Origin of the sequence: Chitinophaga niabensis (genome assembly GCF_900129465.1) — a bacterium.
GTDB classification, from domain to species: domain Bacteria; phylum Bacteroidota; class Bacteroidia; order Chitinophagales; family Chitinophagaceae; genus Chitinophaga; species Chitinophaga niabensis.
On record NZ_FSRA01000002.1, the window covers coordinates 2131082 to 2188752 of the forward strand.

Consider the following 57671-nt stretch of genomic DNA (forward strand, 5'->3'; position numbering starts at 1 on the left):
TGAATAAACGGTCCTTGGCAGGTAGAAGTTCGTTTTATTATAGTTAAGGTTGGCACCGAGCAAAGCTTTGAACACCAGGCCTTCGATTATCTTATATTCTCCGGAGATGTTACCCAGCAAACGGGTACCGGTAGCATTGTTCCGGGTTTCGTTGGCCATGGCAACAGGGTTGCTGATGAGGATACCTCCGGGGCGGTTGTTTACGGTGTAAGTTTTGCCATCTGCCTGGAAGATAGGAACAGTGGGAGAGAAGTTGAGCGCGCCGTATACAACACCAGCGCCTGCACCACCATCACCATCTGTATTTACAGATTTTCCTTTACTGCGGGTAACCGTTAAACTGGTGCTCAGTTTAAAGCGGCTATTGATCTCCTGGTCCAGGTTCAGGCGAACGGATCCACGGCCGAAACCAGAATTGATCACAATACCCTGCTGGTCGAAATAGTTACCGGAAACAGCGTATTGTGTTTTATCGTTGCCACCTGAGAAAGTGAGCTGGTAGTTTTGAATGGGGGCATCCTGGAAAATAGCATCCTGCCAGTCAGTGCCTTCGCCTAAAGCAGCGATCTGTGCATCTGTGAAGGGAAGTGGTCTTGGCGGAGCAGTTGGGTTATCTGCGTTTACATTCTTTACACCTTCATTTACGAGGGTGGCCAGTTCTGTTGCATTCAGAAGGTCCAGTTTTTTACGTACGGTTTGCATGCCATAGTAACTTTCGAACTGGATGTTATTCCTTCCTGACCTTCCTCTTTTTGTTTGAATGATGATAACGCCGTTAGCACCCCTTGATCCATAGATGGCGGTGGCGGATGCATCTTTGAGGATCTCCATGGATTCTATATCGTTAGGGTTGATGGCCGGGCCGCTTTCATTATATAATGGATAACCATCCACTACATATAATGGCTCGTTACCTCCCTGGATGGAGTTGCCTCCGCGGATACGGATGGTCATTCCTCCGCCGGGGGCATTGGAAGCCTGGGACACCTTCACCCCGGCTGCCCTTCCTTCCAGTGCCTGGGAAAGGGAAGCTGCAGGAACTGCTTTGATCTCTTTGGAACTTACGGAGGAAATGGATCCTGTAATGTCGCTTTTGCGGATGGTACCGTAACCCACTACCACTACCTGCTCCAGTGATTTTTCGCTGGAAGCCAATGTAACATCTACGTTACTTCTGCCGCCAACTGCCACTTCCCGGGTGGCATATCCTATAAAGGAAAAAATAAGTGTAGCATTATCAATGCCGGTATTAATGGCGTATTTACCGCCAGCACCAGAGGTGGTGCCTGTGGAAGTTCCTTTAACCCGGATCACTACACCAGGTAGAAGTTCTCCTTTTTCGTCTTTCACAATACCTGATACGGTAATGCCCTGAGCATGGAGACCAGTGGGAAACATAAATGCTGCCAGAAGGAGACAGGCAGCAGTCAGCAGCCTGATGCGCTGAATTGTAATGTTTTTAATCATGGAATTAAGACTTGTTCGTTAGGAATTTTACGTGGATCAATAGATTTTTAACGTCAGTGTGGGAATAAAAAAGAATTGCAATTGATCAGATTCTTACCTGGAAATTAAAAATAGAGAGAAGAGAGAATGAATGTTTTAGACAGGGCCCTACTTGAACCCTACAAAAGAAAAATTAATCGGGCACTACGGATTTTCAGCCCTACAATGCCCCTACAGCAGTAGGTTAATTATTTGATAAACAAAGCTTTATGCGCTTACGGAAGTTTTTGGGAGCTGGGTCAGGAAGTCTGCCAGGTTGGTGTCTGGCAGTAGTAGTAATTTCTTTCTCAGGCGGTAACGGGCAATTTCCACTGCCTTAAGCGTGATGTTGAGGAGCTGGGCAATTTCCTTGGAGGAGAGGTTCATCCGGAGATAAGCGCACAATTTCAGGTCGTTTGCTGTGAGGTCCGGGTAGGCCTGTTTGAGTGTATTGAAGAAGTCGATATTGACATTATTGAAGTGGATGGCAAACTGGTCCCAATCCTCATTACTCTTTTCCACTTCCCGGATCAGCTTTAATAAATTACGGAAAGCCGGGGAGCTATCGTCTGAGGTATCTTTTTTCATGAGGGAGGAAATGATCTCCTTGATCTTGGTGAGCACTTCTCCTCTTTGTACGAGGTTGATGGTCATGGTGAGGAGTTCCCTGTTTTTGAAATTGATATCTGTTTCCAGTTTCTCGTTCCTGAGTTTGATGATCTCTTTTTCGTTCCTGTCCAGCACCAGCTGATGTAAATAATTGAGGTGCTGCTGTTCTGCCTGGTGTTTTTTCTGCTGCCACCTGAATACGAGGTAGATGATCCCTGCCAGCAGGCATACATATAATCCATAGATCCAGTAGCTGTTATACCAGGCACGGTGTACTTCAAACGTCCAGGTAACGGGAGCAGATTCATTGCCAAGGTTGTTCCGGGCCTTTACATAAAAGGTATATTTCCCGGGAGGGAGGTTGGTGTAATCCTTTTCGCTTTTGGTGCTCCAGGCAGACCATTCCTGGTCGAACCCTGCCAGCTGGTAGCTGAACTCAATGTTCCGCAGCTGCTCAAACATGGTGGAGGAGTATTCAAAGTGAAGGGAGTTGAGCTTGCTGCCCAGGTGTACGGTAGCCTGCTGTTTTGTATAACCACCGTACAGGAGACTATCCTTTTCAGAAAGCCTGACCTGCCCCAGGAATACATCCGGGCGGGAGATCTGGGCGCTGTATTTTTTATAGTTCACATGAATGATGCCTTTGTTGGCAGCGATGAAGATGTTCTCATCGTTCCAGGAGTAGATGGATTCATATCCGCCGAGTACAATGCCATTCAGCTCCGGGAAATATACCACGGAGTAATTTTTGCCGTTGGCGGGTTTGTGAAAATCCACCACACCTGCTTTTTTATGGGTGATGAACCAGATGTTCCCGTCTTTATCTTCATGGAGGTATTGCACATCCAGGTCTTTGAAGATCGGGTGGAGGGTAGCGGAGCGTTCAAAACGGTTGGCGGAGGAGTTGAATTCATAGATCCCGCTTAAAGCAGTTACTACTATCCTGTTTTTGATACGGTATATATAATTACCGTTATTACCGGGCAGGCCGGATTTGCTGTCGTATAATTTAGTGCGCACAATCCTGCCCAGATCTGGCGAAAGTTCTATCCTGAAGATACCGCGGTTGGGATGGGAAGCCCATACGGTGGAGGTATTACTGTCGAAAGAGAGGAAACGGAGCGATTCGTGAACGCCATCCAAACGGCCCAGGTCCCTGAAGGTCTGCTGATCAAACTTTATGACGCGCAGGCCGGTGTAGGTACCTACAATAATATGGGAAGCAGGGAAAACCTGGCTGGTAGGTTTGAACAACCAGGAGCCTGCTGCGGCGTATAATTTTGTGGCGTTATTGCCGTTGACGGTAAATCCTCCATCTTCGTGCCCTACCAGCAATTGATCGTTGATCTCTTCCAGGCTCCACACCTGGCCGGTAGAGTTATTCACTTCTGCAAAGTTGCTTTCAGATAAGCTGAGGTCCTGCCGGGAAAGATCGAGAGGGGAAGAATAGAGCCCGTTGGAGGTGCCGATGTATAACCTGTCCCGGAAAACCCGGGTGGCATAACCTGTTACCTGTTTCTTTTTGTCCGGGTAGATATATTTAATAGCGCTGTTGATGGCTACCTGGTCTATACCATCGTCCAGGCCTATCCAGAGGTTTTTGTTCCTGTCCAGGAGTAAGCTCCTGATATTATTCTTCTGCAGGCCTTCTGTGTAGGAGTAAGTTTGAATGAGCTTCCCTTTCCTGTCTACAATGAAGATGCCGGAAGAGTTGGTGCCAAATGCAAACCAGTCTTCATTCACTTTTACCGTACAATAGAGGCGGTCGTTCGTGAATATATTGTCTATGCTGGTGGTTTTGGGAGTAAGGATATTATTATGAAGGAAGTACACGCCTTTTTTAAGCGTGGATACCATCAGGGTGTCTTTGCCATATTCCAGGATGGCGGTTACGGGTGTTTCATCCAGGATAGGGTTATTGCAGTAAGGTTTCCACACGCCGTTGTCATATACCACAAGGCCTTTATTATATTCCTGTGCAAAGAGCTGGTTATTGGCTTCTCCGAGGAAGTCCCATCTTGTTTCAGGTTTATATACACTTATCACCCCATCTTTCAGGTGAAAGATCTGGTTCCTGGAACGGAAGAAAACCTGTTCATTATAAATAGCGATGTTCCAGATGTCGGAGAAATGGCCTTCTGCGGATGGGAGTAGATTTTTCAGGGAATGATATTCCAGCCGGCCCTGGTTGTCCGGGAAAAAGTAACCGATCTCGTCCTGCCCGCCTACATAGATCTTTCCGTCGGCAGCTATTTTTACAGAGCGTACAATGGTTTGATTGGGGAGTTGGTAGCGTCTCCAGAATTTACCATCGAAGGAGAGGAGTCCTTCACTGTTGCCAAAATACAATAATCCGTTAGCGCCTTGTTCAATGGCCCAGTTTTGCACACCGGCTTTGTAATCGTAGCTGTGGTAGTTAACGATCTGCGGTAATGCTGTTTGATTTTGACCCTGGGCACAAAAGCATATAATCAGGATGTTTATCGTGGATATAAACTTCTTCACGCAATTTAGATTAGTGGAGATGACCTTTATCAACGAATATACATAACTCAGCGTATATTTATGAAATGCTGAAGGGCCCTGCATCAGAAATAGTTGCCTGCGGCCAGCGGTTCTCCGCTCTTAATTAGGGCTGGGTGCTTCCATGAAATCTTTCGTCACCATCACCGGTTTTGTGATCCTGCGTTTTGCAGGAGCAGGTATCTTCTTCTTATGCCTTCTTCCCCACCAAACGATGAAACCGGTAATGGGCAAAGATGCTGCAATTAACGCTACAATAAAGTAAACGATCTTGCTGCCTATGCCCAAAGCCCTGATCCTCCCTGTATGAAAATCGAAATTACTCCTGGCTACGGCTGCATAACCAGTGTAGTTCTTATAGAGTTCTGAAAATACCAGTTTCCCTGAGTTAGCGCTGTAGTAAAGCGTGTTCTGTTTACGTATAATGCTATAAGGATACCGCATGGTGATACGGATGGTGGCATCCTTATCATTAAAGGGCGTGATGAAAGTTTCTTTAGCGCCGGGGAAATCCTGTGAGGCCATGGCATAGGCATCCTGCAAGGTGAAATGCCCTGTCGTTTCCGGCTTAATGGGTTTTCTTTTAGCATTATATTCAGTGGTGCCACCGGCTATTTTGGCTGCTGCCTCTTTTACTGTATCAAAGACCCAGAACATACCGGTGAGGGAAATAACGAGCAGGATGATAAGCGCATAGAACCCCAGCACACTATGCAGGTCCCAGTTGAGGCGTTTGTAGTTCTTTGTTTTAAAGTTGATGCGTACGGCCTGTTTGAAGAACCTTAATTGTTTCGGGAACCATAAGATAAGTCCGCTCACGCACATCAGGAAAAATATCAGTACGTTCCAGCGGATGATCTCTTTACCAACTTCGCCCATATAAAGTTCCATATGGATCTTCAATACCACTGTAAAGAAATCTGCATTTTTGTTCCTTACACCAATGATCTGAGCGGTAGTAGGGTCAACAGATACAAATCTTTTTTCCATGAAGAAGATGAACGCTGCATCTTTTGTTTCCTGGAAACGTATGCTGGTGATCTTCTCCTTAGGATAACGTGCAGTAACGGTTGCCTGCATTTGATCCACCGGCAGCCGGGGATGATTGACATTACTTTCAGGGATGTGATAGTACCGGTGCTGGAACAATGCCCTGCCTTCTTCTTCAAATATGTACAGGGCGCCGGTGAGGGCCACTATAAAAACCACAAGCCCGGATGATAACCCGAGCCATAAGTGAATCTTTCGTACAATATTTTTAAATCTTTGTTTCTTCTTCATCTGTTAAAATCTGAAAGTAGCATTTGCTGTAACCCTGGTTGGCATTTGCGGTGCCAGGCGGGGCGACCAGTATTTTTCATTAGTAAGGTTATCCACTTTTACACCAAAACGGTACGTAGGCCTGTCGTAATATATTGTTGCATCCAGTAAGGTGTAGGAAGGAATATTAAATACAAATGCTTTGGTATTTGTCTGGAAAGAAGCGCTGCCGTAATTGCCGCCTATACCAAACCCTAATCCTTTTGCAGGGCCGGCCATCAGGCGGTAGCTCATCCAGAAGTTAACCAGGTGTTCAGGACCTGCGGTAGCTGGCCTTAAGCCTTGTACTGTTGTATCAGCAAAGGTGTATTTGCTATCGTTATAAGTATAACCGGCTACAATGTTGAATCCGGAGAAAGGGTTGGCGATCACTTCTGCTTCTACTCCTTTGCTTACCTGTGTGCCATTCTGGATGCTGAAATTAGTATGTTCCAGGTCTACACGGGTCATATTGGTCACATCAATATTATAATAGCTGATGGTGCTGCTGAGCTTGTGATTGAAAACGTCCAGCTTAAAACCTGCTTCCCACTGGTTGGCTTGCTGTGGTTTAAAGTTTGCGCCTGTGTAATCCTGGCCGGTGACGTTATTGAATCCATTCATGTAGTTACCGAACAGCGATATTTTTTCTTTCAGTACTTCATACACAATGCCCAGCTTGGGAGACAATGCATTCTGGGAAAATGCGCCACTGGCAGTATCGAATGCAGGGCGGTAAGTGCCTTCATCTACATAGCGGTCTGCACGCAGGCTTAACATCACATTCAGCTTAGGGGTGATATTAATTACGTCAGACACATAGGCGCTGTAGGTGTACAGGTTGGTCCTGTACATATCATATGGTACAGTAGCTGCAATTGAGTCCACCCTGTCTGCATTGAAATTAGCATAGGCAGCTCCCGGCTTTTTGAAATTGATAACAGGAAGGTTGATAGTGGGTGTGGTCCTATCACTACGTTGGTTAAAGAAGTCAACACCTATCACAATGCGGTTGCGTAATTTACCGATCCTGAAATCGCCGACCAGGTTCTGCTGGATCTCTGTACCGTTATAAGGGAAATTCTCTTTTTGTACGCTGAGTTGTAAAGTGCTGTCTGTTATTCCTCTCAGCTGACTTACATAACCAACGGTGGTAGAAAAAGTACGGGTGAGATTGGTTTGCAATTTCCACTGGCTGTTGATCTGGTAGTTGATCTGACCGAAAACATTGAACTGTTTTGTAACGTAGTCCAGTGTATTATTGGTGAATGAACGTTTATAGTCCATACCCAGGTCTTTAATATTGGTGACCTTTCCTTTTGTTGCAGGCGCATAACGGATGGGAGAGGTGGCATTAAAAGTAGATGCTTCTATATCCAGCAGGAAAGAAAGTTTATCGTCTGCTTTATAGATAAAGCTGGGAGCGAGCATCAGGCTGCGGGTAAAACCTGCGTCCTGGAAACTTTGTTCTGTATGCAGGGCACCATTCACACGCATCAGCACTGTTTTATCTTCATTGAGAGGTGTGTTAACATCGAAAGTGAGGCGGTTCAGGTTATAGCTGCCGGCAGAATAACTGATCTCTCCTTTCCGGGCTTCGTTTGGTTTTTTGGTAACGCGGTTGAACAAACCGCCGAAAGAGATCTGGCTGCTGTTGAAGAGTGTGCCGGAAGGGCCTTTGATCGCTTCCAGTACTTCCAGGTTGGCGGGGTCAATATTAGTATATACAAAACCGGAAATGCTGTTGCGGATCAGGTTGGCGGTAACAAAACCCCTGGTGAGCAATGCACTTCTGCCCTGGTTGTATACAATGGGTATGCCTGCGCCGGGTATGTTCTTGAAAATACTGTTATAGTCCGTAGCCAGTTGTTCCTTGATGATCTCTTTGGTAACGATGGTGTACACCTGCGGATTTTCGATGTTCTTTAACGGCAGGCGGGCAATATCGTCTGTTTCTTTTTTGTTGAATTTGTTATAACCGGAGGTGATGGTTACCTCGTTCAGTTGCTGTTGTGTTACTTCTAATTGAACGGTCACTTTGGTGATCTCGTCCTTTTTTACTTCCACTTCGAGGATGGCAGGGGCATATCCTATCAGTAAAACCCTTAATGTATGGATGCCGGTCTTTATTTGCTGTACAGTGAAAACCCCGTCTTCCGCAGAAACAAATTCGCCCTGAATGCCTTTTACCTGGATACTGGCTCCGTCTACCGGTTTACCGTCTGTTGTAACTACCTTTCCCTTAATTGTGCCCTTATCCGCTGATTCTCTGGCGATTGATATATTATAAGTAAATATAAGTAATAGGAAATATAACCCCGTTCTCATGTGTTAAGCAGTATTTGCGGATGCAAATTTCCCCCCAGTTTTCCAAATTGGGATGTCGGATCGGGAAAATTTATTACGCAAGGCGGAATGCCTTTTCATTAACAAATCCGGAGGGTACAGGATGCCACGTTAGTTGCTTTTTATTAGATTTAGCCCATAACGTTATGAAAGATGAAATTATTCCTGTTACTAGCCTCGGCTTTTGTATTACGAACCGGTCCTGTTGATGATCAGCTAAAACCTGCTTCTTCCGTGCGCATAGCTGGTTTTACCGGTGAAAGATTAGATGCTTCCTACAACAACCGCATCCTTGCGCAGGATGTGGACAGATTAATTGAGACGTTTAAAACACGTACTGAAACCCGTTGCTGGCAAACGGAGTTCTGGGGAAAGTGGTTCACGTCTGCCGTGCTGGCGTATCGTTATAAACCGGAGCCCCAACTGAAAGCTGTGCTGGACCATGCGGTAACAGGTATTATCAGTACGCAAACGGAGGATGGGTATATCGGGAATTATGCGGAGGCTAACAGGTTGCAGGCATGGGATATCTGGGGGCGGAAATATGTGATGCTGGGTTTGCTGGATTATTATGATCTGACCGGAGATAAAAAAAGCCTTGCCGCCGCAGGAAAGGTAGCAGACCATTTGATGAGGGAATTGGAGAAAAAGAATGTGCTGATCGTGAAGATGGGTAACCACAGGGGCATGGCGGCTACTTCCGTATTGGAACCTGTTTGCCGTTTGTATGCCCGCACAAAGAATAAAAAGTACCTGGCATTTGCGGAAGAGATCATTAAAGAATGGGAAACGCCGCAAGGGCCGCAGCTGATCAGTAAATCGGAAATTGATGTGGCCAAACGTTTCCCGAAAGCGGTAAATAACTGGTATGGATGGGACCAGGGGCAGAAGGCTTATGAGATGATGTCCTGCTACGAAGGGTTATTGGAGTATTATCGTTTAACGGGTGAAGAAAAATATAAACAGGCAGTAGTACAAACCTGGGAGAATATCAGGAATACGGAGATCAATGTGGCGGGTTCCGGTTCTGCTTTGGAATGCTGGTTTGGCGGTGCGCATCTGCAAACTTCACCCATCCATCATTACCAGGAAACCTGTGTTACAGCTACATGGATCAAGTTAAGCCAGCAGTTATTGCGCTTAACGGGAGAAGCGAAATATGCTGATGCTATTGAGCAGACCTACTACAATGCACTATTAGGTTCCATGAGTACAGATGGTGCTGCATGGGCAAAGTATACGCCCTTATACGGGCAGCGATTGAAAGGGAGTGAACAATGTGGCATGGGGCTGAACTGCTGTGAAGCCAGCGGGCCGAGAGGATTGTTCACTTTACCGTTAACGGTTGCGATGTCTGGCAAAGATGGTTTGTCTGTTAATTTCTTTACGGAGGGAGAATTTGTTTTAAGATCACCTTCCGGCCAGCAGGTAATTTTGCAGCAACATACAGATTACCCTGTGTCTGGAAAAATAGCCATCGGTATTCAATTGGCTAAAACAGAGGAAATGACCTTGCGTATACGTATACCTGCATGGAGTGAGATTTCCACGTTAACCGTGAATGGAGCGCCGGTAGCAAATGTAACGCCGGGCACTTATGCTACGATCAAACGTAAATGGGCAAAGGGAGATGCATTGGCATTGGAGCTGGATATGAGAGGCCGTGTTGAAACATCAGGCACTACGCCAAAATATGTGGCTATTTTTCGTGGGCCGGTACTGCTGGCGAGGGATGCAAGATTGCCCGGACCGGATTTCGGCGCTATTGTAAAACCGATAGCAGATAAGGATAAACGTATTGCACTTACATTAAAGGATGTAAATAAAAATGGCATCTGGATGCAGTTTGATGCGATGTGCATGCCGGAATCTTATGCAGAAGGAGGAACAAAACCTGTTCCGCTTTCGTTGTGCGATTATGCCTCTGCAGGGAATGCAGCGTCCCTGCCCATGTTCAGGGTGTGGATGCCGCAGTTGCTGGACCCTAAGGAGCTATAATTTTTTGCATGGAAGCCTTGTGCGTCTCCGCGTAATTAAGCTGTTAACCTCTTACTTAAGTTCTGATTATTTTAAGGCTCCGGAATTACCGGGGCCTTTCTGTTAAAATAATATCAATCAGAATAAAGTTCGCTGATAGGCAACCCGGCAAACTTCCTCCCCGTATTAGCGGATAGTTTATAATCTTAACCGTTAATCATTATGCTGAACACAAAAGCACACATTACTGTGATTGCCTTCGCATGCCTGTCAGTGGCTTGTACAAGAGACCAGGCGCCCCCTGTTCCTCCACCCCCGGTTGACAATATTGTACTGAGAGAAGTTGCTCCCCTTGGTCAGGTATTAACTGACAGTGCCGGCCGTACACTCTATTTTTATACAAGGGATACCACGGGTAATTCTGTCTGCAGTGGCGGATGCAGAGATACCTGGCCTATCTTTTATACTACCACGCTTCGCCTGGGAGCTGGTTTGGCCGCAGCGGATTTTGGAACCATCACCCGGCCGGATGGGGCGAAGCAGAATACCTATAAAGGCTGGCCTTTGTATTATTACAAAACAGATGCTGCTGCCGGTGAAGCAAAAGGAGAGAATGTGGGTAAGGTATGGTTTGTGGCAAAACCGGATTATACCATCATGCTCATGAATGGCCCCTTGATCGGGAATAATGGTAAACAGTATACCAGTGCTTATGTGGAAGGTGTAGAAGTGGTACAGTATTTTACGGATGCGAGTGGCCGTACGCTGTATGGCTTTAAGAACGACAAGAACAATGTGAATAAATACACTAAGGAAGATTTCAGTAATAATCCTACCTGGCCGATCTATGAGGTAGCGGAACTGAAAAAGGTACCTACCGGCGTAGCTGCTGCGGATTTTGCTGTGATCAATGTGTTCACCAAAAAGCAACTTACCTATAAAGGCTGGCCTTTGTACTACTTTGGTGCAGATGCAGGGCTGCGTGGGAAAACGAAAGGTGTAAGTGTTCCAACGCCGGGTATCTGGCCGATCGTGAACCAGCAAACAGTTGTAGCTCCCCAATAATTATTAAACCAGGGGCCTGCAGCATTATTGTTGCGGGCCTTCTTTGCGGTGCAGGATAATTCTTGTTTTCCTTTGCTGCCCGGGTAATTGCAATGTAATTCCTGTTTCTCTTTGCCGTTCAGGGCGGCTTATTCCGCCATCCATACCTTCTTTTCAATTCAGGCACCCTTCTCTGCAATTCACGCATTTCAGCGTTGTGTGCCTTTCCCTGCTACGTTAATTTTGTCATCATATTCATAACCCCAAAAAATGTTGACATGAAGATTGTTATCTCCGGGCTCATGGTATGTTTGAGCATGGCAGCCTGTAACATCAGGGAGTCAAAGGAAACAGGCGGCAGGTATGCCACGGATACCGAACAGTTAGTTGCAAAAGGCAAAGAGCTGGCTGGTAGTTACGGAAATTGCCTGCATTGGCAGGCGCTGGAAGAAATGAACGAGGAAGACCTCAAAGCCTGGCAGGCTTATCTGAAGGCTACGGAACCTGTGTTGCAACGGTAACCTGGCCGGGCAATTTACCTGAAGGCCGCCACCACCGGGGATAACAATTCATCCATGGTTTAGTACATTTCATCCTTGTTTCCCTCAATTCATGACCATGTTATACGCAATACACCCGGATTTTAATACATTTATAACATGGCCTTTGTAAGATATAGCAAAAAAGAACCACTGGTCTTCGGATGGGTGATGATCCCCTATATCCTTGTGATGAACATGCTGGTATTCGGGAGCTGTATCTTCAGGAGCGCGCTGGAATTTGGGAAGAGTTTCCTCGGGAGTGGCCTGTACTTCCTGGTCGTCTATTTCATATTTGGCCTGGTAGCCGTATTCATCCGTAACAGGTTCCCTTCCGCCGGCGACCTGTTCAAACGCATCGCTATTATGCTGCCCATCTTCTACCTGATGAACATTGGCAGTATGACGGCGCTGTACCTGTCTTACAATCATGTGCCTGTGCTGCAATGCCAGGCAAAACCGCATATGTTCTGGTGGACCGTATTATGCGGCTGCATCCTGAGCACGGTGATCACTTTCATCAATGAAGCGATCGCCAACTGGGAAAACTGGAAAGCTTCCCTGGCGGAAACAGAAAAGCTGAAGAACGCCTATCAGCGGAGCCGGTTGCTGGGTTTAAAAGGCCAGATCAACCCGCACTTTCTTTTTAATTGTTTTAATACCCTCTCCGGCCTTATCCCGGACGAAGAAGAAAAAGCAGAAAGGTTCCTGGACGAAATGAGTATGGTACACCGGTACCTGTTACGCAGCGACGATGAATTCCTGATACCGGTGGCAGATGAGATCAAGTTTGCAGAATCATACCTGTACTTAACAGAACAACGGTTTGGCACTGCTATCAAAGCAATTATCAGGGTAGACAGGGATGCCCTGCGTAAGAACCTGCCGCCCCTGAGCATGCAGGTGATCCTGGAGAATATTATCTATACCAATGCCATCAGTAAAAAGAACCCGCTGAAGATACTGATTGAAAGCAACGATAACAACGAGATCACGATCACGCATTCGGTATATGAAAAAACAGTGTTGCAGAACTTTAATATAGAAGAAGGGCTGGACAACCTGCTGAATAAATACCAGCTGCTGAATGCCCCGCCGATCACGATCAGTGAGAGCAGCAACATACGGATCATCAATTTACCCTTGTTCGGGGGAAGGGAGGCAGGCTTATGAAATTTGTAAAACCTAACAGGATACAAACACTGGGTTTTTTATATTCCATGCCTTTCATTATACTGGCATGGGTATACATCCTTTATGATGAACGGATCTTCAGCGACTGGCGGATATGGGCCATCTCTTTTCCGCTGCTGTATGGGATAGGTGTAGTGAGTTGGTTCATGCACTACCAGTACGATCACTACGTGATCAGCAGGTTCCCTTCGCTGGAGCAAACGGCACAGCGGATCAGCTGGAAAAGCCTGGTGAACCTGGTGGTGATGACGCCATCCGGTTTGTTTATTTTGCTGGTGTACGACTGGTTCCATATCCTGGGTTACGAACTGGAGAGAATAGACCTGTTGTATGCATACCTGATAGGCCTGGCAGTGAATATCATGTTTGAAACACTGTGGGAGGTATTGTATATCATTGATAAGTATAAGGAAAGCGCCACAGAGCAGGAAATGATGGAGAAGCTGCACCTGGAGCAGGAGTTTGATAACCTGAAACAGAAGGTAAACCCTCACTTCCTCTTCAATTGCTTCAACACGCTATCTTCTTTGATCTCGGAAGATAAAAAGCTGGCAGAGGAATTCCTGGATGAGCTGAGTAAAGTATACCGCTACCTGCTGCGCAATAACGAAAGCGGCATGAGTACGGTAGAGCAGGAAGTGAACTTTATACAATCCTATTACCAGTTGCTGAAAACAAGGCATGGCGAGAGCTTTCAGATGCACGTGAAGATAGATAACGGCTTTATGTTGTATGAATTACCAGCCCTGAGCTTGCAGCTGCTGGTGGAAAATGCGGTGAAGCATAATGTGGTGAGCAAACAGGAACCGATTGCCCTTACCATTACTTCTACAGAAGATGGTTACCTGGTGATAGAGAACAACCTGGTGAAGAAGATCAACAAACCGGAATCCACCGGTATAGGGTTGATCAATATCCGGGAGAAGTACAGGCTGTTACGCCGGTACGATGTGCGGATCAATGAATTGGAGAACCGGTTTGTAGTGGTGTTGCCGCTGATCCCGGGACTGAGTTAAGTAGTAAATTTCTTTTTATGAATATTTTTATCATTGAAGACGAAGATCTGGCTGTAAAGAAATTACAGAAAACATTGCAATCGGTAGACCCTGCTTCTACCGTAGTGGGTACGGCAGACAGTATTTCTTCCGCGGTGGAATGGTTGCAGTCTAATCCCAAACCAGACCTGATCCTGATGGATATTGAGCTGGCGGATGGACAGAGCTTTGAGATCTTCAATCTCACCGAAGTAAAAAGCCCCGTGGTATTTACCACCAGCTACGATGAATATGCCCTGAAGGCTTTTAAGGTGAACAGTATCGACTACCTGCTGAAACCTGTACAGAAAGATGAATTACAGGCAGCCCTCAATAAATACAAGGAACTGAAGAAAGGATTTTCTACCAATGCAACGGATGACCCCATGAATATGGACCATCTGCTGAAGGAACTTCGCCAGAAACTGCAACCCCCTGCTTACCGGAAACGGTTCCTCGTAAAGCATGGCCGGAAGCTGGTTTCAATTGATATCAGTGAGATCGCTTACTTCTTCTGTGATGGAAGACTAAACTTCTTTAAAACATATGATAACCAGAAGTTTGTTATTGATTATACGATGGATGAACTGGACGAAATGCTGGACCCGGAACAATATTTCCGCATCAGTCGTTCTTTTTTTGTTGCTGTGCGCAGCATCGATAAGATTGATGATTATTTTGGTAACCGCCTTATTCTTGGATTAAAACCCTCTGAAAGTAAAGAAGCGCTGGTGAGCCGTGAAAGGGTAACGGAGTTTAAGAAGTGGATGGGCAAGTGATCCTTAATAATTAAGTAACATTGGATGCTTTTCTTTGCGGCTTACAACAGCCCATATGAAAAGAAGGAATTTTCTGAAAAGTTTTGGCGTATTCTCCGCCGCTGCCGCATTACCTGCGGTAGAAGTATTAGGAAGGGAAAAGAGCCAGGTTAAAAAGGTACAAGGTAAAGTAACTGCTGCCGGTAAAGGTATTGCCCATGTAGTGATCAGTGATGGTTACAATGTGGTGAAAACAGGCAGTGACGGCAGCTTTGGCTTTGAGCCGCATGTGAATGCGGAGTTCGTTTTCCTCTCTGTTCCCTCCGGTTACGCCATCCCGCACAAAAAAGGCGTGGCTGATTTTTATGTTAAGATAGACAGGAATGCCCCGCAGCAGAATATCCGGTTCCCCCTGGATGTTATCAAAGGTGGTGATGATAAACATGCCTTCATTGTATGGGGTGATACACAGATCCTCACGAAAGAAGATGCGGAATTACTGAAAACCATTTCCGCTCCTGATACGAAAGCGCTGGTTGCCTCTCTTGGCCAGATACCTGTTCACGGTATTGGTGCAGGAGACCTGGTGTTTGATAAGTTTGAACTATACGCTGACTATAAAGAAGCGGTAGGTACTACAGGTGCCCCTTTCTTCCAGGTGATCGGTAATCACGATATTGATTATGCTGCCCGTACGGACGATCGTTCACAGGCTACCTACAAGGAAAACTTCGGCCCTACCTATTATTCCTTCAACAGGGGTAAAGTGCATTATGTAATATTGGATAATGTATTCTTCATTGGCACCGGCCACCGTTATATCGGTTACCTTACGGAAAACCAGCTGAGCTGGCTGGAAAAGGACCTGCAACATGTACCTGCCGGCAGTACGGTAGTGGTATCGCTGCATATCCCTTCAGATAATGGCGCCAAGAGAAGGAGTGGTGCGAAGGAAGAAGAACTGGGTGGTGTTACCAGTAACCGCGCTGCATTGTATGCCATGCTGAAACCGTATAATGTACACATCATGAGCGGCCATACCCACTTCAATGAGAATTGGGAAAAGGACAATATCATGGAGCATAACCATGGCACTGTTTGTGGTGCCTGGTGGACCGGCCCTATTTGTTCAGATGGAACACCCAGTGGATATGGTGTATATGAAGTAGATGGAAACGATATCAAATGGTATTACAAATCTGTTGGTTTTGATAAAACACACCAGATCAGCATACATAAAAAAGGCCGTATGGCTGAACATGCGGATGCTGTGGTGGCCAATGTCTGGAACTGGGACCCGAAGTGGAAAGTAGAATGGCTGGAAGATGGTGTGGCCAAAGGTGATATGGAGCAGATCATCGGGTATGATCCTGAAGCGGTGGAACTGTATAAAGGACCAGCCATGCCGGTAAAACACACCTGGGTAGAACCCAGTTTAACAGAGCACCTCTTTACGGCCAAACCTTCTGCAAATGCAAAGGTACTCACCGTGAAAGCTACAGACCGTTTTGGCAATGTATACACGAAAGAAGTAACGCTGGGGTAATTTTTAGGAATGCCCCCTGGAATTACCCTTGGGATAGCCGTAGAATAGCAGGAATATTTGTAAATATTCCTGCTATATTTACTATCCATGAGAACGTTGTTATTATTGCTGCTCAGTAGCTGTGCGTATGCGCAGCATGTTCAATATGTGAACCCGCTGATGGGTACTTCTGCTGCCACTACCATCAGTGCGCAGAAACATGGTGCCGGTACAGAAATGCTGGCGAATGTGATCCCTGCGGTAGGACTGCCTTTCGGTATGTCTCAACTCACTCCCCAAACCCGCACTACGGAAAAGAAATGCCAGGCTCCTTATTATTATAAAGATGAAACCTCCAGCGGCTACAGGCTCACGCATTGGCTGAGTGGTTCCTGCACGCAGGACTATGGCAGTGTTACCATTATGCCGGTAACCAGTGGCGGTAATACTTTGGACCATACGAAGGAGATCAGCCAGCCGCATTATTATAAGAACGAACTGGGGAATGTACAAACCGAGATGACGGCAACTTTGCGTTGCGGCATGCTGCAGTTCACTATGCTGAAAGATGACAGTTTGCATATTGTGGTTACGCCCAATAGTGATAAGCAGAAAGGGGGGATTACGATCGATCCTGTAAAGAAAGAGATCACAGGATATAACCCGGTGTACAGGATCTACCAGGGCAGCGGGCAACCTGCAGGCTTTAGTGGCTGGTTTGTGATACAGTATGATGTGGATGCGATAGGTGCGAAAACAGGAAGGCGTGGTGCAGTGGAAGTGATTGCTACCGCTACAGGCATTGCGCTGTATGCAGGGAAAGGTTCCGTGATCCGTTTGCGTGCAGGTACTTCTTTCACAGGGCTGGAAGGCGCGAGGAAGAACTTACAGGCAGAGATGAACACCTGGGATTTCGCCGCCTTGCGCAAAAAGGCAGAAACCGCCTGGAATAAAGCACTGGGGCAGATTGAAGTGCGTACAGCTGATGAACAGGCCAAACGGATCTTTTATACTTCAATGTATCACAGTATGCAGCATCCCCGCCTGATGAGCGATGTGGATGGACTGTATCCAAGGTTTGCAGGTGATTATCAGCATGAACAACTGAAGCAAGGCGGGTATTACGACGATTTTTCCATGTGGGATATCTATCGTGCGCAACTCCCTTTATTTGAAATATTGCAACCTGCATTGATCAATGACTTTGTACAATCCATGATCCTTAAAGGGCAGCAGGGTGGATGGCTGCCTATCTTCCCCTGCTGGAACAGTTATACGGCTGCCATGATAGGAGATCACGGTACTGCGTTCATTGCTTCGGCCTACAATAAGCATATCCGCAATTATGATACTGAAGCAGCTTATGCACTCATGCGGCAGAATGCTTTTGAGATACCGGATATCAAAGATTATAAGAACGGGAAAGGCCGCAGGGCAATCACCTCTTATCTCCTGTATGGTTATATCCCCCTGGAAGATAGTGTGATGGATGCATTCCATAAGCGGGAACAGGTATCCCGCACGTTGGAGTATGCTTATGATGATTATGCATTAGCTACCGTAGCACGCAGCCTTGGCAAAAAAGAAGACCTTGCAAAGCTGGAAAAACGTGCAGCCAATTACCGGAACATCTTTGATAAGAACGTAGGCCTGATGAATGGAAGATATGCCGATGGCAGTTTCTACAAAGATTTTAACGCCGATAAGAAATTGTTCTTTATCACGGAAGGTACTCCGAGGCAGTATACTTTTTATGTACCACAGGATGTGAAAGGGTTGGCTTCACTGCTGAACCTGGAAGCGGCACTGGATAGCCTGTTTGAAAAGAATGAATACTGGCATGGGAACGAACCGGGGCATCATATCCCTTTCCTGTACAATTATACTTCCGCTCCCTGGAAAACGCAGGAGAAAGTAGCGCGCATTTTAAAAGAGGAGTACAGCGATGGGATTGGCGGATTAAGTGGAAATGATGATGCCGGGCAAATGAGTGCGTGGTATGTATTCGCAGCCATGGGGCTTTATCCTGTAGACCCGGTGGGAGGAGAATATATGCTCTGTACACCTATCTTCGACAGTATTTCGATCCACCTCCCAAATGGAAAGAAAACTGTTATAAAGACAAGCAGTAAAGGCGCATATATTCAATCCATCACCATTAACGGAAAACCGTTTTCCGGATATAGTCTCCCACATTCCATGTTAGCTGAGGGAGCGCAGATCTTTATTAAAAGGGGGGATGCCCCTGTTTCGCGATAACAATAGGCAAGGCAGTCAAACCCATTTATCAAAAGGGCAGGTGCTCCTGTTTTACCGCGTAATATTTCAGTTCAATAAGGTCATTAGGCAGGCTCTTTTTATTCCAGGTAGGGTGAATAGCCAGGGCTGCGCCCATAGCTGTAGCCTGTGCCATAGAAGCGGCATAGATCTCTATCTCCGGGAATAACATGGCCAGCATGTTCATGTAGATCACATTCTTACTAAAACCTCCATCCACAAAGATCCGCCGCACTTTTGTGCCTTTCACTACCAGGCCGGTTGAATGCTGCTGCTGTACAGCAATATCAAACATGAGCTGATGATAGGCCGCTACATCATCCGGAAAATCTACCAGCTGCCTGTCCGCAAAATTACCTGCCGGTTTCAGGGGAATGGTTGGATCGTAATCCAGGTTCCTGTAACGCAGCGCCGGTTGTTTAAAATGATCCGAGATACGTTTCACCTGCTGTTCATGTTCATAACCTGCAAAAAGCCGCGACGCTTTGATCGGTTTTCCCTGGAAGGTCATGTAACAGAGGCAATCCTGTTCCAGTTCTTCCGCCGTAAGCGGGCTTTCGTTGAAAGGATTAAAACTGATACACCAGGTGCCGGTGGAAATTAATATGAACGGCTCGTGGAAACTCACCAGGTAAGGGATCAGCGCTGCCGAGCTATCATGCAGGCCCGTGCCAATATGATAGTTGTTGCCGGGAAATACGGCAGGCATCACTTCGTTGGAAGGCATCAGGGGTGCCAGTTTTTCCAGGATCCCTTCCTCCTTCACCCAGCGATGATAACTGTTAGTGGTGAAATCCCAGAGATTGGTATGGCAGCCGATGCTGGTAATATCAGAACAGGCTGTGCCGGACAGGAGGTAACTCATGTATTGTGGCAGATGCAGGGCATACTTCATAGATGCAAAAACATCAGGCCGCTCCTGTTTCAGCCGGTAAAGCTGCATGCCGGAGTTGAGGCTTCCCAATACAGGAGATGCGCTCTGTACACTGAATGCTGCTTCACCACCATACTTTTTATAAAACTGTTGCTTTAACGGTTCCGGGTATGTTTTCAGGTAGTTATACAAAGGTGTAAGCGGATTCCCGTCTTCATTGATGTATACCAGGCTGGCTCCGTAAGTGGAGAAGTTGATGGCCTTTACTTCAATGTCCTTCATTTTAAAAACTTCCCGGAGCGAATCAAATACAGAGAGGCGGAGGCTTTCCAGGTTTTCACACGGGTCCCCGTCTTCATCTGTTGTTTCTGTGAAACGGGCAGTTCTTTCAAATATGATCCTGTATTGCTCATCAAACAGGAACAATTTCTTGTTGGTTTTACCAACATCAAATATCACTATAACGGGAACTCTTGCCATTCATTCAATTTATTACAGACCGGTTGCCACAGTTTTCAGGCCTCTCTTCTTAATTAATTGCGCTCTCACTTTTGCTGCGCGGAAATAACCCAAAGGGTTCAGGGAACCGCCTGCTCTTAAGCGGGCTTCAGCTACCAATGCGCGTACATCTGTGCGGAAAGCCTGTTGTAATACTTCCTGCGCGGTTACCACATCATTATTCAATTGAGCTGCTGCGAGTTTCTTCCTGTCTACCAGCAAAGCCTGTGCATAAGTGAGCATGATCGCTTCCACAGATTGCAGCAGATCTTCCAAAGGATCTTTCACATTGTGAGAGGCATCTATCATCCAGCCCAGGTCTTTTGCGTGGTTCATACCGCGTGCGTCCATCCCTTCTACCAGTTCATTGAAAATAAGGAACAACTGGTAGGGTTTGATGCTGCCCACGGTGAGGTCATCATCGCCGTATTTGGAGTCGTTGAAGTGGAAACCACCGAGTTTTCCTTCCATCAGCAGGAGGGCAACGATCTGTTCAATGTTGGCGTTGGGTAAATGGTGCCCAAGGTCTACCAATGTATAAGCTTTAGGCCCCAGTTTACCGGCGTAGAGTAAAGACTGGCCCCAATCGCCCACCGTAGTGGAATAGAAGTTAGGCTCAAATGCCTTGTATTCTACAAACACCTTCCAGTTATCCGGTAGTGCTTTGTAGATCTCCTGCAAACCTTCCAGTGTGTGCTGGAATGCCTGGCGGAAATTCAACTGGCCGGGAAAACAGGAGCCGTCAGATAACCATACGGTGAGAGAATCAGAACCCAGTTCAATACCGTGTTTGATCACCTCTATGTTATGATCAATGGCCTGTTGGCGGATGGCTTTATTTACATGTTGCAGGGAACCGAACTTGTAGCTCAGTGCCTGGCCAGGCTGGTCCTGGAAAGTGTTGGAGTTCATGGCATCGAAACGGATACCATGTTCTGCCGCCAGTGCCCTGATGTTTGCAGGATTGGAAGGGATATCCCAGGGGATATGTAAAGAAATAGCGCCGCTGGACTGGTTCAGTTTGTGCAGCAGGCCAATGTCTTCAATTTTCTCTTCAAGGTTGCGTGGTTCACCACCTGCAGGGAAACGGCCAAAGCGGGTACCGCCTGTTCCTAATGCCCAGCTGGGGATAGCCACCTGGAAAGCAGCCAGTTTGTTAAGTATGGCTTCCGTTTGATCTGTTTCTCCGGCGATATAATTAAAGGCGCGTTGATGTGCAGCCAGTAAAGATTCATTGTGTTGTGCAATTTCCATAGCATGGATTTATTAAGCCATATAAAATACTTCTTTTTTACCGTACAAATGCCATGGCTACCCCGCCATCTATATTCAGCACATTTCCTGTAGCCTTGTTCAGTAATCCGCCAACAAATGCAAAGCAGGCATTGGCAATGTCTTCCGGCAGGATGATCTCATTGAGTAAAGTACGTTTGGCATAAAAGGCTGGTAGTTCTGCAACGGTAACACCATATGCTTTTGCTCTTCCTTCTGCCCATGCACCTTCCCAGATCTTACTGTCTGAGATAACAGCATCCGGGTTCACCGTGTTCACACGGATATGATCCTTGCCTAACTCTGCGGCATTCAACCTGCCCAGGTGTAATTGCGCTGCTTTAGCGGAACCGTAACCTGCGTTGTTGGGGCCGGATACGAGTGCGTTCTTGCTCACAATGTTCAATACATCACCGCCCATATTTTGTTTGCGCATTACTTCAATGCCGGCCTGCGTAACCAGGAACTGACCTTTTACCAATACATCGTACAAAAGATCCCAGTCGGCTTCCGTATGCTCTTCCATGGGTTTGGAAATAGAAAGACCGGCGCAGTTCACTACAATATCCACACCACCGAAGGCGAGGGCTGCTGTATTGAACGTTTTGCGGATAGTATCTATTTTGGTAACGTCCAGTACATCTGCTGCAAATCCATCTGCACCAAATTGCTGGCTGAAGGAAGCTTTGGCCGTTTCAAGACGTTGTGCGTCGTTATCATTGATCACTACTACCGCACCTTCCTGTGCAAATTTTTGTGCAATAGCTTTACCGATCCCGCCGGCGCTGCCTGTTACCAGGGCTATTCTGCCGGTGAGGGGTTTCGGTTTGGGCATGCGTTGCAGTTTGGCTTCTTCCAGTAACCAGTATTCAATATTGAATGCTTCCTGCCTTGGCAGCGAGATGTATGAAGAGATCGCTTCCGCGCCTTTCATTACATTGATAGCATTGATATAGAACTCCGCCGCTACACGTGCTGTTTGTTTATCTTTTGCAAAAGTGAACATGCCTATGCCGGGATATAAGATCACCACAGGATTTGTGTCCCGTATAGCCGGACTGTTGGGATGTTTGCAGGCATTGTAATAATCAGTGTACATCTGGCGGTAGGCATCGAACATCGGGCCGAGCTTTTCTTTGATCACACTGATATCTTCTGTTACAGAGAAATCCAGCACCAGGGGGCTGATCTTTGTACGCAGGAAGTGGTCCGGGCAACTGGTACCGAGTGGCGCCAGCCTATCCAGATCATTGGAGTTGATGAATTCCAATACCCTGTCGTCATCCGTAAAGTGGCCGATCATTTTTGTTTTGGAAGAGCAATATCCGCGCAGCACAGGAGCCAGGGCAGCGGCTCTTGCCAACCTGTCTGCCTTGGGCAAAGATTCCATGCGCTGACCGCCGAACACCGGTCTTTTTTTACCGATGTTTTCCTGTAAGTATTCCGCACAACGTTCAATCACTTCCAGCGTGTTCAAATAACTTTCGTAAGCGGTATCGCCCCAGGTGAATAAACCATGGGAACCTAACATGATACCCCTGATGCCTGGATTTTCATCGAGGCACTGGCGCAGTTTCAAACCCAGGTCGAATCCCGGTTTCTGCCACTCTACCCAGCCGATGGTACCGTTGAATAATTCCTGTGTGATCTTTTTACCGTCTTTGGAAGCGGCGATAGCGATCGCTGCATCAGGATGCAGATGGTCTATATGCGCGAAGGGCAAAAAGCCATGCAATGTGGTATCGATAGATGGTGCTTTTGATTGCAGGTCGTATATGCAATGGTTCAGCAGTTCCACCATTTCATCTTCCTGGTCTAATCCTTTGTAGATATTTTTCAGGCGGTGCATCCTGTCTACATACAAAGCGGCGAGGCCACTTCGCTTCAATGTGCCAAGGTCTCCACCGGAACCTTTTACCCACATCACTTCTGTACTTTCTCCGGTGAGGGGGTCTGTGGCCATAGCCTTGCAGGAGGTATTGCCTCCGCCATAATTTGTTAAACGCAGATCAGCGCCCAGCAGGTTAGAGCGATAGATCAGCAGGGCTACTTCATCACCTGCCATGGATGCTGCTTTTGCCTCATCCCACAGATAGCTTACATGCTTGAATTTGGTGATGGTACTGTTATTTGTCGACATATTACTTAATTTATCACGAGATCAGTTTTCAAGAGAATTACCATATCCTACCAGCACTACGGAAAGTATGATCGTAGTGATACCGATGAGGATAGTAGCGTATGTTTTTTTGCTGACGCCTTTCCATTCTTTCAATGCAAATCCCCACATGCTGGAGATCAGGATGATGAATGCCATGTGTAAGATCCAGGAGCTGGCGCCATTACCCAGTTTGCTTTCTCCCATACCGTAAAAGAAAAATTGTAAGAACCAGGTGGTGCCTGCAATAGCAGAGAAAAAATAATTGGCGGCCAGCGGGGTCTTTTTATTCGTATAATCGCCGAACGATCTATTCCGCACGTTGAGGATAACGCACCATATCAGATTAGTGGTGAGCCCTCCTAACATGATCACTACAAAGATCACATTATTCTTAAATAAAGGATTCGCATTATTTTCTACAGCTGCGTGGCCCATGGGCTCTCCCGCAGAAATGGCAAAGCTCATACAGGCGCTGAGGATACCTGATACAATAGCCACGATCAAACCTTTTTTCAGGTCAAATTCCTTAATGCTTTCCTGTTGTTTTTCAGGAGAGAGGTCCTTTTCCTTATACATACCCGCTTTACCGCTGATGGCGATCCCCACCAGGCAAACGATCACACCTAACAATACAAAGATGCCCCTGTTGCTTTGCAGCATGGCAGTGAAGGTGTCCCCACTGTCTGAAAAGAACTCTTTATATAAAGGCGGGATCAATGCACCGAAAGCAGAACAGAATCCTAATGCTACTGCCATACCAAGGGACATACCGAGGTAGCGCATGGAAAGGCCGAATGTTAATCCGCCAATGCCCCAGAGCACACCCAGGATGTACGTCCAGAATAAAGTAGAAAAAGGTGTACTGGCAATGATGTCCATAAAGCCGGGAACAGTTAACCAGGCAGCAATGAAAGGAACGATCAGCCAGGAGAAAACGCCGCCGGTGATCCAGTAGCTTTCCCAGCTCCAGCCTTTTACTTTTTTGTAAGGGATATAAAAACTACCACTGGCAAATCCGCCAATGAAATGAAAGATGATTCCTAAAAGTGCTTGCATGGTGGAATATTAAAGGCTTAATCGTTTAAAATTAAAGCATGAGGCAGCTATAACCGTCATGGACTGTCATGCTTTTGGTGTTTACCCTAAATTAAGATAGTATTGGGCGTTAGGGAAATCAGCGGGTGGTTTTTGAGGTTTTTTGCGGGAATTGAGGGCTTTTGATGTTTTTTGCGGTGACATTTCTGCTGAAGCAGGACTGTTCTTTTGACAGGTACCCCGGGTAACTACGGGATGGATACGGGATTGATACGGGAATGCTACGGGATTGATACGGGATTACTATGGTTTTTCATTATCTTGTCTGCCGGATAAATTCCACTGTGCGTATGAAACAACATCCGATCTTCAAGTATTTATTCATCGACGATTTTTCCGCTACACCTAAATATTATCAGCTGGCCAACTCTATTATCAAGGCCATTGCAGATGAAAAGGTGCAGATGGACGATGTGCTGCCTTCCATTAATGAAGTGAGTTATGTTTTTGAGATCTCCCGGGATACGGCGGAAAAGGCATATAAATACTTAAAAGGGCTGGGGGTACTGGGCTCTGTACCCGGCAAAGGATACTACGTGAAAAATGTTGACCTGGGCCGCCAGTTCAAGATCTTACTCCTGTTCAATAAATTAAGCGAACACAAAAAGATCATCTACGATTCTTTTGCCAGTAAACTGGGCGAACAGGCCAGCATCGACTTCTACATCTATAACAGCGATTTTGGTTTATTCAGGAAACTGCTCACGCAAAAACTGGAAGAATATACGCATGTGGTGATCCTCCCGCACTTCAGGGAAAGATGGGATAATGTGGATGAAGTGATCAACGCCATTCCAAAAGAAAAACTGATCCTGCTGGATAAGAAACTGAAGGGGGTAACAGGGGAATATGGCGCGGTGTATGAGAACTTTCAGAAAGACATCTACGAAGCACTGGAGCAGGCGCGGGATAAGCTGCAAAAGTACCAGACGGTTAAGATCATTTTCCCGGAATACTCTTATTACCCGGAGGAGATCTTCCTGGGTTTTCAGCAGTTCTGCCAGAATTATGCGTTCAGCGGTAAAGTGGTGCGGGATATTGCCACAGAAAACATCCAGCCCGGCGATGTTTATATCAACTTAAGGGAAAACGACCTGGTGGTATTGATAGAAAAGATCATTTCCCTGGGCCTGGTGATCGGTAAAGATGTAGGCATCATTTCCTACAATGAAACGCCCCTCAAAAAACTGATCCTCAACGGGCTGACCACTATTTCCACAGATTTCAGGATCATGGGGGAAATGGCGGCAAAGCTGGTACTGGAGAATTCTAAAGAGCAGATAGAAGTTCCATTCTATATTACAATGAGACAATCCTTATGACATAGTGAAACGCATCCATCTTCTTTTATTGACCCTGTTCCTGTTGGAAGCCGCTACCGCCCAGGTAAAGTGGCCGGAGATCACCCGGTCTGCCAAACCCTGGACAAGATGGTGGTGGCAGGGCAGCGCTGTAGACAAAGCGGGCTTAACAGCTGCCATGGTCCAATATGAAAAGGCCGGTTTGGGTGGGTTGGAGATCACGCCTGTTTATGGCGTGAAAGGAAAGGAACAACAGTTCATTCCTTTTCTTACACCCGGATGGATGGAGATGCTGCAGCATACCCTGCAGGAAGCAAAACGGCTGAACCTGGGAATAGATATGGCTACAGGTACCGGATGGCCTTTTGGCGGGCCATGGGTAACGGATAAGGACGCCAGCAAATACTTCGCTTTTAAAAAGTATGTTTTAAAACCCGGTTCGGAACTGCCTGAGCCTGTTACTTACATGCAGCAGCCCATTATCAGAAGTGCCAATCCTTTGCAGAAAGACCTTGTATTAAAGGAACCTGTTACCGCGAATAAAGACTTACAGGCATTGGCTTTAGACCAGGTGCGTTATGCTAAACCATTGCCGCTGATCTCCCTGGTGGCTTATGATGATAACGGGCAGATCACAGATATTACAAACAAGGTAGATGCGCAGGGAAAACTGAACTGGTCTCCTTCCCGCCTTACAACTGTCTATGCACTCTTCCAGGGCTGGCATGGGAAAATGGTAGAACGTGCCGCACCTGGTGGTGAAGGATTTGCGATCGATCACTTTTCTTCTTCCGCACTCGATCACTATCTCGGTCATTTTGATAAAGCGTTTGCAGGATATGATCTTACCACATTGCGGAGCTTTTTCAATGACTCTTATGAAGTGGATGATGCCCGCGGTGAAGCTAACTGGACGCCTGATCTTTTTGAGGCTTTTCAGAAGAAGCGGGGATACGACCTCCGCAGCCAATTACCTGCTTTACTGGCAAAAGATAGTTCAAAGCAGCACCTGATGGTATTGTACGATTATCGCATGACCATTTCTGATCTGTTGCTGGAACAGTTCACCCGGCCCTGGCATCAATGGGCCCGTTCGAAAGGAAAACTGATCCGTAACCAGAGCCATGGATCTCCTGCCAATATCCTTGATCTGTACGATGCTATAGATATACCTGAAACAGAGGGTACAGATATCCTGCGTTTTAAATTTGCCACTTCTGCTGCCCATGTGAGTGGAAAGCCACTGGCCTCGGCAGAAGCTGCTACCTGGCTGAATGAACATTTTCAATCTTCCCTTGGTGATGTGAAACAGGCTATTGATAAATATTTTGTGGGAGGCGTGAACCATATTTTCTATCACGGCACTAATTACTCTCCGCAGCAGGAAGTTTGGCCGGGATGGTTGTTCTATGCAGCGGTACATTTTACCCCGGCAAATCCTTTCTGGAAAGACTTTGCTGCGTTGAACAGTTATGTGGCACGTTGCCAGTCGTTCTTACAATCAGGTAAAAGTGATAATGATGTGTTGCTGTATTTCCCGTTCCATGACCGGAACAGCCAGCCTGCGCGTGAGCTGCTGCATCACTTCGATGGCATGGAAGGCTTTCATGGCAGTAAGTTTGAAGCAGCGGCAAAGGAAATGCTGGAAGGAGGATACAGCTTTGATCTGATCTCTGACCTGCAATTGCAAAAGGCGCAGGTGCTGAATGGCAAGATACATACAGCCGGAGGGCAATACCAGACCATCCTGTTAGCAGGTGTAAAATACCTGCCGCTGGAAACCATAGATAAGCTGATAGCGTTAGTGAAAGCAGGTGCTACTGTGCTGTTGTATGAGCGCCTTCCGCAGGATGTACCCGGTTATTTTCAGATGGAAAGAAGGGAAGCGGCCTTTAAAGAGAAAATAAAAGAACTCTCTTCCGCTAAAAATGTTTTCCTGGATACATCACTGACTGAATTGATGAAAGCGGCGCAGGTGCGGCAGGAAATATTTAAACACCTGCAATTTGTACGCCGCGCTTACAACAACGGGCATTATTATTTTATCAGTAATACTGGTAAAGAGCCGCTTGCGGATTATATCACCTTCAGTTCCAAAGCTACACATGCTGCATTGTTTGATCCCATGCTGGGCCGGAAAGGTGTGGCCGGGACCAAAGTAACTGCTGATGGCAGGTTACAGGTATATGTGAACCTGGAACCGGGAGAAAGTTGTATCATTCAAACAGGTACTTTTACCGGAGAAAGTTTTCCTTATACGGTTCCTTCCGGCGAGACTAAAGGTGTTTTGGGTAAGTGGCAGTTGCAATTCCCGCAAGGTGTTCCCGCTTCCACCGGGTTGATTTCATGGACCAATATTCCCGGGAAGGAATATTTTTCCGGCACTGCACAATACCGCCTCCGCTTTAAAAGGCCCGCAGGCAAAGCCGCCGCATGGGAGTTGAATTTAGGCAGGGTGGAAGAAAGCGCCGAATTGTTCCTCAACGGAAAACGTTTGGCTACCCTGATAGGGCCTGTGTATAAATTGGTTATACCTGCAGCAGCGCTCAAAGCAGAGAATGAACTACGGATAGCAGTAACGAATAGTATGGCCAATCGCATCATTGACCTGGATAAACGGGGAGTGGAATGGAAGAAGTTCTATAACATCAATATGCCTGCCCGTTTACCTGCCAACCGGGGGGCGGATGGACTATTCACAGCTGCGGGCTGGATACCCAAAGCATCAGGTTTGCTGGGCCCTGTTACACTAACACCCCTTCATTATATCAGGCGATGAAAAAGACCGGAAAACATTGGACCGATGTGTCCGGGAAGATCTCCCTGCCAGAAGGGTTAAGGCAGGGAAGCATATTTGCAGTAACCAAAGATGAGTTTAATAAATTAAATCAATAGCATGTACAGATTGATATTTTTTCTATTGCTGAGTGTTCCGGCAATGGCACAGGTAAAGCTCCCCGCTATTATCAGTGATAACATGGTGTTGCAGCAGCAAACCACCGTTACTTTATGGGGATGGGCACAACCAGGCGAAGCAGTGAAAGTAGAAGCCGGCTGGGCGAAAGGGAGCCAGGTCACAAAAGCAGATGCCGCAGGTAAATGGGCCGTACGCCTGAAAACAGGTAAAGCAGGAGGCCCCTATGTGCTGCGGTTCAATGACGTGGAAGTAAAGAATGTATTGCTGGGAGAAGTATGGCTTGCATCAGGGCAATCCAATATGGAATTTGTGGTGGTGCGGCAGAATAATAATTACACCGGCGTGTTGAACTATGAACAGGAGATCGCAGGGGCCAATTATCCAAACATCCGTATGATAGATGTAGGGAATAAAGTAGCCAACGAACCACAGGAGGACCTTTCCGGTAAATGGAAAGTATGTTCTCCGCAAACAGTGGATACTTTTTCTGCCGTAGCTTATTATTTCGCAAAAGAGATACAGCGGGAAACAGGGTATCCGATAGGCATCATCAATTCCACCTGGGGTGGTACACCGGCAGAATCCTGGACTAAACAGGAAGTGCTGGAAAATGATAAGGATTTCAAAGTGATCATGGACCGCTTCCGCCAGCAATTAACAGCATATCCTGCAGCTATAGAGGAACATAAGCTGGCAATGGAAAAGTGGCGGGCAGATACCAGCAGCAAAAAAGGCGGAGCCCCCAGGGAACCCATGGGCCCCAATAACAGCAAAGGACCTTATAAATTATACAATGGTATGATCGCACCGATCGTGAACTATACTTTAAAGGGAGTGATCTGGTACCAGGGTGAATCCAATTCAGACCGTGCTTATCAATACCGCCGTCTTTTCCCGGCCATGATTGCCAGTTGGCGGAAGGACTGGAAGAACAACGATCTTCCTTTCTATTTTGTACAGATCTCTCCGCATCGTGGCCAGAGCCCCGAGATCAGGGATGCTCAGCTCTATACTTACAGAACAGTGAAACATACCGGCATAGTGGTAACAACGGACAATGGAGATTCGCTGGATATTCACCCCCGTAATAAAAAACTGGTGGGGGAACGGCTTTCCCGCTGGGCTTTGAAAAATGAATATGGAAAGGATGTTGTTGTTTCGGGGCCTTTGTATAATGGCTATAAAACAGAAGGGAATAAGATCAGGCTCTCTTTTGAGCATGCAGATGGATTGCAGGCAAAGGACGGGCCTTTGCAGGAATTCATGATCGCAGGGAATGACCAGCAGTTTGTACCTGCGCAGGCAAAGATCGACGGAAATACGATCGTGGTATGGTCTGACGGGGTACAACAACCGGCGGCAGTGCGTTTTGCCTGGAGGAACTTTCCGCATCCTAACCTTTTTAATAAAGAAGGGCTGCCTGCATCGCCCTTCAAAACAGATAACTGGAAGCAAACCACAGAAGGTAAGAATTAGGCCTTCTTAAACCGGTAAGCACGGCTTACCGGTTTTTGTTAACTATTTAATAATCATTTCTTCACATTGCGGTTAACCGGGTGCAGTATCATTGGCGAAATAAACATTCGCTTATGCACGTTAAAAATTTACTTCCTCTTTTAGTAATTGTTTCCTTATTTGCCTGTAACAGAGATAAAGATGAACCTTTCTTTGTTGACGAGGACCCCGCCACTTTTTCCATTGTGAGTACAATTGACATCGGCGTAAAACCCACTAAACCCGGTGCCGCAGAAATTTCTGCTTATGACCCCATCACCAAACGCCTCTTTACCGTATCTAATATTGAAGGAGATAATAAGATCGTAGTGATCGATTTTAAAGATCCTGCCAATTTGAGCGTGATCAGGAGCATTGATGTAAAAGCTTATGGTGCCGTGAACAGCGTATCTGTTTTCAATGGCAAATTAGCCGCAGCGATTGAAGCTGTCAACAAACAGGATAATGGGAAAGTAGTAGTATTCAATACCAGCGACTACAGTGTAGTGAAAGAAATAGCGGTAGGTGCATTGCCGGACATGGTGACTTATAGCCCCGATGGCGCTTACATCCTCACAGCTAACGAAGGCGAACCCAGTGCAGATTACACCAATGATCCTGCCGGTACCGTGTCTGTCATTTCTGTAAACGATAACTACAGCGTGGTGAACCTGGATTTCTCTTCTTTTGCCGCTCAACAAGCTGCGCTTGTTCAGAAAGGCTTAAGGGTAGGGGGCCTTAATACCACTTTTGCAAAAGATATGGAACCTGAATATGTAACAGTTTCCGCCGATTCTAAAACAGCCTGGGTTACTTTGCAGGAGAACAATGCTATTGCCAAGATCAATATCTCCACCAAAACCATCACGGACATATTCCCGCTTGGTTTTAAAGATTATAATACGGATGCTAACGCCATGGACCTGAGCGATAGGGATGGTGGCTTTGCGCCCAGGAAATACAAAGTGAGGGGTCTTTACATGCCGGATGCTATTGCGGTACTGAACAGTGGCGGCATTCCTCATCTCTTTACGGCTAATGAAGGTGATGCCCGCGAATACACTGCTTACACAGATGTAAAAAGACTTTCCAGCCAGAACCTGGACCCTGCCGTATTCCCTGATGCAGTTGCGTTGAAAACAGAAGCACAGCTGGGCCGTTTGAATATTCCTTACAGGGATTGCGATATCAACGGAGATGGGCTGCTGGATGTGATCTATTCCTATGGCGCCCGTTCCTTCAGTGTTTGGAACGGTAACACCGGCGCACAGATCTACGACAGCAAAAATGAACTGGATACAAAAGCCAATGCGGCCAATATTTATGATGATGGCCGCAGTGATGATAAGAGCATTGAGCCGGAAGGTATCACCATCGGTGTAGTAGGTAAAAAAACGGTTGCCTTTGTAGGGTTGGAAAGAGTGGATGCCGTAGCGATCTATGATGTGTCTAATCCTGCAGCGCCTGTTTTCTTACAAATGGTGAAATGTGGCGATGCGCCGGAAGGTGTGTTGCTGATCCCTGCAAAGGATAGTCCTATTAAGAAGAGCTTGCTGGTAGTGAGCAGTGAAGATGATGGACTGATAAAAGTTTACAAACCGAATTCGCTGTAAATAATATCTCATGCTTACAATCAGGGCCTGGTATTTACCGGGCCCTTTTTTATTTAAAAGTGATCTGCATCTTCGCTGTGGTCTGTAATGATCTTTCGTTCTACCAATGCTTTATGGTATACAGAGTGTTTCACATATTTACGGGTGATGAAGTAAGAGATAGCGGTAACGATCATCAGTGGTATGAATAACTTATAGCCCCCTGAAATTTCTGCCAGCAGAAAGATAGCTGTTAGCGGCGCATGCATTACACCAGCCAGTACTCCTGCCATGGCTGTGATGATGAAGTTGGGCGTATTGAGCTGATAGATGCCGGAAAGGTTCACAAGGTAGGCAAACAGAAAACCGGTTAAACCGCCGGTGATCATAGAAGGGGCAAAGATGCCCCCATTGCCGCCGGCACTGATCGTCAGGCAGGAACAGACCACTTTGAAGATCAGTAACAATACCGTCATCAGTACAATTGCCCAGGCATGCTGACTGTAAGATTGCAGCAGCGAATGAGCGGTGAGGGTAGTGTATTCTCCCTGTAACAGGTTAGTGATGGTGGAATACCCCTCGCCATATAAACCTGGTAAAAAGAATATGAGCACACATAAAGGAATCCCCGCGATGAGCCAGCTCTTCCAGTTCATCCTTCTCTTTTCGAAATATCCTTCAATGAAATCTACTGAGCGGGAGATATATACAGAAACCAATCCGCAAAAGATGCCGAGGAAGATATAGAAGGGAATGGCTTTCATACTCCAGCTTTCGCTGGCAATGAAAATGAACTTGCCGGGATAGATGAGCTGTGAAACAACTGTAGCAGTGGCCGTGGAAATAAGTAATGGAATGAAGAAAGGAATACTAAAATCCAGCAGGAATATTTCCAGCACAAAAATGATCCCGGCAACGGGGCTGTTAAATACAGCTGCGATACCACTGGCAGTGCCGCATGCCAGCAACAGCACCGTATCTTTGGCAGAAAGGCGGAGATCGTGTGCTGTGTTGGAACCAATGGCTGCACCGGTTGCTACAATGGGAGCTTCCAATCCAACACTTCCGCCAAAAGCAACAGTGATAGCACTGGTGAGGATGTGGCCGTAGGTATGTCTTTTTTCGATACGGCCTTTATTGGTGATGATATTATGGATGATGAAACCAACACCTCTGCTGAGCTTATGCCGGAAAAAACGGGTGAGCAATAACAGGGAGATACCTGTTCCCAGCAATGGCAGCATGGCAGAGAGCCAGTTGCTGTTCATCCAGTTGTTCATTACATCCACCCGGTGTTCGAAGAATTGAACCGTGATCTTCAGGAGAACTGCTGCCAGCGCAGCTACCACGCCCACTACAAAACTCAGGAAGATCAGGAAGTTGCGGTGAGAAGTGTATCTTGCTCTGAACCTGCCGAGGTGTATCAGCCATCTGTTGAGCTTATCCATGCCGCTAAAATAGGCATTCTGAAATAAACCTGCCGGCTATGCGTTTCGGGCAGGGGGATTTTCTGATTGATTGTGTTGCCTTGCAATACGCCAGGCAGGGGAGGCTCATTGACTGCGTTGCCTGGCTGGCAATACGTTAGGTAGGAGATTTTCTCCATGGTTTGCATTGCCATGCTAGCTGGCAATACTTTCATGAAGGAACATCAAATATCACTCCCTGCAGCATTAGCTATTTTTCTGAAGATAGTCCTTTTTGTATTCCAGTGGTTTTTTGCCGGTGATGGTCTTGAACTGGTGATTGAAATGAGAGATATTATTATAGCCGCACTCATAGCCTATTTCAGCAACATTTTTCTCATCCTCCACCAACAACTTGCAGGCATAGCCGATACGCACTTCCATGAGGAACTGCACATACGTTTTCTTCGTTTTGTTCTTGAAGAACCGGCAGAAGGAAGGGCGCGTCATATGCAGCAACGTAGCCACTTTATCCAAAGAGATCTTCTGATGATAATTTTTGAGTGTGTATTCAAAGATGAGTTTGACCCTTTCCTCATCAGGGTTTCCGGGAGATTGAATGAAACCTTTGGAAGATAAGGGAACGGTTTCTTTGCTATCTGCCACTTCCTGCAACAACCATAACAGGTGTACAAGCTTTTTGCCGGGAGAATCTTCCAGCATCTCTTCGATCATAGCGGCGGCGAGTTCTTTTGTTTTGCCTTCCAGCTTCAGCCCTGTGTTGGATTTGGCGATAATGTGCTGAATGGACTTTGCCTCCGGTAATTCGAGGAAGTGAGGACCCATCATAGCAGGGAGGAATTTCACGCAGATGGTTTCACCTGATTCCATGGCTCCGGCTTCATGCCGGAAACAATGTGGCAGATTGGGCCCCAGCATCACTACATCTCCATTCTGAAAATGCCCGATATGGTCTCCTACCAGCCAGGTACCCGTACTTTTGCGGATATAAAGGAATTCAATTTCGGCATGATAATGCCAATTGTTCAACATGCTCTCCCCCGAGTCTTTACGAACAACGAAAGAGTTGTCCGGCGTGGCCGTCATCTGACGCAATACTGGTTTCATAACGATGTTAATATAGCGCAATTAATTGACCTGAAAGCGCGTCCAAAATTGGTTAGGTTTCAATAAGTTTGTATCCGTAGTCAATACTACACTAAATTTCAGAATATTCATACTTGTTAGCGGGAAAATTCATATTTCTCCATTTTTGTAATATACTCACATGAGAGCATTGATCTGCAGCGCGCCAGGTTTCCTGGAATACCAGGAGACAGAAGCCCCGGAAATGAAGAAGGACCATGTTATTATCCGCATCCGCAGAACGGGTATTTGCGGAACAGATTTTCATGCTTTCAAAGGGAACCAGCCTTATTTCAGTTATCCACGGATCCTGGGCCATGAGCTGGCAGGAGAACTGACGGAGGATATAGCGGGTTTCGCAAAAGGGGAGATGGTCACCTTCATCCCTTATTTTCATTGCGGCCAATGTAATGCCTGCCTGCGTGGTAAAACAAACTGCTGTGTACAGATGAAAGTTTGCGGCGTACATGTGGATGGTGGTATGGTGGAATATCTTTCTGTTCCAATTGCATCCCTTATAAAAAGCAATGGCCTGAGTGCAGATGAACTGGCACTGGTGGAACCACTGGCCATAGGAGCGCATGGAATAAGGCGCGCTGATGTTCAACCCGGGGAGTCCGTATTAGTGATGGGCGCAGGGCCTATAGGTTTAGGATTAGTGGCTTTCGCAAAAATGAGGGGCGCAACCGTAACAGCTTTTGATCTGAATAAAGAACGCCTGGCCTTTTGCGCAGAGAATTTAGGCGTAACCGTTACCAGCGATCCGCAGGGAATAGCAGCGGATGTGGTGATAGATGCTACCGGAAACCTGGCAGCCATCAATAGCGGATTGCAGTACCTGGCACATGGCGGAAGTTATGTACTGGTAGGCTTGCAGAAAGAAATACTCTCTTTTTCCCATCCTGAACTGCATAAACGGGAGGGCACCATTATGAGCAGCAGGAATGCTACCCGTGAAGATTTTGAACAGGTCACCCGGGCAATAAAGAACAAAACAATAAACCCGGTGCGCTTTATTACACACCGGGTTCATTTTTCTGAACTGAAAACTTTGATGGAAAATTTTCCTTCAGACAGTATTAAAGTAATGGTAGACTATTGATAAGTAGTGAACACTACTTTCTCTACGATCACCCCTAATCTTTTTAAACCTGAATTATCAGAGCTGAATTTCTTTTCCCCGGTGAACTGATCATATAATTTAGGATCGCCGGTATTCACTGCACGGAAAAGGATCTCTACACCTTTTTTATCCAGGGCGCCACCTTGCCAGCTATCGGCAATACCGCCATTGGTCCACTCGAAACCATTCACTTTAAAGGGGCGGGTATTCACCTTGGTTACTTTTTCAATCGGGTCCCCGGGTTTGATGCCGAAAGGAGGTTTCCATTTGGAGCGCTCTTTACCGAACATGATGGTTTTGGAGGAATCGCCGTTGAAGATCACTTCCATCTCGTCGTCTGTATCCGGGTAGATCACCCAGGCTTTGCCGGCGGAATTTCCATCCAGGTCATTTACTTCCCGGAGTTCCATATTCTCTTTACCATAGATCTGCTGTAGCTGATCTGGTGTGGTGATCTGGAAGATCACGCGTACATCCCAGTTGCGGGTATCGGCAGGGCCTGCTGCAGGATTGCCGCTAAGTGCAGCCTGTGGCTGATCTGTAGTGGGAGTGGCGGCAGGTACTGTGCTACCAGGAGGGAGGTTAACTGTAGCAGTGGTTACAGCCTGCTGATTGGCAGGAGGAGCCACCATTACGGAGATCACTTTCGGAATAGCACCTATCTTGATCAGCTCTGCTTTTTCTTCCACCAGCGCTTTGGTTTCACCTTTGTATTTATTCACCACATAGGTAGCTACGGGGAACACGTTCCCGGACTGGAGGTTCATGGCCCTTAAATTCGCGATGAGGGTCTGGCGGTTACAGTCGCTGAACTGGAACAGGTATTTGAGGGCCGCATCCAGGGCGGCGGGATCTTTCTTTAATTCCTGCATGGTTTTGTCGATCTCCAGGCCGCCGGAACCACTCCTGTTCATTTGCTCGGTCACAAATACCAGGGCGGGATCGTTGAGCTTCAGGAACTGGGTGGCCATTTTGGAGGAAACATCTTCAACAGCCGCATCTGTAAGTTTCTGCGCACTGGAAACCAGCGGTAAGATCGTAGCAAGGAATAATAAAAACCGTTTCATGTATGATTATTTCTAAATGTTAGAGAGTTACCAATGGATATTAACGTTCAGGATCACTAAATTATGCAATATTTACCTTTTAGGGGGCAATTTGGCCCCTTCTGCCTTATTATCTGCAATTCTCATGCCCTTTCAGGGCTGGTACAAAATTACCAATAATGGCCTGCCGAACACTGAACGAACCGATGGCGAACCTGTGGTGAAGGAATGGTATGGAATGGAAGGGTTAATATGCTACCAGCCCGGCCGGATTTTTCCGTATTGCGTAAATGGAATTTCCGAATTGATTAGTGGCCGCCCTCCTGTAGAATTACTTTTGCGGGGAATTGAACTAAAATACTGGTTATATGAATGTACGACTTTTCTCAATGATCACTTTGTTTACCCTGGCCTGCTCCCAGGTATTTGGCCATGCCCTTTGGATTGAAACAAGCCCTACCGGCAAAAAAGGACAGCCACAGGAAGTACGCGTTTTCTGGGGTGAGTATGCTGACAAAGATATTTCTCCTGTGGATAAATGGTGGTCAGACACCAAGTCCTATACGCTTACCCTGATCACTCCTGATAAGAAAGAGATCAAGCTGACCTCTACGCCGGGTTCTGATCACTATAAAGCAGTTTTTACGCCGGAAAGCGATGGGGTGTACACTGTGTTGTTACAACATTCCGTGAAGGATGTGTATAATGGCAGCAGGCTGGATTATCATTCCAGTGCAGCTGTAGTGGTAGGAAAGAGTAATACAGGCGGTGATGCTACTGCGAACAAAAACCCTATAAGCATTTATTCAATTGCAAAAGGCACCTATAAAGTGAATGAAAGCATTACCCTGCAAGCGCTGTTGGACAAATTACCTGCAGGTGATAAAGAAGTGGAAGTATTTGCACCAAATGGTTGGGGTAAGAAATTATGGACAGATAGTACCGGGTCTGCTAAGTTCACGCCGATCTGGCCTGGCCGTTATTTTGTAGAAGTAGCTGCAACAGATGAAAAATCCGGTGATCACAATGGCAAGCCGTATCAGAAAGTTTGGCGTTGTGCTACCTATTGCATTGAAGTAACGAAATAACCAACTAAAACAATAGACCCCATTTTCCCTCGTTGATGTGAATCAGCGGGGGATTTTTTCTTTTGGGAAGGCCGTGTTTTGCCGCGCAGCAGAGGGCGGAGTTTTTTTTCTTTTTGAGAAGGGGATTGTGTTTGGTGAGGAGCAGTTTTTCTTTTGGGAAGGCGGTGTTTTTGCCGCGCAGCAGAAGGCGCAGTATTTTTCTTTTGAGAAAGGGATCGTGTTTGGTGAGGAGCAGTTTTTCTTTTTGGGAAGCGGGGTTTTGCCACGCAGCAGAAGGCGCAGTATTTTTCTTTTGAGAAAGGGATCGTGTTTGGTAGGAGCAGTTTTTCTTTTTGGGAAAGCGGGTTTTTATTAAAAGGAAAGAAGCCTTCCCGTTTACGGGAAGGCTTCTTAAACTATTTCCGCAACAATGCCGTTGCACACCAAAGAACGGGTGCCTGGCCATGCATATCACCCACCAGGCGTTTTCTATCCAGGTAGTATTGATGATCATTCTTCATGTTAGTACCTTCGCACACTTCACTGATATCCGCATTCGCATCCAGGTAAGTGATCAGCTTCAGCCATGCTTTACGGGCAGCGGGGCCATATGTTTTCTTATCCAGCCATCCTTCTTTCACCCCGGTGATCATTGCAAAAGTGAACATACCCGTGCAGGAAGTTTCCGGCCAGGAGGTAGGATCATCAATCAACTGCCGCCACATGCCATCTTCCGCCTGGTACTTCAGCAGGGAAGCCATCATGTTTTTGTAGGCAGCCATGATACGTGGGCGGTTGGGATTATCTGCCGGAACAGAACGTAATAGTTCACTCATCCCGGCAGCCATCCATCCATTGCCACGGCCCCAGAAGAACGGAGCATTGGGAGCATGATAGAAAAGGCCATTCGGTTTTTGCAGGGAATCCAGGTAAAGGATCATTTCATTCGCCGCTTTATCAATATAAGAACGATCCCCTGTAGCACGGGTTGCCTGAGACTGTACAGTAGTGATCATGAACATATCATCAATCCACAGGCGGGTCTGCCAGGTATAACCTCTTTTATAGAATTCATGAGAAGCAGGTATTACCCTTTTACCTTCCGGAGGCCCCCATTGTTTATCTGCAATGCCTTTGCCCAGTTTAAGATAACGGGCATCTTTCGTTTGCTGGTAAAGTTCCAGGGGAACAGCACCGAAAACAGTATAATCCACATGGTCCGGAACAGGGATCAATGTATCCTGCGCGCCGAACAAAGGTTCAAAGCGGTCCGCCAGTTGTTTGGCCATGGTTTTGTTGCCCGTCACTTTTGCGAAAGTAAGCGCACCATACCAGGCACATGTTTCAGGATAGGTGATCACCTTAGGAGGAACCGGTCTGCCAAAGTTAGGGTGTGGTGAGGCAATAAAATGGTCTGCCACTCTTTTGCCAATCTCCTGCGGTGTAGCACCTTTAGGAAAGTTGGTGAGGTCTCCATCCTTTTGTGCCATGCCGGCTGTACTGATCAATAAGCTGGACGCTGCCAGCCAGAAAGAGAAAGTTGCTGTTTTCATATCGTGAATTAAGAGACTTCTAAATTATGCAAACGATTGCGTAAAACCTAAGTTTTTCATGCGTAAAACTACGTGAAATGCAAGATCAGCAGTAATACGTGGTATTTTACCAAAGCGTGATATTATCTTTACATCGCTAGTCAAAAAATAACTGTTTGTTTGTTGATTCCAATCCCCCTTTAGTAAATGCGCACTTCTCCCCGAGTGCGCATTTCTTTTAAAAGAATATTTGACCGTTTGGTATAAAATACTATCTTTGACTTATTATGTCAGGTAGAAATAAAGAATTTGATGAAAGATCAGCCCTTGCGGATGCAACGGAAGTGTTCTGGATGAAGGGCTATGAATCTGCATCCACGGAAGATCTCCTGCAGGCCATGGGCATCAATAAAGGCAGCATGTACAACACTTTCGGCAACAAACGGGAGCTGTTCCGCCAGGTGTTCGATGAGTTCTCCAAAAAAAGCACTGCCCGCATCAAAGCTATTTTCGACAAACATAAGAACCCTGTTGATGCAGTAAAGGAAATATTCCGGGATGTAACACGCCCTGCAGATCCTGTGGAACATCAGAAAGGATGTTTCTTTATAAAGATCTTAAGCGAGATGAGCGGCATGGATGAAGAAATGGCTGCAATAGCCCGTCAGAAGCTGCTTGAGGTAGAAGCCATCTATCTTATTTATATGAAGAAGGGTATAAAGGAAGGTTTCCTGAAAGGGAATATTCCGCCGGAAACCCTGGCCAAATACCTGGTGAATATGTGGAACGGCATCAGCATCTCCCGGAGGATCTACGGGAAGAAAGACCTGGAGAAAATGGTGGAACTGAACCTGGAAATTTTCAAGGGAGCATGATCTTTTCAAAGGAGCATGACCTCCTTTTTTTAGCATCAATATTTGACCAATCGGTATAGAATTAAATCTCAACAATAATGACACAGTACAAGAACATCACAGTAAACGGATTGAACATTTTTTACCGCGAGGCGGGTGATCCAAAGAACCCTGCTATCCTGCTCTTGCATGGGTTTCCCACTTCCTCTCATATGTTCCGCAACCTGATCGCGGACCTGGAGGACAAATATTATCTCGTGGCACCGGACTTTCCCGGCTTTGGTTACAGCAGTATGCCCAGGGTAACGGAATTTGATTACAGCTTCGATAACCTTTCTGTGATCACGGAGGATTTTATCAATGCCATCGGCCTGAAAAAATTCAGCATGTATGTGATGGATTATGGCGCGCCTGTTGGTTACCGTATCGCAGAACGGAACCCCGAAAAGATCCAGGCGCTGCTGGTGCAGAATGGAAATGCTTATGAAGAAGGATTGACGGACTTCTGGACACCTATTTTCAAATACTGGAAGAACCCTGAGCACACTGAGGAAGTGGCCACGATGCTGTTACCGGAATCAACACGCTGGCAATATGTAGATGGCGTAAAGGATGTAACGAAGATCAACCCTGACAACTGGCAGCACGATCAGTCTTTGTTAGACAGGCCGGGTAACCGCGAGATCCAGCTGCAACTGTTCTTATCCTACGGAACCAATCCTCCGCTGTATCCCAAATGGCAGGCCTATTTTCGTAAATACCAGCCGCCAACCCTTATAACCTGGGGAGCCAACGATACCATCTTTCCTCCATCCGGCGCACATCCTTACAAACGTGATCTGCAAAATGTGGATTTTCATCTCTTAGATACAGGGCACTTTGCATTGGAAGATCATCATAAAGAGATCAGCTCACTGATAGACGGCTTCCTGCAGAAGAACCTGCATTAGAAATATCTTACGATATTTGTTGTATGCAACGTATCCTGTTATCCATCATTTTGCCCCTGCTATTTGCCCTTCCCCTGAAAGCACAAAAGGACAGTGTTCAGCGTGTTATTAATAAGGAAGTGTGGGTACCCTTTATCAAAGCATTCAACGAAGGGAACACGGAGGCTTTCCTTGCGGTGCACAGCAAGGATGTTTCCCGTGTAGTGGAGAATTCCATCTGGGATTATAAGGAGTATGCACAGCATACCCGGGAGGGCAATGCAGCCATGAAAGAGCATAAACAGGCACAAAAGCTGGAACTCCGTTTTACCCGCAGGGTGGTGAATGGAAACAGGGCCTATGATGTGGGTTATTATAAAGGTACGGCTACAGATGCAGATGGCACATCGCGCAGTTATTATGGCAAATTCACGGTATTATTGAGGAAAGAGAAGGGGCAATGGAAGATCCTGATGGACCAGGATTCCCCGGAAGATGCCAGTGAGGCTACTTTTCAGAAGGCTTCGCCGATGGAGTAACCCAATATGTCCCTCAAAAAGACATCTTCTTTTACTTTCTCATAAAAATGAGTACTTTTCGGTCTTACATCCAATAATACCATGCGCTCATTATTATTCCTCAGCATTATTATCCTCGGCTTCCGGCTGTCCACCTCAGCACAGCAATTCAAAAAGGGAGACAGGGTTTGTTTCGTTGGAAACAGCATTACCCACAACGGAGATTTCTGGCATAACGTACAACTCTACTACAACACGCGCTATCCGCAACTGGGCGTAGCGTTCTTCAACTGCGGCATTTCAGGAGATGTAACAGCCGGGATCCTTCGCCGGATGGATGAGGATATCCTTATCCATAATCCCACCTGGGCCGTGATCATGATCGGGATGAACGATGTGAACAGGCCGCTCTACGATGCAAAAAGAAGGGACGAACCGGGCATAAAAGAAAAACAACAGGAAGCCCTGGTGGTCTACAAAAGGAACCTGGACAGTATTATCAATATCTTCCTGGCCAAAGGGGTGAAAGTGATCCTGCAAACGCCTTCTATTTACGACCAGACTTCCAAAATGGCGTCCAATAACCTCTTTGGTGCAAACGATGCTTTGAAGACCTGTGCCGGCTACATCAAAGAATTTGCTGCAAAGTATAAACTACAGGTAGTGGATTACTGGACGATGCTCTCTACACTGAATGCACAGGTACAGCAAACAGATTCCATGGCCACGCTGATCAGCCAGGACAGGGTACATCCTGCCGGAGTAGGGCATTTGCTGATGGGCTGGGAATTCCTGAAAACCATTAAAGCGCCGGCAGTAGTAGCGAACATTGTAGTAGACCAGGATACAAAAATGAGCCAGGGCAAAAGCGCCAACTGCGTGATCTCTGACCTGAAACGTGATAGATCCACCATCTCTTTTACTGTATTGGAAAAGGCCCTGCCTTTCCCGGTGCGGGAAGATCAGCAGAAAGCGCTGGAACTTGTGCCATTTACAGATAACCTGAACAGGGATATAGTACAGTTCAATTACCTGGACCCGGGTAATTACGTGCTGCAGATTGATGATGTGGAAATTGGAAAATACTTTTCCGGAGAGCTGCAAAGAGGGCTAAACCTTGCGCTGGTACCTAATTCCCCGCAATATCAACAGGCCCTGAAAGTACAGGCTTTGTACCAGAAACACTGGAAGCTGGAAGGTCAGATGCGCTTGCTTCGCCTGATGGAATACCGCCATCTCAATGTGGTAAAGGGTAAGGAGAAACTGGAAAACGTGCAGCATTACTTTGATACGGCGTTGGTGAAAAAGCCGGATACGGATGGCATGAAGAAGAATTTCATCCAGTACCTGAAGGACAAACCGAAGGAGGCTGAGATCATGCAGGCACTGAAGGGCTCACTGGATTCTCTGCCACTGCTGAATAAAACAGTAGCACATAAGTTTGTATTGAAGAAGCAGTAGAACAAATTCCTGCTAAACAAACAGCGCAAACACACTTTCTATAAAGCATTTCGGCCTGATATCGTTGAGATATCAGGCCGAAGTATTTTATCCTGGTTCGTAGAAGGTCTGCAAATTCAGCCTGAGTTTTTTACTTAGTCGCATCATTCACTTCCACCCAATATCCATCCGGGTCCTGCAAATAGATCTGTTTCACGCCATCTACCCTTACCGTCAGTTTTTTCTTTTCCCCTGCCCAGTTGATATATTCCATCCCTGCTTTTTCCAGCCGTTCAATAAACGCTTCCACAGAAGGCACACTGAAACAGATATGTGTATTCCGGTCGCCCTGCTGTTTGGCCTTTGCGCCTGCGATCAGGTGTAAATGGCTGGCAGGTCCAACGGCGAACCAGGTATGTTTGCCGTCATGGAAAGGTTCGGGAATGGTATCCAGCCCCAGCAGATCGCGGTAAAATACAGTGGCTTTCTGCAGGTCCTGCACATATAGGGCAATATGGTTCAAAACAGGGCGTGTTCTGCTTTGCGCGGCAACAGTGAGTGCGGCGCAGGAGAAAAGACCAAGAAGAAGGATTTTTTTCATAACGGAAGACAAGATACTTATCTCCTGTTATATAAAGGAACTCTTTTAGGAAGATTTAACGGAATGATCAGGAGGATGGACATGAGGAAGGTAACGGTTATAAAGAACCCGCCTACCAGTACCAGCGTGGTGGAATCCTTGCCGGCGGAAACCACGTCGTTGGCTTCATCCGCCAGTGCCAGTGAAAAGTAGATAGCCGCAAAAAGTACAATGCCGCCAACAGCCATTCTGGCCACCTCGGATTTAAAGAACAGGAGTGTGCCGAAAATTAATACCAGGATAAGTGAGAGGAAGTTGATAGCAGCACCGCCGATTTGGATAGCAATGGCCAGGGCAATGAAATAGATACAGGGGAGGTAATGTCTTAAAAGTGTCGATTTTTTCATCTGTATTGGGATTATTATGGGATTAGTAGGAGTAAGATAGCCCCATTCTTCCTGTTTTCCTATAACATTTTTGTGCCTATTTTTGGTAATTTCGCCCCACTATACAACAGTAAATTTCTATATGGCAAATAGCTTGTATGAATTTGGAATGATCGGTTTGGGCGTGATGGGGCGTAATCTCCTGCTCAATATGGCGGATCACGGGTTCGCCGTGATCGGCTTCGATAAAGACGCTGAAAAGGGCAAGGCCCTGGAATCGTCTGCCACAGCGGGCACCCGCGTAAAAGGAGTGGTAACGCTGGAAGACATGATCAACCAGCTGCAAAGCCCCCGGAAGATCATGATGCTCGTTCCGGCCGGCAAACCGGTGGACGATGTGCTGGAAGCCCTGAAGCCTTTGCTTTCTCCGGGAGACATTATTATAGATGGTGGGAATTCCCATTATACAGATACCCTCCGCAGGGTGATCTCTGTGAAAGCTGCCGGATTCCATTTCATGGGAGTGGGCGTTTCCGGGGGAGAACAGGGAGCCAGAACAGGCCCCAGTATTATGCCGGGAGGAGACCAGGAGGCTTACGCTCATGTAAAACCCTTACTGGAAGCCATTGCAGCCAAAGTGAACAACGAACCCTGCGTGGCCTATCTCGGAAAAGGTGCTGCCGGCCATTATGTGAAAATGGTGCACAATGGTATTGAATATGCCATTATGCAACTGATCAGCGAAAGCTATGAGCTGCTGAAAAAAGCAGGCCTGAACAACGACCAACTCCATGAAGTATATAAAGAGTGGAACAGCGGCCCCATGCAATCCTACCTGCTGGAGATCACGGCAGACATCTTCTTACAGAACGACGATAAATCCGGCCAGCGGATGATAGACGTGATCCTGGATAAAGCAGGGTCTAAAGGAACGGGTAAATGGACTTCGCAGGATGCGATGGACCTGGCTGTTCCCGCTACCATCATTGATACGGCTGTATCCATGCGTACTATTTCTGCTTATAAAGAAGAAAGGGTAGCAGCGTCTAAGATCTACAAAGAACCTAATATTCCCATTTCTACCGAAACCAGTCTGTTCATTTCCCAGGTAAAAGATGCGTTGCAGTTTGCCACCATTATGTGTTATGCACAGGGCATGGCCATGCTGCACAGTGCCTCTTCCGCATTGGAAATGGATATTCCTTTACCGGAAGCGCTGAAAGTATGGAGAGGTGGTTGTATCATCCGTTCTGCCCTGTTGAGTGTTTTCTACGATGCGCTGAAACAGGCCCCGGAATTACCGAACCTTTTGCTGAATACCGCAGTAGCGGAAGAAGTGAAGAGCAAAGAGCATAACATGCGTGCCGTACTGGTACAGGCTACGCAAACCGGTTCTCCGGCTGCAGGGTTCATGGCAGCGCTCTCTTATTTCGATGCTTACCGCAGCGAAAAGCTCCCTACTAACCTGGTGCAGGCGCAACGTGATTACTTCGGCGCCCACACTTATCAACGTATAGATATGCCCGGTAGTTTCCATACCACCTGGCTGCATCATTAATCATTTTTACTTTTTTTATGCAACAACATAAACGTCCGCCCGCTTCCATCCTTTTCATTTTCGGCGGCAGCGGCGACCTGAATTACCGGAAACTAACACCTGCGTTGTACAATCTGTTCCTCGATGAATGGATGCCTGATAAATTTGCTATTGTGGGAATTGGCCGTACAGAGTACAGCGCCGAAGATTACCGCAGTCATTTAACAGAAGGGATCGCGAAGTTCTCCCGCCGTAAGGAAGAACAGAATGGCCATTACAAGCAATTCTTTGAACATGTGAACTACCTGCAGCTGGATGCCGGGGATGTTGCATCCTACCAGCGTATTGCAGATTATGTACAACAGAAAGAACAGGAGTGGGGCGTACATCCTAACGTAATATTCTACCTGGCCGTGGCACCGCAACTGGTTCCATCCATCGCGCAGGAACTGGGTACGCTCAATCTCTGCAAGGATAAAAGCACTACCCGCATTGTAATAGAAAAACCCTTCGGGCACGACCTGGAATCTGCACATGAATTGAATGCGCTGCTTTCCGGTCTGTTTGCAGAAGAGCAGATCTTCCGCATAGATCACTACCTCGGAAAAGAAACCGTACAGAACATCCTGGCCCTGCGTTTTGCCAATGCATTGTTTGAGCCGGTATGGAACCGTCACTATATAGATCATATCCAGATCACCGCAGCAGAAAGTGTGGGCCTGGAAGACCGCGCAGGTTATTATGAGAATTCAGGGGCACTGAGGGACATGGTGCAGAACCACATCCTGCAACTGATGTGTATGGTGGCAATGGAAGCACCGGTATCTTTTGATGCGAACGAGATCCGTAATAAAAAGGTAGATGTACTCAATGCCATCCGCCCTATTAAGAAAGAAGACGTTCACGAACATGCGGTACGTGGCCAGTATGGCGCCGGATGGATGAAAGGGAAACAGGCGGTTGGTTATCGCGAAGAAAAGAACGTGAAACAGGGTTCCAATACAGAAACCTACGCAGCCGTGAAGTTCTATGTAGATAACTGGCGTTGGGAAGGTGTACCTTTTTATGTGCGCACAGGTAAATACCTGCACCAGAAATCCACACATGTTACTATCCAGTTCAAAGAAGCGCCTACTTATGCATTTCCTTCGGAAGCAGCAGAATCCTGGCGTTCCAACAGGCTTACCATCAGCATTCAGCCTGAAATGGATGTTCGCATCCGCTTCCAGGCTAAACGCCCCGGCCAGACGATGACGCTGGACCCTGTGAACATGACCTTCACTTATGAAGGATCTGATGATCACACACCGGAAGCATACGAAACCCTGCTGCTGGATGTAATGGAAGGAGATGCCACGCTCTTCATGCGTGCAGACCAGGTAGAGGCTGCCTGGAAAGTGGTAATGCCTATCCTGGATACATGGGAAACACGCATTCCGCAGGACTTCCCGAACTATGCACCGGATTCATGGGGCCCTGAAGATGCAGATGCCATGATTGCCCGTGACGGACATTCATGGATCAATCTTCCTCCTGAAAAAGCAAAATAAGCAACATGGAATTACACATCGCCAAAGATATACAGCAGCTGAGTGAAAACCTGGCTGCTTTCATCAGCCAGAAGATCCAGGATGTATTACAGCAGCAGGAGATCTTTACTTTCGTACTGTCCGGTGGCAGCACGCCTAAAAGCCTGTATGCTTTGCTGGCCAGGGAACCTTACATCGATATGATCCCCTGGGCCAGGGTACATTTTTTCTGGGGAGATGAAAGGGCGGTACCTTTTGAAGATGCGCGCAATAATGCCCGTATGGCATTTGATGTGTTGCTGGACAAAACAGGTACACCTCCTGAAAATATTCACGTGATGCGCACGGATATTGAGCCGGAAGCTGCAGCTGCTGAATACGAAAAGATCCTCCACCGTTATTTTGACGGGAAAACCAATACATTTGACCTGGTACTGTTAGGTATGGGAGATGATGGGCATACTTTATCCCTCTTCCCCGGATTACCTATCGTACATGAAAAGAAAGCCTGGGTGAAAGCATTCTTCCTGAAAGCGCAGGACATGTATCGCATCACGCTCACTGCTCCGGTTACCAACCTCGCTTCCAGCGTTGTGTTTATGGCAACAGGTGCAGGAAAGGCACTCACTTTACAAGGTGTCATCAACGGCGCGCCTGATCCGGACCGTTATCCTTCTCAACTGATCCGTCCCGAAAACGGGGAACTGCATTGGTTTGTAGATGAAGCGGCGGCTGAAGCGCTGCAAGTATAAAGCTGTACGAATTATCAATTGCGCAGCAATTATCGTTCGTATGTGTAATTGATAATTCGTAACCTTTAACATGGCTAAGATCCTTCTACTCTTTGCACACCCTGCGTTTGAACGCTCCCGCATACATGCTGCGCTGCTGAAAGCCGCAGCAGGTTTGCCGGATGTTACCCTGCACGATCTCTACGAAGTATATCCTGATTTTGATGTGGTGCCCAGGATAGAACAAAAGCTCCTGTCCGAACACGACATCATTATCTTTCAACATCCTTTCTACTGGTATAGCGGCCCTGCATTGCTGAAACAATGGATAGACCTGGTATTGCAGCATGGCTGGGCTTATGGCCATGAAGGTGTTGCATTGAAAGGGAAGTATTTAATGAATGTTATTTCGGCTGGCGGAAAGGAACAGTCCTATTCCCCGGAAGGGCATCATGGCTATCCGCTGAAGCAATTCATGTTACCTTTTGAGCAAACTGCCACACTCTGCAATATGCAGTACCTGCCGCCTTTTGTGGTGCATGACAGCAACAGCCTCAGTGCACAGCAACTGAGTACATATACAGCAGCGTATGTGGAACTGCTAAAAGGTTTGCAGTCCGGCAAAATAGATCTGCCACAGGCACAGCAGCAATACTATATCAATGCATTAGTAGGGGCACCTGATCATTTATCCTAACAGAGAGTCTACATGTCTAACGAATCCTTTTTCTACCAGGCTTTAGTTTATCTCGCCACCATGGTGGTATTTGTACCTCTTGCCAAAAAGCTCAACCTGGGTTCCGTATTGGGATACCTGATGGGCGGTATTATCATTGGCCCTGCTTTGCTGGGATTGATAGGCCATGGGGGGCAGGACCTGATGCACTTTGCAGAATTCGGTGTAGTGATGATGTTGTTCCTGATAGGATTGGAATTAGAACCTTCCTTACTCTGGAAGCTCCGCGCCCCCATCCTTGGAATGGGCGGATTACAGGTAACTGTTACGGCTATCTTAATAGCAGGATTATCTTTTTCATTAGGTATGCCTTTCAATGAATCATTGATCCTTGGCATGATCCTTTCCCTTTCTTCCACGGCTATTGTATTACAGATCTTAACAGAAAAGGGACAGATGGGTTCCGCTGCCGGCCAGAGCACCTTTTCTGTATTACTGTTCCAGGATATTGCAGTGATCCCCATGCTGGCTATTTTTCCATTACTCGCACCGGCGGGTACTGGTGCAGTACATGCGGAGAGTACTTCTCTCATTGCCAACCAACCGGCCTGGGCAAAAACATTGATCGTACTGGGTGCTGTATCTGCTCTTGGTATTGGCGGGCGTTTTGTGGTGAAGCCCATCCTGCATATTGTGGCGCGCACAAGGCTGCGTGAATTATTCACGGCCTCTGCATTATTACTGGTAGTAGGAATTGCGGTGCTGATGACCTTAGTTGGGTTAAGCCCTGCATTGGGCGCTTTCCTGGGAGGCGTGGTGTTAGCCAACAGCGAATACCGTCATGAACTGGAAAGTGATATTGAGCCTTTTAAAGGGCTATTGTTAGGATTATTCTTTATAGGAGTAGGTGCCTCTATCGATTTCAAACTCGTGCTTGCAGAACCTCTATTGATATTGGGACTTGTACTCGGTATCATGCTGGTGAAGTTTTTAGTGTTACTGGGATTAGGCAGGTTGTTCCGCCTTAGCGGAGAACAGAACCTGCTGTTTGCTTTTGCGCTGCCACAGGTAGGAGAGTTTGCCTTCGTGTTATTTTCCTTCGCCCTGCAATCTGCATTACTACCACAACGAATAGTAAGCATTATGATGGCAGTGGTGGCTATCAGTATGGCCCTCACGCCTTTGGTGTTACTGGCACATGAAAAATGGATCGTGCCCAACTTTGGTTGTGGTGCAAAAAATGTTGAAAGGGAACCGGATAAGATAGATGAAAAGAATCCTGTGATCATTGCAGGTTTTGATCACTTTGGCACTATCGTTGGCCGTTTCCTGCGCGCCAGCGGAGTTCGTTCTACTGTACTGGACCTGGATTCCGACAGGGTAGACCTGCTAAGGAGGATGGGGCTGAAGGTGTATTACGGAGATGCGGCCCGTATGGATATGCTGCAATCTGCCGGTGCTATGCAGGCCAAGCTGATCGTTATTGCCATGGAAACGCCGGAGAAGAACCTGGAAGTAGTGGATGCCGTTAAAAAACATTTCCCGCATTTGCAGATGCTGGTGAGAGCTACCGAAAATGCAGATGCTTTTGATCTCATGAATTCAGGCGTGTTACATATCTACAGGGAAACTGTGGACACCTCTCTCCGTATGGCATCCGATGCACTCGAAATGCTGGGCCACCGTGCTTATCAATCGCAACGCGCAGCCCGTATGTTCCGCAAGTTCGATGAACAATCCTTAAAAGGAATGGCCGCTTACCGGGATGATAAACAATATGTGAATGTGGTGAAGGAACGGATAGATGAACTGCAGAAACTTATCCAGGCAGACAGCTATACGAACTTAATGATCCGGGATGCCGGATGGAATAAAGAGGATGCTGAGGAAAGGAATTAGTACGGCATAGTGTCTGCCGCCCAGCAGAGGGCGAAAGTTTTTTGGTGAATGATCAATGCCCTGCCCCATGTCCGCCATGCCCGCCGTTTTCAGCTTCCCATCGTTTGCCTTCTTCTTCCATCTGCGCCAGCTTCTTCTTACCATAAGCAATCCTTGTGATCAGCACGTACAGTACAGGTACTGTAAAGATGGCCAGCAGCGTGGCGGCAAGCATACCGCCAATTACCGTGAAACCAATGTTCAGCCTTGATGCGGCACCTGCTCCTTCTGAGAGTACGAGTGGCGTAACGCCGAGGATGAAAGCGAAGGAAGTCATGAGGATGGGCCTGAAACGCAGGCTCACTGCTTCCAGTGTTGCCTGTATCAAAGGCATCCCCCTGTCCACCCGCTCTTTACAGAATTCTACGATGAGGATGGCGTTCTTCGCAGATAGCCCGATCAGGGTGATCAGACCAATCTGCGAGTAAACGCTATTGGCTTGTCCGGTTAGCCACAAAGCAAGGATAGATCCAAACAGGGCTACCGGAACTGCCAATAGTACGGAGAAAGGGACAGACCAACTTTCATATAGCGCGGTTAATAGTAGAAAAACGAAAAGGATAGAGAGGCCGAAGATCATCATGCTCTTGTTACCGGCTTCAATTTCCTGCCGGGAGATATTCGTCCATTCATAACCAAAGTTAGCAGGAAGCACCTGTGCGGAAACTTCTTCCATGGCCTTGATAGCATCACCACTACTGAATCCCGGTTTGGCAGTACCACTGATCTCTACAGACCTGTAGAGGTTAAAGTGATTGATCACTGGAGCACCTGCTCCCAGTTTTGAACGGATCAATGTACTAAGCGGCACCATTTCTCCCCTCACATTACGAACGAAATAAGATTTGAGTGCATCGATATCTTTACGGTATGCGGTATCTGCCTGTAATACTACACGGAGGCTGCGTCCGAATTTGGTGAAGTCGTTCACATACGCGCCACCCAGGAAGGTCTGCAAAGCGCCGAACACATCTGTAACGGCAACACCCATTTGTTTACAGCGGTCGCGGTCCACTTCAATATTGAACTCCGGTGTTTTGGCACTGAAGAAGGCATACGCCATCGCAATTTCGGGGCGTTGATTCGCAGCCATCAAAACCTGGCCAAGTACCCTGTTGAATTCTGCAAGGTCTGTGCCGCTTTTTTGTTCCAATACATAAGAGAACCCACTGGAAGTTCCCAGTCCACGCAGGGTGGGAGAGGGTAACGCGAGTACGGAGGCTTCTGTTATCTGTGAAAGTTTTCCCTGTATACGGCCTACTACTTTATTGATATTATCCCCTTTTGGGTAACGGATACCCCATGGTTTCAGGTTCACAAACCAGGTAGCCGAGTTGGGTTTGATAGCATTCGCAATGAAGTTGATACCTGTTACGCCCATGTAGTGATTTACAGCAGAATCTTCTGACAGGATCTGGTTTACACGGGTAGCTATTTCCCTGGTCCTTTGAGAGGAAGCGGCGTCCGGTAATTCAAGGGAAAGGAACATCGCGCCCATATCTTCCTGCGGTACGAAGGTAGTTGGTACTTTCTTAAAGAGGAAAAAAGCTGCGCAGAACAGGATGCCCAGTAGTATCAGGATGAATGCTGTTTGTTTGATAGCACGGCGAACGCCATGTGTATAACGGTCTGTGAAACGGGTGAACCATTTGTTGAACTTGTAATGCAGTTTGTTGATGCCCCTTGATTTTTCATTCAGGTTGGAAGGGCGCAGCATGATAGCGCAAAGTGCAGGTGTTAAGGTCAATGCCAGGAAGGCAGAGAGTATTACAGAGAATGCAATGGTCAATGCAAACTGCTGATACAATCTGCCGCTCACACCGGGTATAAATGCAACCGGTACAAACACCGCAGCCAGGATCAAACCAATGGCAATAACCGGCGCCTGTACTTCGGACATCGCCTTATAGGTAGCATTGAGCGGCGTCATGCCATTTACATCTATATGATGCTGTACGGCTTCCACCACCACAATCGCATCATCCACCACTATCCCGATGGCCAGCACGAATCCAAAGAGGGTGAGTGTATTAATGGAGAAGCCAAGTAAGGTGAAAAAGATGAAGGTACCAATGATGGAAACGGGAATTACAAGTACCGGTACCAGTGTGGCGCGCCAGCTTTGCAGGAAGAGATACACCACCAATATTACCAGCAGCAGTGCCTCCACAAAGGTTTGGATCACTTCATCAATAGAGATCTTAACGAAGGAAACAGTTTCAAAAGGTACCAGCCAGTTTACATCCGGGGGAAATGTTTTGGCGAGTTCCGCAAATCTTTTCTCTACCCGTTCCGCCACATCCAGGGCATTAGCCCCGGGAGAAAGGTAAATGGCCATACCTGTACCAGGTTTGCCATCTGCCTTTACTTCCACTGCATAGGAAAAGGACCCCAGCTGTTGCCGGGAAATATCTTTTAAGCGGATCAGGGAACCGGTTTGCTGGTTGGCAGAAATAATGATATTGCCAAACTCTTCAGCATCCAGCAAACGCCCTTTTACTTTAACCGTGTATTCAAAAGCCTGTTTGTTATTAGCGGGAGGAGCGCCCAGTACACCCGCAGGCGCTTGTGTATTTTGTTCCTGGATGGCACGTGCTACGTCTGAAGTAGTGATGCCCAGCGAGGCCATCTTATCAGGGTTCAGCCATATACGCATGCTATAATCCTGCGAAAACGCATTCACATCACCCACTCCTTCTATCCGTGCAATTTCAGGTTTGATATAAATATTCAGATAGTTGTCCAGGAAGTTACGATCGTAAGAAGCATTCGGTGAATTCAATGCTACCACCATCAACATATCATTGGAACGTTTCTTGGTGGTTACGCCTACCCTTCTTACATCATCGGGAACAGAAGGAAGCGCAAGGCTTACCCGGTTCTGTACATCCAGGGCGCTGATATCCGGGTTGGTACCAATGTTGAACGTAACGGTGATGCTCATGGAACCGTCGTTTGCACTAACGGACTGGATGTACATGGCACCGGGGGTACCGTTCACCTGGTTTTCGATGGGAGTGGTTACCGTTTCTTCTACAGTGGTGGAGTTGGCTCCTATATAGTTGGCACTTACAGCTACCACTGGTGGCGCAATATCCGGCAATTGTGCGATCGGCAGATTTACCATGCAGATGAGGCCCACAATCACCAGGATGATCGAGATCACAATAGTGGTGTTCTTCCTTTCTATGAATGTTTTTGAGATCATGCTGCGTTGTATTCTATTTAATATTCACCGTATCGCCCGGCCTGATTTTCTGGATGCCTTCCACTACTACCCTGTCTCCCGCCTGCAATCCGGAACGGATCAGCAGCAGGCTGTCTATAATGGGGCCTCTTACTATGTTTCTTTGCTGTACTACATTGTGCTGATCTACTACAAAGGCCTTTACTTCTCCCAGCAGTTCCACGATCGCTTTGGAGGGGATGGCCAATGCTGTATCTGCAGTATTATATTTCAACTGCACTACGGCAGACATGCCGGACTTCAATATTTCTTCCTTGTTGGGGAAAGTGAGGCGTACACGGATGGTGCCGGTTTGGGGATCAATGATATTATTGATCAGTAATACTTTCCCTTCCTGTTGATATACCGTGCCGCCATCCTGCACAATAAAATATCTTTGCTGCCCGCCTTTTTTAAATTCGGAATACCTGCTCTGGGGCAGATCAATATCTGCATAAATGGGATCTTCATTCACGAGGGTATTGATGGTAGTTTGCCCTGCACTCACCAGGTCGCCTACACGTACTAAGGCGATACCTATTTTTCCATTCACCGGGGCGCGGATCACAGCATGGCTGATATCTGTTCCGGACCTTGCCTGCGCTGCTTTGGCGGCAGCCAGGTTCGCTTCTGCTGTTTTAACAAGTGTAGAGGCCTGCTCTACTGTTTGCCGTGCAATGGCATCCTGCTTTAACAGGTTGGAATAACGTTCGAGGTCGCGCTGCTTTTGTGCAAGATCTGCTTCTGCCTGTGATACAGATGCTTTGGCCTGATCGTAACTCGCCATACTGCGGCTCCTGTCTACTTCATACAATACCTGTCCCTTTTTTACGGCACTGCCATCTTTAGCGCGGATGGCTTCCAGGAAACCGGTCACATCAGAACGTATCTCCACAATGCTGTGAGCCGTTAAAGTGGCCGGAAAAGTTTCCGTAACAACATATGTGGCCGGTTTAACTTCAAAAGTGCTAACGGTGTTGCGGGGCATGGGACCCTGAGCGGGCTTCTGCTTTCCGCCACAGGCGCATAGCAGCAGACACATCGGTAAAGTGTAAATGCTCCTGGGGAGGTACATGGTAATTATTTTGATGATCGTTATTGTACTTTGATCTTGCCCATGGCCTGATCCAATTTCACTTTGCTGATCAGCGTATCAAGGAGGGCATTGATATAATCGCTTTGCGCTTGTTTTAATTCATTGTCTGCAGACACCACATCCAGGCTGCTGGATACACCCTGGTCGAATTTCAATACTACCCTGTCGTACACTCCCTGCGTGAGGGCCATGTTCTTTTCCTGGGTGAGCAGGGAAGTGGCATTGTTCTGGTAATTGGTGTAAGCATCCCGCACTTCCAGCTGGATCTGCTGAGAGAGATTCGTGAGATCGTTTTCAGACTGCTTCAGCGTGATGCGGGATTGCGCTACCTGGTGGATCCTCTCTGTTCCCGTAAAAATGGGGAAATTGAGGGTAAGCCCCATGGCAGAATTACCATAACCGATTTTGTAGAGATCGGAGAACTGCGGTGAAAACCAGTTTACCCCATAATTAATGAAGGCGCTTAAAGTAGGTACAATACCCAGGCGTTTGCTTTTCAGGTCCAGCCGGTTCAGTTCTACCTGTACCCTTTGCATATGATACTCCGGCCTGTCCTGGATATTATATTGCTGGCTGTCCGGCATTTGACGGATCCCGGCAAAGGACTTCACATCTTCTTCCAGTTCGAGGGTGCTTTGCAGGGGCATGCCCATATTGAACTTCAATACATCCAGTGAATATTGCTGTAAGCGTTCCAGGTTGGCGCGCTGGGTTTCTGCATTATTAAAAGACACCTGCATGCGATCTACATCTATCCTTTCGGAAACACCTTCATCATAACGGGCACGGGTATCTTTCAGTGTCTTTTGCAGGCGTACGATATTGGCATCCACCAGGCGGATACTTTCCCGGCTCACGAGTACATTGAAATAAGCATTGCTTACCTGCACACGGGTATCGATAGCGGTACGTTCGAGATCACGGACAGACAATTCATCGTATACTTTAGCGGCTTTGAGGCCGAGAAAATAATCGCTGTTAAGGATGGTCTGGTTCACCTGGCCGGTAACGGCAGAAGCATATTTTGTACCGAACTGAACGGGTATTTTATTATTGGGGTCGTTGGCAAAATCCGGGATAACGGAGGTCTGAAGTTTGAGGTTATCTGTAAAGCTTCCGGTGATATTAGCATGGGGTAATAACTTCCCGGTGCTTTCCCGGATCCTTTCCCTGGAAGCCTCCCTGCTTAACCGGGCATTTTGCACCTTCGGCTGATTGGCCAGGGCATATTGGATACACTCCTCCAGCGAAAATTGATACGAGCGGGCAGTATCCTGCTGGGCCTGTACAGGCTGCAGGATGGCCATGGCTGCAGTAACCAGCATTATTGCACGGAGGGCAGTTGACGGGTTCCAGCTTTTCATTTTGACTAAAGTATTCATTTAGAGACCGAAGGGTGTGCCTATACAACACTAATCTACCAAAAAATGTTCATTGTTCCCGGCCGCTTATGGAAAATATCAGGCTCCGCATCTTCCTTCAAAACAAACTGCCATGGAAACAACCAAACTCTTACACTCCGATTTTATCGACATCCTTTTTGATGATCGTAACAAAGATTATGGTGCCTATGCGCTGCGCCGGAAATACAATAAACGTGTGCGCAATGCAGTGATGGGGATGTCTGCCATTGTAGTAGTGGTCATTGGAGGGTACCTGATCAGTTCTAACCTGATCGCTTCTGACAAGAAACATGAAGCCTATATCCCTTATGAAGAACCTGAAATGATCAATCCCTTAGAGAAGAAAGAGGAGCCACCAGTTTATACACCTCCGCCGGCAAGACAGGAGCCGCCGCCAGCATCGCAGCCAACAGTAGCGCATACGATTTTCAGGGTAGAGCCGGATGAAAATGTAAGGCCTGATGATGAAGTGCCGAAAGTACAGGATCTGGAAGGTAAAGTGATAGGCGTGGCGAATGCAGATGGCGATCCTAACGGTGTGGAGTTTGAAGTGCCGGATGGCTTGAAGGGAGGAAAAGGTGCTATTGTGGAGGGGCCTAAAGCGGTTGAAAAAGAAAAGATACACACGTCTGTAGAGATCATGCCGGAGTTCCCTGGTGGAGATGCTGCTTTGAACAAATTCCTGCGCAACAACACTAACTACCCTGCTATGGCTTCTGAAAGCGGCATCTCTGGAACGGTGTTTGTAAAATTTGTTGTGGACAAGAATGGAGAGATCAATAATGTAATAGTTGAAGGTGCCAGGAAAGGAGGCGGATTGGAAGAGGAAGCAATGCGGGTGGTGAAAAAAATGCCGAAATGGAGACCGGGCAAACAGAATGGAGAGGCCGTAGCCGTATACTTCAACCTGCCCATAAGATTTACACTCGCTGATCAATGATATTTATGGAATCATGCTTATTCCTGCATCATTTCCCTGACATTTATTAGCAGTAGATGACGCTAAATGTGGATATGATATTAGGGCCGGCCTTTTCAGGCTGGCCCTTTTTGTACACTTATTAGAACTATCCCTGCCTTTTTACTATTTTTAAGGATGCGCTATCCAATACTCCTTTTATCATCTATACTCTTCTTTTGCATGGCCTTCACCAAAGCAGGCAAAGAACGCAGAAAACCTGTAGTGATCGCCTATGTTGGCGGTTATCGCGGATTGATCAAAGACCCCGCTTCCATAGAAGTGGAAAAGCTCACCCATATCAATTACGCCTTTGTAGATGTGAAGAACGGCCAGGCCTGGCTCACCAACGAAGCCACAGATTCCATTAACTTCCGTACACTTAATGCCCTTAAACAAAGGAATCCTGATCTTAAGATATTGATTTCCATCGGTGGATGGTCCTGGTCTGAGAACTTCTCAGATGCCGTACTCACAGAGAAAGGCCAGCAGCTTTTTGCCGCCACGGCAGTGGATATCGTGCGGAAATATAAGCTGGACGGGGTGGACATTGATTGGGAATACCCTGGTGTGCCCGGCGAAGAAGGCAATATTTACCGCCCGGAAGATAAACAGAACTATACCCTCATGTTCAAAGCCATCCGCCTTTCACTGGATTCCCTGGAAAAAGAAACCGGTAAAAAGTACCAACTCACCACAGCAGTAGGCGGCGGCCAGTATTTCATTGATCACACAG

Annotated in this window: 43 protein-coding genes (2 of these 43 running past the window's edge); 26 read left to right on the plus strand and 17 right to left on the minus strand. The window is 47.0% G+C overall.

The genetic code is table 11. The features are described from left to right. The 4 genes from BUR42_RS25950 to BUR42_RS25965 form a co-directional block, all read right to left on the minus strand. A protein-coding gene (locus tag BUR42_RS25950; RefSeq protein ID WP_074242460.1) for a SusC/RagA family TonB-linked outer membrane protein crosses the window boundary here: on the minus strand, positions 1-1467 show its 5' end (the start). It extends 1617 nt beyond the left edge of the window; the window shows 1467 of its 3084 coding nt (coding positions 1-1467); it begins with the start codon at positions 1465-1467; its stop codon lies beyond the left edge, outside the window. A gap of 246 nt (positions 1468-1713) precedes the next feature. Then, a complete protein-coding gene (locus tag BUR42_RS25955; RefSeq protein WP_074243228.1) occupies positions 1714-4599 on the minus strand; it encodes a triple tyrosine motif-containing protein in 2886 nt (961 codons plus the stop codon). Between the two features lie 120 nt (positions 4600-4719). Beyond that, positions 4720-5898, minus strand: coding sequence for a PepSY-associated TM helix domain-containing protein (locus BUR42_RS25960; RefSeq protein ID WP_074242461.1), 1179 nt, complete (start codon positions 5896-5898; stop codon positions 4720-4722). A 3-nt stretch (positions 5899-5901) separates the two neighbouring features. After that, on the minus strand, positions 5902-8244 hold the full coding sequence (locus tag BUR42_RS25965; RefSeq protein WP_074242462.1) for a TonB-dependent receptor: 2343 nt from the start codon (positions 8242-8244) through the stop codon (positions 5902-5904). 171 nt (positions 8245-8415) lie between these two features. Here BUR42_RS25965 and BUR42_RS25970 point away from each other — a divergent pair, with 171 nt between their 5' ends. From BUR42_RS25970 to BUR42_RS26005, 8 genes are all read left to right on the plus strand, one after another. After that, complete coding sequence (locus BUR42_RS25970; RefSeq protein WP_074242463.1) at positions 8416-10260, plus strand: glycoside hydrolase family 127 protein; 1845 nt, start codon at positions 8416-8418, stop codon at positions 10258-10260. Between the two features lie 201 nt (positions 10261-10461). Then, on the plus strand, positions 10462-11304 hold the full coding sequence (locus BUR42_RS25975; RefSeq protein ID WP_074242464.1) for a hypothetical protein: 843 nt from the start codon (positions 10462-10464) through the stop codon (positions 11302-11304). A gap of 257 nt (positions 11305-11561) precedes the next feature. Beyond that, positions 11562-11804: a hypothetical protein gene (locus BUR42_RS25980; protein ID WP_074242465.1), complete on the plus strand. Its 243-nt coding sequence runs from the start codon at positions 11562-11564 to the stop codon at positions 11802-11804. A 138-nt stretch (positions 11805-11942) separates the two neighbouring features. Then, positions 11943-12995 (plus strand): sensor histidine kinase, encoded by a 1053-nt coding sequence (locus BUR42_RS25985; RefSeq protein WP_074242466.1) that lies wholly within the window; start codon positions 11943-11945, stop codon positions 12993-12995. Further along, complete coding sequence (locus tag BUR42_RS25990) at positions 12992-14032, plus strand: sensor histidine kinase (protein WP_074242467.1); 1041 nt, start codon at positions 12992-12994, stop codon at positions 14030-14032. The genes BUR42_RS25985 and BUR42_RS25990 overlap by 4 nt, the downstream gene beginning before the upstream one ends. A 17-nt stretch (positions 14033-14049) precedes the next feature. Beyond that, positions 14050-14829, plus strand: a complete 780-nt coding sequence (locus BUR42_RS25995; protein ID WP_074242468.1) for a LytR/AlgR family response regulator transcription factor — start codon at positions 14050-14052, stop codon at positions 14827-14829. A 55-nt stretch (positions 14830-14884) separates the two neighbouring features. Continuing rightward, entirely contained in the window at positions 14885-16354 is a 1470-nt protein-coding gene (locus BUR42_RS26000; protein ID WP_074242469.1) for a calcineurin-like phosphoesterase C-terminal domain-containing protein, read from the plus strand. 87 nt (positions 16355-16441) lie between these two features. After that, the gene (locus BUR42_RS26005; RefSeq protein WP_074242470.1) at positions 16442-18592 is read left to right on the plus strand and encodes a GH92 family glycosyl hydrolase; all 2151 of its coding nucleotides are present in this window, start codon (positions 16442-16444) and stop codon (positions 18590-18592) included. A gap of 28 nt (positions 18593-18620) precedes the next feature. On the opposite strand, the gene BUR42_RS26010 is transcribed toward BUR42_RS26005, so the two are convergent. Genes BUR42_RS26010 through rhaT form a run of 4 tightly spaced genes read right to left on the minus strand, consistent with a single transcriptional unit; the run spans position 18621 to position 24471 of the window. Further along, on the minus strand, positions 18621-19964 hold the full coding sequence (locus BUR42_RS26010; protein ID WP_074242471.1) for an FGGY-family carbohydrate kinase: 1344 nt from the start codon (positions 19962-19964) through the stop codon (positions 18621-18623). 12 nt (positions 19965-19976) lie between these two features. Next, positions 19977-21236 carry a sugar isomerase gene (locus BUR42_RS26015; protein ID WP_074242472.1) on the minus strand — a complete coding sequence of 420 codons (1260 nt, stop codon included), beginning with the start codon at positions 21234-21236 and terminating at the stop codon, positions 19977-19979. Between the two features lie 37 nt (positions 21237-21273). Continuing rightward, a complete protein-coding gene (locus BUR42_RS26020) occupies positions 21274-23394 on the minus strand; it encodes a bifunctional aldolase/short-chain dehydrogenase (protein ID WP_074242473.1) in 2121 nt (706 codons plus the stop codon). Positions 23395-23415: 21 nt separating this feature from the next. After that, a complete protein-coding gene (gene rhaT / locus BUR42_RS26025) occupies positions 23416-24471 on the minus strand; it encodes an L-rhamnose/proton symporter RhaT (RefSeq protein WP_074242474.1) in 1056 nt (351 codons plus the stop codon). Positions 24472-24800: 329 nt separating this feature from the next. On the opposite strand from rhaT, the gene BUR42_RS26030 reads away from it, so the two are divergent. From BUR42_RS26030 to BUR42_RS26045, 4 genes are all read left to right on the plus strand, one after another. Continuing rightward, positions 24801-25832, plus strand: coding sequence for a GntR family transcriptional regulator (locus tag BUR42_RS26030; RefSeq protein WP_074242475.1), 1032 nt, complete (start codon positions 24801-24803; stop codon positions 25830-25832). A gap of 4 nt (positions 25833-25836) precedes the next feature. After that, entirely contained in the window at positions 25837-28590 is a 2754-nt protein-coding gene (locus BUR42_RS26035) for a glycosyl hydrolase (protein ID WP_234979809.1), read from the plus strand. Between the two features lie 117 nt (positions 28591-28707). Then, the gene (locus BUR42_RS26040; protein WP_074242476.1) at positions 28708-30204 is read left to right on the plus strand and encodes a sialate O-acetylesterase; all 1497 of its coding nucleotides are present in this window, start codon (positions 28708-28710) and stop codon (positions 30202-30204) included. Between the two features lie 113 nt (positions 30205-30317). Further along, positions 30318-31835: a choice-of-anchor I family protein gene (locus BUR42_RS26045; protein ID WP_074242477.1), complete on the plus strand. Its 1518-nt coding sequence runs from the start codon at positions 30318-30320 to the stop codon at positions 31833-31835. Between the two features lie 53 nt (positions 31836-31888). Here the strand turns inward: BUR42_RS26045 and BUR42_RS26050 are convergent, their stop codons facing one another. Both BUR42_RS26050 and BUR42_RS26055 read right to left on the minus strand, forming a co-directional pair. Beyond that, positions 31889-33262, minus strand: coding sequence for a chloride channel protein (locus BUR42_RS26050; protein WP_074242478.1), 1374 nt, complete (start codon positions 33260-33262; stop codon positions 31889-31891). Positions 33263-33487: 225 nt separating this feature from the next. After that, on the minus strand, positions 33488-34348 hold the full coding sequence (locus tag BUR42_RS26055; protein ID WP_074242479.1) for an AraC family transcriptional regulator: 861 nt from the start codon (positions 34346-34348) through the stop codon (positions 33488-33490). Between the two features lie 160 nt (positions 34349-34508). Here BUR42_RS26055 and BUR42_RS26060 point away from each other — a divergent pair, with 160 nt between their 5' ends. Then, positions 34509-35468: a zinc-binding alcohol dehydrogenase family protein gene (locus tag BUR42_RS26060; RefSeq protein ID WP_074242480.1), complete on the plus strand. Its 960-nt coding sequence runs from the start codon at positions 34509-34511 to the stop codon at positions 35466-35468. Here BUR42_RS26060 and BUR42_RS26065 read toward each other — a convergent pair. Then, positions 35462-36556: a hypothetical protein gene (locus BUR42_RS26065; RefSeq protein ID WP_074242481.1), complete on the minus strand. Its 1095-nt coding sequence runs from the start codon at positions 36554-36556 to the stop codon at positions 35462-35464. The two genes, BUR42_RS26060 and BUR42_RS26065, sit on opposite strands and share 7 nt — an antisense overlap. A gap of 347 nt (positions 36557-36903) precedes the next feature. On the opposite strand from BUR42_RS26065, the gene BUR42_RS26070 reads away from it, so the two are divergent. Then, positions 36904-37623 carry a DUF4198 domain-containing protein gene (locus tag BUR42_RS26070; RefSeq protein ID WP_074242482.1) on the plus strand — a complete coding sequence of 240 codons (720 nt, stop codon included), beginning with the start codon at positions 36904-36906 and terminating at the stop codon, positions 37621-37623. A 37-nt stretch (positions 37624-37660) separates the two neighbouring features. Further along, positions 37661-37978: a hypothetical protein gene (locus BUR42_RS26075; protein ID WP_074242483.1), complete on the plus strand. Its 318-nt coding sequence runs from the start codon at positions 37661-37663 to the stop codon at positions 37976-37978. A gap of 40 nt (positions 37979-38018) precedes the next feature. Here the strand turns inward: BUR42_RS26075 and BUR42_RS26080 are convergent, their stop codons facing one another. Further along, positions 38019-39155, minus strand: coding sequence for a glycoside hydrolase family 88/105 protein (locus BUR42_RS26080; RefSeq protein WP_074242484.1), 1137 nt, complete (start codon positions 39153-39155; stop codon positions 38019-38021). Positions 39156-39421: 266 nt separating this feature from the next. Here BUR42_RS26080 and BUR42_RS26085 point away from each other — a divergent pair, with 266 nt between their 5' ends. From BUR42_RS26085 to BUR42_RS26100, 4 genes are all read left to right on the plus strand, one after another. Beyond that, entirely contained in the window at positions 39422-40009 is a 588-nt protein-coding gene (locus tag BUR42_RS26085) for a TetR/AcrR family transcriptional regulator (protein WP_074242485.1), read from the plus strand. Positions 40010-40086: 77 nt separating this feature from the next. Beyond that, positions 40087-40938, plus strand: a complete 852-nt coding sequence (locus BUR42_RS26090) for an alpha/beta fold hydrolase (RefSeq protein ID WP_074242486.1) — start codon at positions 40087-40089, stop codon at positions 40936-40938. Between the two features lie 23 nt (positions 40939-40961). After that, a complete protein-coding gene (locus BUR42_RS26095) occupies positions 40962-41456 on the plus strand; it encodes a YybH family protein (RefSeq protein WP_074242487.1) in 495 nt (164 codons plus the stop codon). 81 nt (positions 41457-41537) lie between these two features. After that, positions 41538-42896: an SGNH/GDSL hydrolase family protein gene (locus tag BUR42_RS26100; RefSeq protein ID WP_074242488.1), complete on the plus strand. Its 1359-nt coding sequence runs from the start codon at positions 41538-41540 to the stop codon at positions 42894-42896. 130 nt (positions 42897-43026) lie between these two features. On the opposite strand, the gene BUR42_RS26105 is transcribed toward BUR42_RS26100, so the two are convergent. Together BUR42_RS26105 and BUR42_RS26110 are read right to left on the minus strand one after the other, a co-directional pair. Next, positions 43027-43476 (minus strand): VOC family protein, encoded by a 450-nt coding sequence (locus tag BUR42_RS26105; RefSeq protein ID WP_074242489.1) that lies wholly within the window; start codon positions 43474-43476, stop codon positions 43027-43029. Positions 43477-43493: 17 nt separating this feature from the next. Further along, positions 43494-43862 carry a hypothetical protein gene (locus tag BUR42_RS26110; RefSeq protein WP_074242490.1) on the minus strand — a complete coding sequence of 123 codons (369 nt, stop codon included), beginning with the start codon at positions 43860-43862 and terminating at the stop codon, positions 43494-43496. A 121-nt stretch (positions 43863-43983) separates the two neighbouring features. On the opposite strand from BUR42_RS26110, the gene gndA reads away from it, so the two are divergent. The 5 genes from gndA (at position 43984) to BUR42_RS26135 (ending at position 50213) form a co-directional block, all read left to right on the plus strand. Then, positions 43984-45399, plus strand: a complete 1416-nt coding sequence (gene gndA / locus BUR42_RS26115) for an NADP-dependent phosphogluconate dehydrogenase (protein ID WP_074242491.1) — start codon at positions 43984-43986, stop codon at positions 45397-45399. Between the two features lie 17 nt (positions 45400-45416). Continuing rightward, on the plus strand, positions 45417-46928 hold the full coding sequence (zwf, locus tag BUR42_RS26120) for a glucose-6-phosphate dehydrogenase (protein ID WP_074242492.1): 1512 nt from the start codon (positions 45417-45419) through the stop codon (positions 46926-46928). Between the two features lie 5 nt (positions 46929-46933). After that, a complete protein-coding gene (pgl, locus tag BUR42_RS26125) occupies positions 46934-47659 on the plus strand; it encodes a 6-phosphogluconolactonase (RefSeq protein ID WP_074242493.1) in 726 nt (241 codons plus the stop codon). Positions 47660-47729: 70 nt separating this feature from the next. Then, positions 47730-48335: a glutathione-regulated potassium-efflux system oxidoreductase KefF gene (kefF, locus tag BUR42_RS26130; protein ID WP_074242494.1), complete on the plus strand. Its 606-nt coding sequence runs from the start codon at positions 47730-47732 to the stop codon at positions 48333-48335. Positions 48336-48347: 12 nt separating this feature from the next. Continuing rightward, positions 48348-50213: a monovalent cation:proton antiporter-2 (CPA2) family protein gene (locus BUR42_RS26135; protein ID WP_074242495.1), complete on the plus strand. Its 1866-nt coding sequence runs from the start codon at positions 48348-48350 to the stop codon at positions 50211-50213. 52 nt (positions 50214-50265) lie between these two features. Here BUR42_RS26135 and BUR42_RS26140 read toward each other — a convergent pair whose 3' ends face one another. From BUR42_RS26140 to BUR42_RS26150, 3 genes are read right to left on the minus strand one after another with little or no spacing between them, the layout of a single operon-like run. Continuing rightward, on the minus strand, positions 50266-53460 hold the full coding sequence (locus BUR42_RS26140) for an efflux RND transporter permease subunit (protein ID WP_074242496.1): 3195 nt from the start codon (positions 53458-53460) through the stop codon (positions 50266-50268). 13 nt (positions 53461-53473) lie between these two features. Beyond that, positions 53474-54553 carry an efflux RND transporter periplasmic adaptor subunit gene (locus tag BUR42_RS26145; RefSeq protein ID WP_084185831.1) on the minus strand — a complete coding sequence of 360 codons (1080 nt, stop codon included), beginning with the start codon at positions 54551-54553 and terminating at the stop codon, positions 53474-53476. Between the two features lie 20 nt (positions 54554-54573). Next, a complete protein-coding gene (locus tag BUR42_RS26150; protein WP_074242498.1) occupies positions 54574-55938 on the minus strand; it encodes a TolC family protein in 1365 nt (454 codons plus the stop codon). A gap of 130 nt (positions 55939-56068) precedes the next feature. Between BUR42_RS26150 and BUR42_RS26155 the strand changes: the two genes are divergently transcribed. Then, complete coding sequence (locus tag BUR42_RS26155) at positions 56069-56917, plus strand: energy transducer TonB (RefSeq protein WP_143197582.1); 849 nt, start codon at positions 56069-56071, stop codon at positions 56915-56917. Positions 56918-57118: 201 nt separating this feature from the next. Continuing rightward, on the plus strand, positions 57119-57671 hold the 5' portion of the coding sequence (locus BUR42_RS26160; protein ID WP_200798363.1) for a glycoside hydrolase family 18 protein. 524 nt of this gene lie beyond the right edge of the window; only the first 553 of its 1077 coding nucleotides appear in the window; the start codon lies at positions 57119-57121; its stop codon lies beyond the right edge, outside the window.

Coding starts and splice junctions, on each gene's coding strand:
- BUR42_RS25960 (WP_074242461.1), bottom strand. CDS start 5,898: ATGAAGAAGAAACAAAGATTTAAAAATATTGTACGAAAGATTCACTTA.
- BUR42_RS25965 (WP_074242462.1), bottom strand. CDS start 8,244: ATGAGAACGGGGTTATATTTCCTATTACTTATATTTACTTATAATATA.
- BUR42_RS25970 (WP_074242463.1), top strand. CDS start 8,416: ATGAAATTATTCCTGTTACTAGCCTCGGCTTTTGTATTACGAACCGGT.
- BUR42_RS25975 (WP_074242464.1), top strand. CDS start 10,462: ATGCTGAACACAAAAGCACACATTACTGTGATTGCCTTCGCATGCCTG.
- BUR42_RS25980 (WP_074242465.1), top strand. CDS start 11,562: ATGAAGATTGTTATCTCCGGGCTCATGGTATGTTTGAGCATGGCAGCC.
- BUR42_RS25985 (WP_074242466.1), top strand. CDS start 11,943: ATGGCCTTTGTAAGATATAGCAAAAAAGAACCACTGGTCTTCGGATGG.
- BUR42_RS25990 (WP_074242467.1), top strand. CDS start 12,992: ATGAAATTTGTAAAACCTAACAGGATACAAACACTGGGTTTTTTATAT.
- BUR42_RS25995 (WP_074242468.1), top strand. CDS start 14,050: ATGAATATTTTTATCATTGAAGACGAAGATCTGGCTGTAAAGAAATTA.
- BUR42_RS26000 (WP_074242469.1), top strand. CDS start 14,885: ATGAAAAGAAGGAATTTTCTGAAAAGTTTTGGCGTATTCTCCGCCGCT.
- BUR42_RS26005 (WP_074242470.1), top strand. CDS start 16,442: ATGAGAACGTTGTTATTATTGCTGCTCAGTAGCTGTGCGTATGCGCAG.
- BUR42_RS26010 (WP_074242471.1), bottom strand. CDS start 19,964: ATGGCAAGAGTTCCCGTTATAGTGATATTTGATGTTGGTAAAACCAAC.
- BUR42_RS26015 (WP_074242472.1), bottom strand. CDS start 21,236: ATGGAAATTGCACAACACAATGAATCTTTACTGGCTGCACATCAACGC.
- BUR42_RS26020 (WP_074242473.1), bottom strand. CDS start 23,394: ATGTCGACAAATAACAGTACCATCACCAAATTCAAGCATGTAAGCTAT.
- rhaT (WP_074242474.1), bottom strand. CDS start 24,471: ATGCAAGCACTTTTAGGAATCATCTTTCATTTCATTGGCGGATTTGCC.
- BUR42_RS26030 (WP_074242475.1), top strand. CDS start 24,801: ATGAAACAACATCCGATCTTCAAGTATTTATTCATCGACGATTTTTCC.
- BUR42_RS26040 (WP_074242476.1), top strand. CDS start 28,708: ATGTACAGATTGATATTTTTTCTATTGCTGAGTGTTCCGGCAATGGCA.
- BUR42_RS26045 (WP_074242477.1), top strand. CDS start 30,318: ATGCACGTTAAAAATTTACTTCCTCTTTTAGTAATTGTTTCCTTATTT.
- BUR42_RS26050 (WP_074242478.1), bottom strand. CDS start 33,262: ATGGATAAGCTCAACAGATGGCTGATACACCTCGGCAGGTTCAGAGCA.
- BUR42_RS26055 (WP_074242479.1), bottom strand. CDS start 34,348: ATGAAACCAGTATTGCGTCAGATGACGGCCACGCCGGACAACTCTTTC.
- BUR42_RS26060 (WP_074242480.1), top strand. CDS start 34,509: ATGAGAGCATTGATCTGCAGCGCGCCAGGTTTCCTGGAATACCAGGAG.
- BUR42_RS26065 (WP_074242481.1), bottom strand. CDS start 36,556: ATGAAACGGTTTTTATTATTCCTTGCTACGATCTTACCGCTGGTTTCC.
- BUR42_RS26070 (WP_074242482.1), top strand. CDS start 36,904: ATGAATGTACGACTTTTCTCAATGATCACTTTGTTTACCCTGGCCTGC.
- BUR42_RS26080 (WP_074242484.1), bottom strand. CDS start 39,155: ATGAAAACAGCAACTTTCTCTTTCTGGCTGGCAGCGTCCAGCTTATTG.
- BUR42_RS26085 (WP_074242485.1), top strand. CDS start 39,422: ATGTCAGGTAGAAATAAAGAATTTGATGAAAGATCAGCCCTTGCGGAT.
- BUR42_RS26090 (WP_074242486.1), top strand. CDS start 40,087: ATGACACAGTACAAGAACATCACAGTAAACGGATTGAACATTTTTTAC.
- BUR42_RS26095 (WP_074242487.1), top strand. CDS start 40,962: ATGCAACGTATCCTGTTATCCATCATTTTGCCCCTGCTATTTGCCCTT.
- BUR42_RS26100 (WP_074242488.1), top strand. CDS start 41,538: ATGCGCTCATTATTATTCCTCAGCATTATTATCCTCGGCTTCCGGCTG.
- BUR42_RS26105 (WP_074242489.1), bottom strand. CDS start 43,476: ATGAAAAAAATCCTTCTTCTTGGTCTTTTCTCCTGCGCCGCACTCACT.
- BUR42_RS26110 (WP_074242490.1), bottom strand. CDS start 43,862: ATGAAAAAATCGACACTTTTAAGACATTACCTCCCCTGTATCTATTTC.
- gndA (WP_074242491.1), top strand. CDS start 43,984: ATGGCAAATAGCTTGTATGAATTTGGAATGATCGGTTTGGGCGTGATG.
- zwf (WP_074242492.1), top strand. CDS start 45,417: ATGCAACAACATAAACGTCCGCCCGCTTCCATCCTTTTCATTTTCGGC.
- pgl (WP_074242493.1), top strand. CDS start 46,934: ATGGAATTACACATCGCCAAAGATATACAGCAGCTGAGTGAAAACCTG.
- kefF (WP_074242494.1), top strand. CDS start 47,730: ATGGCTAAGATCCTTCTACTCTTTGCACACCCTGCGTTTGAACGCTCC.
- BUR42_RS26135 (WP_074242495.1), top strand. CDS start 48,348: ATGTCTAACGAATCCTTTTTCTACCAGGCTTTAGTTTATCTCGCCACC.
- BUR42_RS26140 (WP_074242496.1), bottom strand. CDS start 53,460: ATGATCTCAAAAACATTCATAGAAAGGAAGAACACCACTATTGTGATC.
- BUR42_RS26145 (WP_084185831.1), bottom strand. CDS start 54,553: ATGTACCTCCCCAGGAGCATTTACACTTTACCGATGTGTCTGCTGCTA.
- BUR42_RS26150 (WP_074242498.1), bottom strand. CDS start 55,938: ATGAAAAGCTGGAACCCGTCAACTGCCCTCCGTGCAATAATGCTGGTT.
- BUR42_RS26155 (WP_143197582.1), top strand. CDS start 56,069: ATGGAAACAACCAAACTCTTACACTCCGATTTTATCGACATCCTTTTT.